The sequence below is a fragment of the Micromonospora sp. NPDC005553 genome, from assembly GCF_042871765.1.
Classification (GTDB): Bacteria; Actinomycetota; Actinomycetes; order Mycobacteriales; family Micromonosporaceae; genus Micromonospora.
Genome location: NZ_JBIAJD010000002.1, coordinates 559,168 through 614,583, shown reverse-complemented (window position 1 = coordinate 614,583; position 55,416 = coordinate 559,168). Strand labels below are relative to the sequence as shown.

At 70.9% G+C, this 55,416-nt stretch carries 56 protein-coding genes and 1 tRNA gene (2 of these 57 cut by a window edge); 29 read left to right on the top strand and 28 right to left on the bottom strand.

The genetic code is table 11. The annotated features are described in order from the left end of the window. The 3 genes in view from ACFYPG_RS10195 to ACFYPG_RS10185 are tightly spaced (each overlapping or abutting the next) and all read right to left on the bottom strand, a layout consistent with a single transcriptional unit that may run on beyond the window. Window positions 1-159, bottom strand: the 5' portion of a protein-coding gene (locus ACFYPG_RS10195; protein WP_387351431.1) for a hypothetical protein. The gene continues 225 nt to the left of window position 1, outside the view; the window shows 159 of its 384 coding nt (coding positions 1-159); it begins with the start codon at window positions 157-159; its stop codon lies beyond the left edge, outside the window. Further along, window positions 156-1,058, bottom strand: a complete 903-nt coding sequence (locus ACFYPG_RS10190; RefSeq protein WP_355004757.1) for a methyltransferase domain-containing protein — start codon at window positions 1,056-1,058, stop codon at window positions 156-158. The genes ACFYPG_RS10195 and ACFYPG_RS10190 overlap by 4 nt, the downstream gene beginning before the upstream one ends. Further along, window positions 1,058-1,351, bottom strand: a complete 294-nt coding sequence (locus ACFYPG_RS10185) for a hypothetical protein (RefSeq protein WP_112624669.1) — start codon at window positions 1,349-1,351, stop codon at window positions 1,058-1,060. Before ACFYPG_RS10185 ends, ACFYPG_RS10190 begins: the two co-directional genes overlap by 1 nt. 56 nt (window positions 1,352-1,407) lie before the next feature. Between ACFYPG_RS10185 and ACFYPG_RS10180 the strand changes: the two genes are divergently transcribed. Further along, a complete protein-coding gene (locus ACFYPG_RS10180; protein ID WP_387351429.1) occupies window positions 1,408-2,052 on the top strand; it encodes a TetR/AcrR family transcriptional regulator in 645 nt (214 codons plus the stop codon). Between the two features lie 63 nt (window positions 2,053-2,115). On the opposite strand, the gene ACFYPG_RS10175 is transcribed toward ACFYPG_RS10180, so the two are convergent. Next, window positions 2,116-2,811 carry a LysR family substrate-binding domain-containing protein gene (locus tag ACFYPG_RS10175; protein ID WP_387351427.1) on the bottom strand — a complete coding sequence of 232 codons (696 nt, stop codon included), beginning with the start codon at window positions 2,809-2,811 and terminating at the stop codon, window positions 2,116-2,118. 137 nt (window positions 2,812-2,948) lie between these two features. Between ACFYPG_RS10175 and ACFYPG_RS10170 the strand changes: the two genes are divergently transcribed. Continuing rightward, window positions 2,949-3,560, top strand: a complete 612-nt coding sequence (locus ACFYPG_RS10170) for a dihydrofolate reductase family protein (protein WP_355004761.1) — start codon at window positions 2,949-2,951, stop codon at window positions 3,558-3,560. A 420-nt stretch (window positions 3,561-3,980) separates the two neighbouring features. Here ACFYPG_RS10170 and ACFYPG_RS10165 read toward each other — a convergent pair whose 3' ends face one another. The 4 genes from ACFYPG_RS10165 to ACFYPG_RS10150 form a co-directional block, all read right to left on the bottom strand. After that, entirely contained in the window at window positions 3,981-6,017 is a 2,037-nt protein-coding gene (locus ACFYPG_RS10165; protein WP_355004762.1) for an ABC transporter permease subunit, read from the bottom strand. Continuing rightward, window positions 6,014-7,444 carry an extracellular solute-binding protein gene (locus tag ACFYPG_RS10160; RefSeq protein ID WP_387351425.1) on the bottom strand — a complete coding sequence of 477 codons (1,431 nt, stop codon included), beginning with the start codon at window positions 7,442-7,444 and terminating at the stop codon, window positions 6,014-6,016. The genes ACFYPG_RS10165 and ACFYPG_RS10160 overlap by 4 nt, the downstream gene beginning before the upstream one ends. A 438-nt stretch (window positions 7,445-7,882) precedes the next feature. Further along, window positions 7,883-8,653: an IclR family transcriptional regulator gene (locus tag ACFYPG_RS10155; RefSeq protein WP_355004764.1), complete on the bottom strand. Its 771-nt coding sequence runs from the start codon at window positions 8,651-8,653 to the stop codon at window positions 7,883-7,885. A gap of 144 nt (window positions 8,654-8,797) precedes the next feature. Then, window positions 8,798-9,316 carry a hypothetical protein gene (locus tag ACFYPG_RS10150; protein ID WP_387351424.1) on the bottom strand — a complete coding sequence of 173 codons (519 nt, stop codon included), beginning with the start codon at window positions 9,314-9,316 and terminating at the stop codon, window positions 8,798-8,800. Between the two features lie 421 nt (window positions 9,317-9,737). Between ACFYPG_RS10150 and ACFYPG_RS10145 the strand changes: the two genes are divergently transcribed. The 3 genes from ACFYPG_RS10145 to ACFYPG_RS10135 all read left to right on the top strand — a co-directional run bounded on the left by ACFYPG_RS10145 (window position 9,738) and on the right by ACFYPG_RS10135 (window position 11,750). Further along, window positions 9,738-10,463 (top strand): DUF4839 domain-containing protein, encoded by a 726-nt coding sequence (locus ACFYPG_RS10145; RefSeq protein ID WP_387351423.1) that lies wholly within the window; start codon window positions 9,738-9,740, stop codon window positions 10,461-10,463. Window positions 10,464-10,559: 96 nt separating this feature from the next. Then, window positions 10,560-11,084 (top strand): SMI1/KNR4 family protein, encoded by a 525-nt coding sequence (locus tag ACFYPG_RS10140; RefSeq protein WP_387351422.1) that lies wholly within the window; start codon window positions 10,560-10,562, stop codon window positions 11,082-11,084. A gap of 288 nt (window positions 11,085-11,372) precedes the next feature. Next, window positions 11,373-11,750, top strand: coding sequence for a carboxymuconolactone decarboxylase family protein (locus ACFYPG_RS10135; protein ID WP_088986731.1), 378 nt, complete (start codon window positions 11,373-11,375; stop codon window positions 11,748-11,750). A 122-nt stretch (window positions 11,751-11,872) separates the two neighbouring features. Here the strand turns inward: ACFYPG_RS10135 and ACFYPG_RS10130 are convergent. Continuing rightward, window positions 11,873-11,947 (bottom strand) — tRNA-Lys (locus ACFYPG_RS10130). 204 nt (window positions 11,948-12,151) lie between these two features. Between ACFYPG_RS10130 and ACFYPG_RS10125 the strand changes: the two genes are divergently transcribed. The 3 genes from ACFYPG_RS10125 (at window position 12,152) to ACFYPG_RS10115 (ending at window position 14,853) form a co-directional block, all read left to right on the top strand. Further along, on the top strand, window positions 12,152-12,562 hold the full coding sequence (locus ACFYPG_RS10125; protein ID WP_387351421.1) for a PadR family transcriptional regulator: 411 nt from the start codon (window positions 12,152-12,154) through the stop codon (window positions 12,560-12,562). Further along, window positions 12,559-13,608 (top strand): GlsB/YeaQ/YmgE family stress response membrane protein, encoded by a 1,050-nt coding sequence (locus tag ACFYPG_RS10120; protein ID WP_387351420.1) that lies wholly within the window; start codon window positions 12,559-12,561, stop codon window positions 13,606-13,608. Before ACFYPG_RS10125 ends, ACFYPG_RS10120 begins: the two co-directional genes overlap by 4 nt. A 162-nt stretch (window positions 13,609-13,770) precedes the next feature. Then, entirely contained in the window at window positions 13,771-14,853 is a 1,083-nt protein-coding gene (locus tag ACFYPG_RS10115) for an NAD-dependent epimerase/dehydratase family protein (protein WP_387351419.1), read from the top strand. Between the two features lie 11 nt (window positions 14,854-14,864). Here the strand turns inward: ACFYPG_RS10115 and ACFYPG_RS10110 are convergent, their stop codons facing one another. From ACFYPG_RS10110 to ACFYPG_RS10075, 8 genes are all read right to left on the bottom strand, one after another. Next, on the bottom strand, window positions 14,865-16,049 hold the full coding sequence (locus ACFYPG_RS10110) for a hypothetical protein (protein WP_387351847.1): 1,185 nt from the start codon (window positions 16,047-16,049) through the stop codon (window positions 14,865-14,867). Between the two features lie 120 nt (window positions 16,050-16,169). Next, complete coding sequence (locus tag ACFYPG_RS10105; protein WP_387351418.1) at window positions 16,170-16,919, bottom strand: ZIP family metal transporter; 750 nt, start codon at window positions 16,917-16,919, stop codon at window positions 16,170-16,172. A 54-nt stretch (window positions 16,920-16,973) separates the two neighbouring features. Further along, window positions 16,974-18,149: an enhanced intracellular survival protein Eis gene (gene eis, locus ACFYPG_RS10100; RefSeq protein ID WP_387351417.1), complete on the bottom strand. Its 1,176-nt coding sequence runs from the start codon at window positions 18,147-18,149 to the stop codon at window positions 16,974-16,976. A gap of 82 nt (window positions 18,150-18,231) precedes the next feature. Then, window positions 18,232-18,924 carry an ABC transporter permease gene (locus ACFYPG_RS10095; RefSeq protein WP_355004773.1) on the bottom strand — a complete coding sequence of 231 codons (693 nt, stop codon included), beginning with the start codon at window positions 18,922-18,924 and terminating at the stop codon, window positions 18,232-18,234. Beyond that, window positions 18,921-19,766, bottom strand: a complete 846-nt coding sequence (locus ACFYPG_RS10090; protein ID WP_355004774.1) for an ATP-binding cassette domain-containing protein — start codon at window positions 19,764-19,766, stop codon at window positions 18,921-18,923. The genes ACFYPG_RS10095 and ACFYPG_RS10090 overlap by 4 nt, the downstream gene beginning before the upstream one ends. Further along, window positions 19,763-20,101 (bottom strand): PadR family transcriptional regulator, encoded by a 339-nt coding sequence (locus ACFYPG_RS10085; protein ID WP_355004775.1) that lies wholly within the window; start codon window positions 20,099-20,101, stop codon window positions 19,763-19,765. Before ACFYPG_RS10085 ends, ACFYPG_RS10090 begins: the two co-directional genes overlap by 4 nt. 102 nt (window positions 20,102-20,203) lie before the next feature. Then, on the bottom strand, window positions 20,204-20,923 hold the full coding sequence (locus ACFYPG_RS10080; RefSeq protein WP_355004776.1) for a protein phosphatase 2C domain-containing protein: 720 nt from the start codon (window positions 20,921-20,923) through the stop codon (window positions 20,204-20,206). Window positions 20,924-21,038: 115 nt separating this feature from the next. After that, window positions 21,039-21,599, bottom strand: a complete 561-nt coding sequence (locus ACFYPG_RS10075) for an XRE family transcriptional regulator (RefSeq protein WP_355004777.1) — start codon at window positions 21,597-21,599, stop codon at window positions 21,039-21,041. Window positions 21,600-21,655: 56 nt separating this feature from the next. Here ACFYPG_RS10075 and ACFYPG_RS10070 point away from each other — a divergent pair, with 56 nt between their 5' ends. Beyond that, on the top strand, window positions 21,656-22,960 hold the full coding sequence (locus tag ACFYPG_RS10070; protein ID WP_387351415.1) for a benzoate/H(+) symporter BenE family transporter: 1,305 nt from the start codon (window positions 21,656-21,658) through the stop codon (window positions 22,958-22,960). Between the two features lie 67 nt (window positions 22,961-23,027). Here ACFYPG_RS10070 and ACFYPG_RS10065 read toward each other — a convergent pair whose 3' ends face one another. The 4 genes from ACFYPG_RS10065 to ACFYPG_RS10050 all read right to left on the bottom strand — a co-directional run bounded on the left by ACFYPG_RS10065 (window position 23,028) and on the right by ACFYPG_RS10050 (window position 25,484). Then, complete coding sequence (locus tag ACFYPG_RS10065) at window positions 23,028-23,399, bottom strand: hypothetical protein (protein WP_091395802.1); 372 nt, start codon at window positions 23,397-23,399, stop codon at window positions 23,028-23,030. Window positions 23,400-23,921: 522 nt separating this feature from the next. Then, on the bottom strand, window positions 23,922-24,173 hold the full coding sequence (locus ACFYPG_RS10060; protein WP_030332357.1) for a hypothetical protein: 252 nt from the start codon (window positions 24,171-24,173) through the stop codon (window positions 23,922-23,924). Between the two features lie 81 nt (window positions 24,174-24,254). After that, on the bottom strand, window positions 24,255-24,728 hold the full coding sequence (gene mscL / locus ACFYPG_RS10055) for a large conductance mechanosensitive channel protein MscL (protein WP_387351845.1): 474 nt from the start codon (window positions 24,726-24,728) through the stop codon (window positions 24,255-24,257). Window positions 24,729-24,767: 39 nt separating this feature from the next. Beyond that, window positions 24,768-25,484, bottom strand: coding sequence for a FadR/GntR family transcriptional regulator (locus ACFYPG_RS10050; protein ID WP_387351413.1), 717 nt, complete (start codon window positions 25,482-25,484; stop codon window positions 24,768-24,770). A 179-nt stretch (window positions 25,485-25,663) separates the two neighbouring features. Between ACFYPG_RS10050 and ACFYPG_RS10045 the strand changes: the two genes are divergently transcribed. Continuing rightward, window positions 25,664-26,815, top strand: coding sequence for an MFS transporter (locus ACFYPG_RS10045; protein WP_387351843.1), 1,152 nt, complete (start codon window positions 25,664-25,666; stop codon window positions 26,813-26,815). An 18-nt stretch (window positions 26,816-26,833) separates the two neighbouring features. On the opposite strand, the gene ACFYPG_RS10040 is transcribed toward ACFYPG_RS10045, so the two are convergent. Beyond that, a complete protein-coding gene (locus tag ACFYPG_RS10040; RefSeq protein ID WP_030332365.1) occupies window positions 26,834-27,190 on the bottom strand; it encodes an STAS domain-containing protein in 357 nt (118 codons plus the stop codon). Window positions 27,191-27,353: 163 nt separating this feature from the next. On the opposite strand from ACFYPG_RS10040, the gene ACFYPG_RS10035 reads away from it, so the two are divergent. Genes ACFYPG_RS10035 through ACFYPG_RS10010 form a run of 6 tightly spaced genes read left to right on the top strand, consistent with a single transcriptional unit; the run spans window position 27,354 to window position 32,954 of the window. Then, a complete protein-coding gene (locus ACFYPG_RS10035) occupies window positions 27,354-28,214 on the top strand; it encodes an STAS domain-containing protein (protein ID WP_355004781.1) in 861 nt (286 codons plus the stop codon). Then, complete coding sequence (locus ACFYPG_RS10030) at window positions 28,214-28,624, top strand: STAS domain-containing protein (protein ID WP_355004782.1); 411 nt, start codon at window positions 28,214-28,216, stop codon at window positions 28,622-28,624. The genes ACFYPG_RS10035 and ACFYPG_RS10030 overlap by 1 nt, the downstream gene beginning before the upstream one ends. After that, window positions 28,621-29,040 carry an anti-sigma regulatory factor gene (locus tag ACFYPG_RS10025; protein ID WP_355004783.1) on the top strand — a complete coding sequence of 140 codons (420 nt, stop codon included), beginning with the start codon at window positions 28,621-28,623 and terminating at the stop codon, window positions 29,038-29,040. Before ACFYPG_RS10030 ends, ACFYPG_RS10025 begins: the two co-directional genes overlap by 4 nt. Then, window positions 29,028-30,053: a SpoIIE family protein phosphatase gene (locus ACFYPG_RS10020; protein ID WP_387351410.1), complete on the top strand. Its 1,026-nt coding sequence runs from the start codon at window positions 29,028-29,030 to the stop codon at window positions 30,051-30,053. The genes ACFYPG_RS10025 and ACFYPG_RS10020 overlap by 13 nt, the downstream gene beginning before the upstream one ends. Then, on the top strand, window positions 30,050-31,411 hold the full coding sequence (locus ACFYPG_RS10015) for a sensor histidine kinase (RefSeq protein ID WP_387351408.1): 1,362 nt from the start codon (window positions 30,050-30,052) through the stop codon (window positions 31,409-31,411). Before ACFYPG_RS10020 ends, ACFYPG_RS10015 begins: the two co-directional genes overlap by 4 nt. A gap of 13 nt (window positions 31,412-31,424) precedes the next feature. Beyond that, window positions 31,425-32,954: a SpoIIE family protein phosphatase gene (locus ACFYPG_RS10010; RefSeq protein ID WP_387351406.1), complete on the top strand. Its 1,530-nt coding sequence runs from the start codon at window positions 31,425-31,427 to the stop codon at window positions 32,952-32,954. A gap of 38 nt (window positions 32,955-32,992) precedes the next feature. Here the strand turns inward: ACFYPG_RS10010 and ACFYPG_RS10005 are convergent, their stop codons facing one another. After that, window positions 32,993-33,811, bottom strand: a complete 819-nt coding sequence (locus ACFYPG_RS10005) for a DUF6597 domain-containing transcriptional factor (RefSeq protein WP_387351404.1) — start codon at window positions 33,809-33,811, stop codon at window positions 32,993-32,995. A 31-nt stretch (window positions 33,812-33,842) separates the two neighbouring features. On the opposite strand from ACFYPG_RS10005, the gene ACFYPG_RS10000 reads away from it, so the two are divergent. From ACFYPG_RS10000 to ACFYPG_RS09985, 4 genes are all read left to right on the top strand, one after another. Then, on the top strand, window positions 33,843-34,421 hold the full coding sequence (locus ACFYPG_RS10000; RefSeq protein WP_387351402.1) for a TIGR03086 family metal-binding protein: 579 nt from the start codon (window positions 33,843-33,845) through the stop codon (window positions 34,419-34,421). 152 nt (window positions 34,422-34,573) lie between these two features. Further along, a complete protein-coding gene (locus ACFYPG_RS09995) occupies window positions 34,574-35,110 on the top strand; it encodes a PadR family transcriptional regulator (RefSeq protein WP_355004788.1) in 537 nt (178 codons plus the stop codon). Further along, window positions 35,107-35,808, top strand: a complete 702-nt coding sequence (locus ACFYPG_RS09990) for an ABC transporter ATP-binding protein (RefSeq protein ID WP_355004789.1) — start codon at window positions 35,107-35,109, stop codon at window positions 35,806-35,808. The genes ACFYPG_RS09995 and ACFYPG_RS09990 overlap by 4 nt, the downstream gene beginning before the upstream one ends. Further along, window positions 35,805-37,325, top strand: coding sequence for an FtsX-like permease family protein (locus ACFYPG_RS09985; RefSeq protein ID WP_387351399.1), 1,521 nt, complete (start codon window positions 35,805-35,807; stop codon window positions 37,323-37,325). The genes ACFYPG_RS09990 and ACFYPG_RS09985 overlap by 4 nt, the downstream gene beginning before the upstream one ends. Window positions 37,326-37,365: 40 nt before the next feature. On the opposite strand, the gene ACFYPG_RS09980 is transcribed toward ACFYPG_RS09985, so the two are convergent. Further along, a complete protein-coding gene (locus tag ACFYPG_RS09980; RefSeq protein WP_203123352.1) occupies window positions 37,366-37,551 on the bottom strand; it encodes a hypothetical protein in 186 nt (61 codons plus the stop codon). A 160-nt stretch (window positions 37,552-37,711) separates the two neighbouring features. Further along, entirely contained in the window at window positions 37,712-39,808 is a 2,097-nt protein-coding gene (locus ACFYPG_RS09975) for a S9 family peptidase (RefSeq protein WP_387351398.1), read from the bottom strand. Window positions 39,809-39,904: 96 nt separating this feature from the next. Here ACFYPG_RS09975 and ACFYPG_RS09970 point away from each other — a divergent pair, with 96 nt between their 5' ends. Beyond that, on the top strand, window positions 39,905-41,263 hold the full coding sequence (locus tag ACFYPG_RS09970) for an FAD-binding oxidoreductase (RefSeq protein WP_387351396.1): 1,359 nt from the start codon (window positions 39,905-39,907) through the stop codon (window positions 41,261-41,263). Between the two features lie 19 nt (window positions 41,264-41,282). On the opposite strand, the gene ACFYPG_RS09965 is transcribed toward ACFYPG_RS09970, so the two are convergent. Then, complete coding sequence (locus ACFYPG_RS09965; RefSeq protein WP_357230358.1) at window positions 41,283-41,690, bottom strand: hypothetical protein; 408 nt, start codon at window positions 41,688-41,690, stop codon at window positions 41,283-41,285. A 48-nt stretch (window positions 41,691-41,738) separates the two neighbouring features. Beyond that, window positions 41,739-43,811: a SpoIIE family protein phosphatase gene (locus ACFYPG_RS09960; protein WP_387351393.1), complete on the bottom strand. Its 2,073-nt coding sequence runs from the start codon at window positions 43,809-43,811 to the stop codon at window positions 41,739-41,741. Between the two features lie 296 nt (window positions 43,812-44,107). Between ACFYPG_RS09960 and ACFYPG_RS09955 the strand changes: the two genes are divergently transcribed. Beyond that, window positions 44,108-48,475, top strand: coding sequence for a HAMP domain-containing protein (locus ACFYPG_RS09955; protein WP_355004796.1), 4,368 nt, complete (start codon window positions 44,108-44,110; stop codon window positions 48,473-48,475). After that, window positions 48,472-49,026, top strand: coding sequence for a response regulator (locus tag ACFYPG_RS09950; RefSeq protein ID WP_355004797.1), 555 nt, complete (start codon window positions 48,472-48,474; stop codon window positions 49,024-49,026). The genes ACFYPG_RS09955 and ACFYPG_RS09950 overlap by 4 nt, the downstream gene beginning before the upstream one ends. Before the next feature lie 19 nt (window positions 49,027-49,045). Here the strand turns inward: ACFYPG_RS09950 and ACFYPG_RS09945 are convergent, their stop codons facing one another. Continuing rightward, window positions 49,046-49,381: an STAS domain-containing protein gene (locus tag ACFYPG_RS09945; protein ID WP_355004798.1), complete on the bottom strand. Its 336-nt coding sequence runs from the start codon at window positions 49,379-49,381 to the stop codon at window positions 49,046-49,048. Between the two features lie 178 nt (window positions 49,382-49,559). Between ACFYPG_RS09945 and hemL the strand changes: the two genes are divergently transcribed. The 6 genes in view from hemL to ccsB are tightly spaced (at most 6 nt apart) and all read left to right on the top strand, a layout consistent with a single transcriptional unit that may run on beyond the window. Continuing rightward, entirely contained in the window at window positions 49,560-50,897 is a 1,338-nt protein-coding gene (hemL, locus tag ACFYPG_RS09940) for a glutamate-1-semialdehyde 2,1-aminomutase (RefSeq protein WP_387351391.1), read from the top strand. Window positions 50,898-50,903: 6 nt separating this feature from the next. After that, on the top strand, window positions 50,904-51,551 hold the full coding sequence (locus tag ACFYPG_RS09935; RefSeq protein ID WP_355004800.1) for a histidine phosphatase family protein: 648 nt from the start codon (window positions 50,904-50,906) through the stop codon (window positions 51,549-51,551). Beyond that, window positions 51,551-52,117, top strand: coding sequence for a TlpA family protein disulfide reductase (locus ACFYPG_RS09930; RefSeq protein ID WP_387351389.1), 567 nt, complete (start codon window positions 51,551-51,553; stop codon window positions 52,115-52,117). The genes ACFYPG_RS09935 and ACFYPG_RS09930 overlap by 1 nt, the downstream gene beginning before the upstream one ends. Beyond that, a complete protein-coding gene (locus tag ACFYPG_RS09925; RefSeq protein WP_387351387.1) occupies window positions 52,117-52,935 on the top strand; it encodes a cytochrome c biogenesis CcdA family protein in 819 nt (272 codons plus the stop codon). The genes ACFYPG_RS09930 and ACFYPG_RS09925 overlap by 1 nt, the downstream gene beginning before the upstream one ends. Further along, window positions 52,935-54,578: a cytochrome c biogenesis protein ResB gene (locus tag ACFYPG_RS09920; protein WP_387351386.1), complete on the top strand. Its 1,644-nt coding sequence runs from the start codon at window positions 52,935-52,937 to the stop codon at window positions 54,576-54,578. Before ACFYPG_RS09925 ends, ACFYPG_RS09920 begins: the two co-directional genes overlap by 1 nt. Beyond that, window positions 54,578-55,416, top strand: partial view of a c-type cytochrome biogenesis protein CcsB gene (gene ccsB, locus ACFYPG_RS09915; protein ID WP_355004804.1) — the 5' portion only. The gene runs 127 nt beyond the window's last position; 839 of the gene's 966 nt are visible here — the first part of the coding sequence; it begins with the start codon at window positions 54,578-54,580; its stop codon lies off the right edge, out of view. Before ACFYPG_RS09920 ends, ccsB begins: the two co-directional genes overlap by 1 nt.

Below are 55,416 nucleotides of genomic sequence, written 5' to 3'. Positions count from 1 at the left end.
CGCCGACACCGGAGAGCCGTCGGCCGGAGCGGATCCGGCCGCGCTGGTCGGTCCTGTCGTGTCTTGCACCGCAGTGGGCTCGGGCGCGTCGGCCTCGGTGCACGCCGTCAGGGCGAGCACGAGGCAGATTGCTGGTGCGAGCGGTCGGTACGTACTCATTGGATTTTGTCCTCACGGGGTTCGCGGTGGGTAGGGGTTCCGGCGGCGTTCGCGGCGACGAGCCAGAGGCCGGTGGGCAGCCGGTAGCCGACGCCGGGCTCACGGAACCGGCCGAGCAGCCGGGCGACCCCCGCCCGGGCCGAGGCCTGACCAGCCGGCGGAGCCGCCCGGTAGGCGGCACCGGCCGGGCCGACCTCGATGAGCCATTCGGCCACCGCGTCGGCGTCGTCAGGAGTTTCCAGGGCGACATCGCACGGTGTGATCGTGACGGCGGTGAAGCCGGCGGCGGTGAGGATCCGGGTGGGCCGCGCCGGGTCGGCGAACGCGAACGGACCGGGCTCGTCACCGACCGGGAGTGGTGGTAACGGCCCGAGATGCGGTGCGGCGCCGAGCATCGCCGCGGACAGCCACGGGTTGACGCCACTGTCGCGGAAGACGGTCGCGGCGAGGCGCCCTCCCGGGCGCAGTGATCGCCGGATCGTGCGGCAGCCGGCAACCGGGTCCGCCAACAACATCAGGGTCATTCGTGAGAACGCCGCGTCGAACGGGGCACCAGGCACGACATCGAGAGTGTCGATGTCGGCCACATGAAATTGGATGGCCGGGTACCCGTCGGTGGGAAATCGGCGTCGAGCGGCGGTCACCATCGCCTCGTCGATGTCGACACCGATCGCCGCGCCGGTCTCGCCGACTGCGACGGCGATCTCGGCCGTGGTGCCGCCGCAGCCGCAGCCCACATCGAGGATTCGCTCGGCGGGTCGTGCGGCCAGTCGATCCATGGCAGCCGCGCCCAACGGCCGACCGGTCTCGTCCTGCCGAACGGCGTGGCGAATCCAGCCAGCTGCCGCGCCCGCCCAGAAAGCGGCGCCGCGAGCCCGCAGGCTGGCGGTGTCGGCCATCAGAACGGCATCTCGGCGCCGTCGACGCTCATCGAGCGGAAGTGAGCCGCCTTCGTCGGGTCGAAGCCGTCCTCCTGCGCCGCCAAGCCAGCAGCCCGGACCAGCCGTTCGGACTGGAACCGGCGGAATGCCGCCTCGTCCTGCCAGATGTTGATGATCCGCCAGCCGTCCTCCGTCGGCCCGGCGACATGCGCGAGAAGGCCCGGCGGTCGGTCCGGTCCGAGGTGTCGTTCCACCTGCCGGTACTCCGCCTCGCTGACGCCGGGCATCTCCTGCAACACACCGAACGGCATGGCCGCCACCTCTCGATAGAGTGAGACTCTATCCAATAGAGCACTACACTCGAGAGGTGGTTGTCAAGAGGCGTTATGACTCTTCCCGCCGACAGGAGCAGGCCCGACAGACCCGGCGAGCGATCCTCGAAGCGGCTGGCCGGCTGTTCGTCGACCCGGGCTACGCGGCCACACCGCTGACCGCTGTCGCCGTGGAAGCCGGCGTCGCGGTCCAGACCCTGTACGCGGTGTTCGGCAGCAAGCGGCAACTGCTCTCCCAGCTGGTCGACGTCACCCTGGCCGGCGACGACGAACCGGTGGCCCTGCCGGACCGGCCCTTCGTCGCCGAGATCCGCGCCCTCGCCGACCCCCAGGCCAAGCTCGCCCGCTACGCACGTCACCTTGCCGAGGTCAACGCCCGGCAGGCCCAGGTGATGCTCGCGCTGGCCGGCGCTGCCACGGCCGATCCGGACGCCGCCGAGATCTGGCGCAAGAACGTCGACGACCGCCGCCGCGGCATGGCCATGTTCGCCGCCGAACTAGTCGGCACGGGAGGCGTATGCCCCGACCTGGGCGTCGACCAGGTGGCCGACATCCTCTGGTTGGCCCAGGACGTCCGCAACTTCGACTGGCTCGTCCGGCAACGCGGATGGACGATCGAGCAGTACCAGCGGTGGTATGTGGACACGGTCAGCGGCGCAATCATCGCCGGCGCCGAATGACGGAGAGCGCCGGTCATGGCGTGCTGCCGAAGCTGTGGCCACTTGGCCCGCCGACGCGGCGGGCTATTCGACGGGGTGAAGACCCCGCGCGATGCTGGCGAAGGAGCGGATGAGTTCCGTCTCGCTGCCGGTACGCCAGATCAGCCCCCACCGGCCCGGAGGAGCGTCGTGGATGGGCACGTAGGCGATGTCCGGCCTCGCGTAGTAGCGCGCAGCCTGGGCGTGTACCGGCGAGACGGCTTCGCCCGTGACGAGGATCGGGATCATCTCCTGGAAGTTGGAGACCGACGGGCCGATCGGGATCAACCGCCCGCTGGGTGTGCGTACGGGCACCAGGGTCTCCCGCCAGTAGTCCGGCCGGGCCCCGCCCATGACCGTCTCGTCCGCCAGGTCCTCGTAGGAGACCGATGTGCGGCCCGCCAACCGGTGCGTTGCCCCTACGGCCAGCACGATGGGCTCGGTGTAGATCACCGGGCCGACGGTGAGGTCCGGTTCCCTCACGGGCAGCCACACGATCTGCACGTCGATGTCGCCGGCGCGCAGCCGACCGAAGGGATCGCCGAAGTCGACATGCCGGAGCTGCACCTCACACTCAGGGTGGTCCTTCGCGAACCCGTCGAACAACTCGCGGAAGTCATGGAGGTTGACGGCGATGGACCCGACCCGCAGCACCCCGGTCTTGCCGCGTGCGGCGAGCCTGGCCCGGTCCATGCCCTCGTGCAGACCTCGGTACATGGGCTCGATGTCGCGGAGTTCCATGTGCCGTTCCCGATCCACGCATTAGCGAAGGGTTATGGCACGTTACCAGTTGTGATCTTGTAGCCCGGTGTCTTGCCGGGCAGGCTGATGGACGTCGTCGCCGAACAGCGACCGGCAGCCTGAACGAGGAGATCGTCGTGCGCAAGCTCGTGTATTACATCGCCGCCACCCTGGACGGCTTCATCGCCGGCCCCGACGGCGCCGACCCGACCGGCCCCGGCGGGTTCTGGCCCATTCCGGACGACTACCTGCGCCACCTCGTCGCGGAGTACCCGGAGACCCTCCCCGGTCCGGCCCGGCAGGCGTTCGGCATCACCGATCAGGGCAGCCGGTTCGACACCGTGGTGGAAGGGCGCAACTCCTACGAGGTGGGCCTGAAGGCCGGTGTGACCGACGCGTACCCGCACCTGCGCCACCTGGTGTTCTCCCGGACGCTGGGCAGCAGCCCGGACCCGGCCGTCGAGGTCATCGGCCAAGATCCGATCGCCACGGTACGAGAGTTGAAGCGCCACGACGGCAAGGACGTCTGGGTGATCGGCGGCGGCGCGCTGGCCGGTGCCCTCTACTCCGAGATCGACCAGCTGATCATCAAGCTTGCCCCGCTGACCATTGGCGCCGGCATCCCGCTCTTCGGCCGTGACGCCGTCTTCGCACCACGCACCTGGCGCCTGACCGACCACACAGTTCTGGACAGTGGCGCACTCTTCCTCACCTACGCCCGTGCACAGACCGGAACCGAGACCGCGTGAGGGCACCGCACCCATGACCAACGCCCTCGCCCGGGCCATCAACATGACCTGGACGTGAGCGGCGGCCACGCGTCCCGGCACCCGTTCCTGCTCCCCGCGGCGAGGTAAAGGTGCGCGACGACTCGGGGCTTGGCTCTACGCTCCCCACCATGTTCGCACCAGTGAAGATCATCTCGGGTAGTCTGGAGATCCGTGAGTTCGGCCCGCAGGACGCCGGCCAGCTGGCGGCGTTCGGGAGGGCACCCTGCGAATGGCCGACTGGGATGGCGAGAAGGCACATGACATGGCCGTCTTCTCGATGATCGCGGCAGATGTGGAAGCGGTCCGAGTCGCTGGTTGACCCGACGCTCGCCGGAGCCGTCGTGGGGACGGTCCGTTGTCGGGCCGCTGGTGCCGATCGCGCACCAGCGGCCCGTCGGCTCACCCCTTCACCGCGCCGGCGGTTAGCCCTTCGGTCAGGAAGCGCTGCCCCAGGGCGTACATGATCACCACGGGGATGCTGACCAGCAGCGACGCCGCGGCGAGTTGTCCCTGCGGCACGACGTCTCCGGCGATCATGGATTGCATCCCCACCGGGAGCGTCTTGTACTCGTCCTTCGTGATGAACACGAAGGCGAAGAGGAACTCGTTCCAGGCGTTGGTCAGGGTGAAGAGCGCGACCGCCAGCAGCCCTGGCTTGGCCAGCGGCAGCACCACCCGGCCGAATGCCTGGATGCGGCTGCAACCGTCGACCAGGGCGGCCTCCTCCAACTCGATGGGGATCGACGAGAAGTACCCCACCAGCAGCCAGGTGGCGAACGGCAGTGTGAAGGTCGGGTACGTCACCACCAGGGACCACAACGAGTCGGTGAGCCGGGCGCCGATGAGCATCTGGTACAGCGGGATGAACAGCAGCGCGCCCGGCATCACGTAGGTGAGCAGCACCGTGACGGTGAAGCCCTGCGCCCCGCGGAACCGCAGCCGGGCCAGCGCGTAGCCCGCCAGGGCGGCGCAGACCAGTGCCACAGCGGTCGACGCCGCGGACACCAGCAGGGTGTTGAGATACCAGCGGCCGAACGGTTGGTTGTCGAACAGGGCGCCGAACTGCTCAAGCGTCCACGGCGTCGGCCACAGGTCGTCGGTACGCATGACGACCTGACCCTCGGACTTGAAGGCCGTGACGAAGATCCAGTACAGCGGGCCCAGCACGAAGAAGAGCAAGCCAGCCAGCGCAGCCCAGGAACCCACACCCGAGACCACTGTCGACGAACGGCGACCACCTCGGGACTGGAGGGTCGAGACCACCCGGCCGACCCCCGCCGCGATCAGCAGGATCACACCGAGGACCACCGCCGCCTTCCAGAAGATCTGCGGTGATGCCCAGAGCAGCAGACCGGTGACCAGTGCGGTGACGACCCACGGCAGCGCCCGCCGCGCCGTCCCGGCCCAGCGCTGTGCGCCGATCCTCAGCGCTGTGCGACGTCGCCGGGGCAGTTTGATGTTGGTGTCCTGGCGCAACAACCGGACCAGGACGAACACCAGCCCGCCGATGATCGGCAGCATGACGAGCGTTACCGCCGCGCCCGCGCCGTACTGCAGCTGCAGGATGGCCTTCGAGTAGGCGATGAGCACGTACGGCGCCGTCACGTCGCCAGGGCCGCCCTGCGTCAGCAACCAGACGAGGTCGAAGTTGTTGAACGTCCAGATCGACGACAGGGTCACCGTCACGGTGATCACGTGGCGCAGTCCGGGCAGCGTCACGCTTCTGAACCGCTGCCACGCCGAGGCGCCGTCGATGGTCGCCGCCTCGTAGAGGTCCGCCGGGATGGCCTTCAACCCGGCGAGGAAACACACTGTGAAGAACGGCACCCCCTTCCAGACGTTGACGAGGATCACCGACGGCATGGCCAGCGACGGGTCGGACAGCCAGCCCGCGGGCCAGCTGTCGACAAGATGCGCGCTGGCCAGCAGCGGCCCGATCCCGGTGGCGGTGAGCAGCGTGTTGACGCTGCCGAAGATCGGGTCGAGCAGCGCGCGCCAGCTGAACGCCGTCACCACCGTCGGCACCACCCACGGCACCAGGAGCAGCCCGGCCAGCACGGCCCGCCCACGTCGGCGATGGTGCAGCAGCAGGGCGGCGGCCAACCCCAGCACGACCTTGAAAATCTCGGCGTACGCGGTGAATACGAACGAGTTCACCACGCCGGTGTGGAACTGGTCGTCGCCGACGAGCGCGAGGTAGTTGTCCAGGCCGACGAAGACGGTGTCCTGCCCGTGCCGTTCCGTGGTGCTGGTGATGATCGACCGGGCGATCGGCACGAGGACGAGCCCGCCGACCAGCACCGCCATCGGTGCCAGGAACAGGGCCGCGAGTCGCCAGTCGCGGCCCAGCCGCCGCTGGACTGCGGTGAGGGAGCCGGGCCCCGACGGCGAGGATTTTCTCGCCGCCGGGACCCGGGCAGGACGGACAGACCTCACTGCGGCAGCCCCTGCTGGTTGAAGATCTGCACCATCTTCGCGTGGGCGGCCGACACGGCCTGCACCGGCGCGGTGCCCTGCACGACCTGCTGCATCATGTCGGTGAGGACGTAGGCCGACCCCACCGCCTGCTGGCCCGCGCTGGCCTTCTGCGGGAAGGTCAGGCCGTTCTTCGTGTTCAGCGGCAGCTTCAATTCAGTGATTCTGCGCAGCATGGGGAACGCCGGGTCGCCACTGGTGAAGAACGGGTCGGCGTCCCAGACCTTTTCCCAGGCGGGCATCACCAGGCCGGGTGCCTCCTTCGCCACACCGAGCAGCGCGGGCGCGCTGACCAGGTACTGCGCCAGGAGCTTGGCGAGCGCCGGGTTCTTGGCACCCTTGAAGACGACGAAGCCCTGCGACTGGCCGAGCAGCAGCGGATTGTCGGTCGCCGGCCCGATGCAGTCGGAGAACACGTGGGTGTTCGCGTGCACCGGGTTCTTCTTGGTCCTGGAGTCCGCGTACACGCTGAACTGGTTGCGGGTGTAGCCGAGGATCCCGGCGAGCCAGTTCTCGTTGTTGCTGGTGTCGGTCCAGCTCGCGATCCCCGGTGGCAACATCGGCTTGTACTTCGGGTTGGTGTAGATGTCGCCGAGGAAGGTCACCGCCTGCACGGTCTCCGGGGAGTTGAAGGTGACCTTCCGGCCGTCGTTGGCGGCGATCGACCCGCCGTAGGCATTGATCAGCGCCTCGATCATGCCGTTGCCGTCACCGGACCGGTTCACCGTCATGCCCCAGCCGAACCGGCGCTTGGCCGGGTCGGAGATCTCCAGGCACAGGTCCCGCAGCTCCTCCCAGCTGTAGATGTCCTTGGGGGTGATGCCCTTGTCCTGCATCCAGTCCTTGCGCAGGAACGACCCGATCCCGATGAAGTGGTACGGGATGGCGAACCACTTGCCGTCGAAGACGCAGAAGTTCTTGGCCTCGGCGCAGGGCTCGCCGTACTTGGCGGTCAGCGCCGTGACGACGTCCGTCACGTCCTCCAGGTCGCCCAGCGCCTGGAACTGGGCGACGAACCGCGAGTCGGTCATGAACGCCAGGTCACGGGCTACCCCGCCCTTGACCTCGGCGTCGATCTTGGCCACCACGTCACCGGCGTCGGCCTGGACCAGACTGTTTTCGATCTTCGTGCCGGTGGTGTCGGCGAACTTCTTGATCGAGCTGTCGAGGGCTTCGTTCGCCGCCGTCGAGTACAGCTTCTGCGACAGCATGCCCATTGAGGAGCCCTTCATCGCCGCCGCGGCGTCGATCAGCTCCTGCGGAACCTCCGGCTGCACCCTGCTGGGCGGATCGGAGTCGCCACCGCACGCGGCCAGACCGGCCGCGCCGAGCACCCCAACCCCCATCCCCAGAAAGCCGCGCCGTGACCACCCCGACTTGTCCTCCATGGACGTTCGCCTCCTTCATCTCCCCGCGCACGGCTGCACGCCGAAGGCACAGCTGGCGGACACCGCGACGGTTGTGTTCCAGTTGGTTTCTGCCGGCGACCACCGAGGGTCGCCCGTCGAGATCAGTGCGTCGGTGGGTCGCCACGGTGGTGAGCGGGCCCGCCCGTCACCGTGGGACAGCCACTGCCGCGCGCTTCGTCGGAGCCACCCGAGACATGTCGGGTGCCGCTCGTCGGATGGCGCGACGGGGTCGAGGCGATCGGCGACCGGGCCGAGGCAGTAGCGCTGACGTTCCAGTTCGGTCGGGTCACGGGACCACCGCCGTTCGAGATTTCGAACTAGGTTCGATATACCGGATCGAGTGGTCGCGACGCTAGAACAGTGCGAAGAGCGATGTCAATGTTTCGATGTTGTTTCGAACCGAAAGCGGGAGGCGCCCTATCGAGGCTGCGCCCGGTAGCCCATGCGAGCCGACAACGCGGCCGCCCCCTCGCGGACCAACCCGGTCCACTCCACCTGCACCTGAGGCGTCCAACGGATGATCGGCGCGGACAGGCTCATCCCAGCGATGATGGCGCCGGTGTGGTCCCGGATCCCCGCGGCGACGCACCGCATCGCAGTGTCCGACTCACCGATGTCGACAGCGACGCCCTCCACCCGGACCCGGTCAAGATGTTCACGAAGAAGATCCGGATCGGTGATGCTGTCCGGCGTCATACCCGGCAGGGGGTCCTTCAGCAGGACGGCATCCAGGTCCGCCTCATCGAGGGCCGACAGCAGCACCTTGCCCACGGCCGTGCAGTGCGCGGGCAGCCGCAGCCCGACCCCGGAAACCATCCGAACCGGGTGGGTGCTGTCAAACTTGACGAGGTAGATCACATCGGCGCCGTCGAGCACCGCCACATGAACCGCCTCATCGCACGCGGCGGCCACGTCCCGTGCGACGCCCTGCGCCTCGCGTACCAGATCAAGCCGACCCGCGAACGCCGCGCCCAACTGGAACAGCGGCATGCCGAGCCGATACTGCACGGGCTGACCCGGTATGGAGATCAGGTACGCACGAGCCTCAAGCGTCACGAGCAACTCGTGGACGGTCGTGCGGGGCAGATCGAGGCGCTCCATCACCTGGCGGGCCGACAGTTGGGGGCAGTCCAGAAACAGTTCCAGGACGTCGAGTGCGCGGATGACCGCCGGTACCACACGGGGCATGTTCGATAGTCCCTTCGCAGTGCCGGACCCGTGTCAACGATCTCCACACGAGCCAGCACCTGAAGAGGATATCTACGTCAGCCCGCGGCGCCAGGTGCCAACCTCGTCGTTGATCCGCTGCAACGCGCCCGGATTTGCGGGCGTTCAGGACCCGGTCGTCTGGAATCTGTGGAGCGCGGCCTCGGCCACCCGGGTGAGGTGTTCGGCGCCGCCGGGCTTGTTGCCCTCCGCCTGAACGACCACCAAGGTGGTGCCGGTCCGGACGAGGATGACGTCCCACTCCAGCGTGTCAGGACCCGACGTCGTGGCGTTGGTGACGTGAAGGCTGTCATCGCCCAACTGCGGCCCGGCCGCGACCGCGACCGCGAAGCGATGACTGCCGCCCTGGTCGGGCAGCACGAGGGTCGGGCAACTGCCGATGAACATCCGCAGGTCCGCCATCGCTCGCCGTGCGCCGTCGTCGGTGTAGGTCCTGAGGACTTCCGTTCCCACCCACAGGTCGTCGGGACCCGCGTCGAAGCTGAGGGTGGCTGCGGCTATCGCTGACGGAGTCCCGGTCAGCCGCCTCGCCGACAGCAGCGGGATCATGCTGCGCGAACACGACGCGTCGACGTCTGGACGTCGATCGCCGGCATCGAGTGCCATGGTGGTCGCGATGTCCACGGTGAAGCCGGGCGGTAGCGACTCCGGGGTCACCAGGCGTGCGGACAGCGCGGCGGAGTACCCGGGCCCGCCGGTCGCCGGAACCGCCGGGGAGGGCGACTTCGTGGCTGTCGCCTGCTTCCTTGCCTGCGCGGATGGATCCGCTCCGGGAGCCGCCGGAGAACCGCAGGCGGCCGCCACGGAGACGGTCGCCACCGCGACGAACCCACGCAGCAGAATCCTGTGCACCGGGCAGCCTCCGCCTCTCGCCGAAAGGCGTCAGGCTACCAGCGCGCGACGTCTGCCATCAGGCAGCGAATGTGACCCACCGGGGGCGTCGCCGATCAAGCTGACGTTACACAGAGCCGGTGTCAGTTGTGCCTGTCCCCTACGCTGCGCCAGGCAGTTGGTGCGAGCAGTCCATTAGGGAGCGCGGAGCCGCATGGTCGACGAGATCAAGTACGAGTACAAGACCGTACGGCCAGTTCGCGGCACCGACGGCTGGGTCATCTCGAAGATGCAGAAGGATGGCTGGGAGCTCGTGCAACAGACCCCAGGCACGCTTCGCTCCACCGTCAACTTCCGTCGGCCGAAGAAGCCGCAGCCGTGGCTCCTGATCGGCGCGGCTGCCGCCGTCCTCGTGATCCTGGCCATCGTCATCGGCACTGCCTCGGCACTCAGTGGCGGAGACGAAAAGGAGGACGGGCCAGAAAAATCGACGGCTGCGGTGGGCGAGAAACCGTCTGCTACGCCGGCTCCGACCGCTGTCGAGTCGGCTGCCACTGAGGTGATCACGCCGCAGAACAATCCGGAGTTCGCCGCGCTGCTGAAGGCAGACGATTGCGACGACGCGAATCTTGCCTTCGCGACCAGGTACGAGGGCAAGACGGTCGCGTTCAACGGCTCGATCGTGAACGTGGCGCCCCACGGCGACTACGACACCCGCTACGACTTCCTCCTGGGCCCCGGCGACATGGGACCGAACACGACGGTCGGCCCAGCCTTCAAGTACGAGGACGTCAACATCCTCGACCTGAAGCTGACCGGCGAGAAGATCCCCGCCGCTGTCGGCGTAGGTGACAAGTTCCGCTTCGTCGCCGAGGTAGGTAAGTTCAACCCCGCCCAGTGCCTCTTCTTCCTCGACCCGGTCTCGACGGAAGCCCGGTAGCCAAGATGGGCAGCGCGCTGGAGCGGTGCAACCCGGGGCCCTAGCCGTTGGCCGGCACCAGACCGGTCCGTCGGTCCTCCTCGCTAGGGTGCTGCCGTGGATCACGATGGTCGTACCCTGCCGACTCCGCTGTCCGAAGCTCACGAAGTCGGCTTCGACTACAGGGACGGCGTCGGCGTCGATTTCGAGCCGTACCCGCACTTCCTCGACTCGGGCGAGATTGCCGAGTGGTGGAGAGCGTGGACCGGAAACGCCGAGCTGGACGGTTCCGAGTTCCGGGTCTTCGGGCAGGACGGCACCGGCGGCCTCGCCGCGTTCTGGCTGGTGCGTCACGGTGAGCCGATCGAGCAGCAGCCGGTGGTGTTTCTCGGTTCGGAGGGCGAAACGGGGGTCGTGGCGCAAACCCTGTGGGACTACCTGTGGCTCGTCGCCGACGGTTTCGGTCCGTGGGAAGCTACGGTCTATCCCGATCACGAACACGAGCCTCGTACGGATGCCCGCCTCACGGAGATCGCCCAACGCTGGGCACCGTCGCGTCGCAGGTCGGCGGATGACGTCATTACCGCAGCGCGGGAAGAGTTCCCCGGCTTTGATGAGCTGATCGGCTCACTGTGCCGGTAGTTGCGAGGGGTGCTCGACAAGAGTGGGACCGACGAGAGCCCACCGCCCAACTCTTTGATGATCTGGGCCTTCCTCACGCGCGTGCGGGAGGACAGCGAGCGGCGGCAACCTCCACCGCTGCCGACTCTTCAGGCGTGGGCTGACGCACAGAGCGCGGGCAGGCGCTCCACCGCATCCGATGCTATGCCGACCACCAGTTTCCCGGAACGGCCGACCGAACGCCGGGGTAGGCGCGACGCTGGAACCGAACGGCAGTCGATTGGCTGACACGTGCGGAGGTGGCAACGCATGCCCGACGATCCCCGATACCAGCAGGCCCTCGACACCGCGGAGCGCCTCCTCGGCCAACCGTTGACCCTGCCGCTGGCCGACGGGGAACCCGCGGTCGGTCAGGACTTCCGGCGGTTGGCGACCGAGCACACCTTCGGCGACTCGTGGCCGCGACCGGGCCTGGACCTGCGGAGCCGCTGCCTGATCTCGGTGGCCGTCGCGGCGGCGCTGGGCACCCACGAGCCGCTGCGGGGGCAGTTGCGCATCGCGCTGACGTCCGGCGTGACCAAGGAGGAGATCGTCGAGCTCTTCATCCACCTTGAGGCGTACGCCGGGGCGGCCCGGGCGTTCGACAGCTACCAGGTGGCCGCGGCGGTCTTCGGCGAGCACCGCTGACGACGCTGCCACCATCCCGTCTGCCGCAGAGGAACTGGCCGCCCATCTCATCACGCCTGAGTTGTGTCCTGGCCGTGCCCGATGATCTTCGGTCGGAGTTGTCGCAGCTCAGAGGCGCTGAATGGTGGGCCGCCAGGGACTCGAACCCTGAACCTATGGATTAAAAGTCCACAGCTCTGCCATTGAGCTAGCGGCCCGCGCGCTCAGGTTACCCGACCGTCTGCGGCCCGGCTGATGTCCGCCCCCGGTCCGGCGGAGCGATGCCGGTCTACGCCCGCGCCACAGGACCTCAGTCGACGGTGCAGGGCTCAGCGACCCGCTGGCGCACCGGCCTGACGTCTCCGGCAAACTCCCGCACCACTTCGTCACCGGTATAGCTTCATCACCGATATATTGACGTCATGCCCACACCCACGCCGCTGCGGGAACCCACCTTCTTGATCCTCACCGCGCTCGCACGGGAACCCATGCACGGCTACGGCATCACCAGCGACGTCGCGGCCCTCTCCGGTGGGCTGTTGGCGCTGCGGCCCGGCACCCTCTACGGCGCACTCGACCGCCTCGCCGACGAGGGGCTGGTCGAGCGGGACCGCGAGGAGGTCGTCGAGGGTCGGCTGCGCCGCTACTACCGGCTCACCGAGGTTGGCCGGTCCGTGCTCACCGCCGAGACCGAACGGCTGCGCCGCAACGTCGAGGCCGCCACGCAGCGGTTACGTGCTCGACCTGCGGGCACCCGCGCCGCCGATGGCATCACACGCGGCCCTCTGACGGTTGCCCGCCCCATCCTTCGACCGACCGGAGGCCCGGCATGAACCAGCCCAACCCCGCGCAGGATCAGGCCGGGTCGCCGTTGGAGTCCCGCTACCGGCGGCTGCTGTGGGTCTACCCGGGTGACTACCAGGCTGAGCGGGGCGACGAGATCGTCGGCACGTACCTCGACACCGTCGATCCGGGGCGGCGCTGGCCATCCCCACACGACGCCGTCGACCTGCTCGGCGCCGGGCTCCGGGAGCGACTGCGCGGGTACGGCGCTCTCGGGCTGGTTGCGGCTCTCCCGCTGGCCGCGACCGCCGCGCTGAACACCCTGGTCGCGGTCTCCGTCTTCCTGCTCCTGCAGATCGAGTTCGAAGATCCCCGCTTCGCCGGGCTGGATCCGGTCGGCCCGTTCCAGACCCTCGGGGCCGTGATCTGGCTGGGCTGGCTGCTCGTCGCCCTCACCGCCACGGCGCTGCCCGGGGCCTGGGCCCGCTCTGTCGCGGCCGGCGGTCTCCTGCTGACCGTCGTCGTGCCGCCCGTGGCCGCCGTCACCGGGCAGTCTGGGCCGCCGCTGTTCGTGCTGGTTCCTGCCGTCGCGCTCGGCTTGGCCACGCTCGCGCTGCCCTCCCATCCCGGCTGGGTGGCGCGTGGCCTGCCGCCGCTCACTGCCGGTTGTGTGACGGTCGCATCGGTGGCATTCAGCGCCGCCGAGAACGGCGGGAACATGTTCACCTCGTACGGCTCGACCCCCGAGCTGTTGGCGATGGTCGGGGGGTTGATGTTCGCGCTGGTCCTGCTCGTCGGCCTCGGTCGCGCCCTGCGAGCGGACGACGCTGGCCTCTGGGCGACAGTGCTGCTCGCCACCCCGGCCGCCCTGTTCGGCGCCAACCAGCTCAGCCAAGGGATCTGGGGCAGCCAGGGAGGTGGACCGACCTCGGCGGCCTACGCCACCACGACCGGGTCGATCCTTCTTGTCGGCGCGGCGCTGCTGGCAGCGGCCCTCGCCGGCCAGGCCGCACGACACCAGACCGTACGTCGGCGAGTGCTCGACGACGCCTGCCCGACCTGCGGACACCGCTCGACCGCTACGGCACGGGCCTGACTTCGGGCAGGACCCAGGTGGCGGGACTCGGGATCCCGGAAGTTGGGCGCTTCTGGGCGCTCGTATGCCGCGACTTTCAGGAAGTCGAGTGGATCAAGGGGTGGGGCGGGCCACCGCGCTGGTGGGTGGTTGAGCTGCTGCTGGGCGGGTACGGGGTCGGGCATGCGGATCGTGGTGGTGGGGGCGAGCGGCAACGTCGGTACGGCGCTGCTGCGGCGGCTGCGCCGGGAGCGGGGCGTCGAGCTGGCCGGGGTCGTTCGACGGTTGCCCGGCCCGGATGCCGGCGAGCCGTACGACCAGGTTGAGTGGCACTCCTGCGACATCGGCGCGCCGGGCGCGGCCGGGCAGCTCGCCGAGGTGTTCGCGGGTGCGGACGCGGTGGTGCACCTGGCCTGGCAGATCCAGCCCAGCCACGACCAGCGGGTGCTGCGCCGGACCAACGTCGAGGGCAGCCGGGCGGTGATCAACGCGGTGGTCCAGGCCGGCGTGCCAGCCCTGGTGTACGCCTCGTCGGTCGGCACCTACGCGCCCGGCCCGAAGGACCACCCGATCAGTGAGCGCTGGCCGGCCACCGGTGTGCCCGGTTCGTCGTACAGCGAGCACAAGGCGGAGGTGGAGGCGCTGCTGGACGGGCTCGAACGGGATCACCCGACGCTGCGGGTGGTACGGATGCGCCCCGGGTTGATCTTCCAGCGGGCCGCCGGTGCGGAGATCACGCGTTACTTCCTCGGCCCATTGGCGCCGGTGCGGCTGCTGCGCTTCGGCCGGATCCCGCTGGTGCCGGCGAACCGCCGGTTGCGGATGCAGGCGGTGCACGCCGACGACGTGGCTGACGCGTACGCCCGGGCGGTGTTGGGTGATGTTCGCGGCGCCTTCAACGTCGCCGCGGACCCGGTGCTCACTCCGGAGCTGGTGGCCCGGCACTTCCATGGTTGGACGGTGCCGGTCGCCGCGCCGGTGCTGCGGGCTGCGGCGGCGCTGACCTGGCGGGCGCGGCTGCAACCGGTCGACGCGGGCTGGGTGGAGCTGGGTCTGAACGCCCCGCTGATGTCCAGCGAGCGTGCGGAGACCGAGCTGGGCTGGCAGCCGAAGATCAGCGCGCTGACGGCGCTCAAGGAACTCTTCGCCGGGATGGCCGACGGCGACCACACATCGAGCCCTCCGATGTCCGGCGCACCGAACCTGCCCGGCCGCCCCGCCGCCCTCCTCCACGCCCGCCCCCCAGGCGAAGGAAACCCCTACTGAGGTACGCGGCCTCAGCTCAGTTTGGAGCCCGTCACAGTGGGGTTGCGGGCGCCCAGGAAGAAGATGCCGGGGAAGCCACGGGTCTCGAACTTGGCGCTGGGGTTGCGCCGCAGGGTCGAGTTTTCGATCCTCATCGTGCCGGTGCGGTTGTTGCTCACGAAGAAGACCGCGCCGCCGCCCTCGTTGGCAGTGTTGTTCTCGATGATCGTGCCGGCGATCCGTACGGTGAACTCGTTGCCGTCGCAGTAGATCGCGCCGCCGCTGCCGCCGCCGGGCGTACCGGACTTGGCCGGGTTGGCGCCGCTGCCGATTGCCTCGTTGTTCCTGAGCAGGCTGTTCAGCACCACCCACGACACACCGATGCTGCTCAGCGCCCCACCGTTGGAGCAGGAGCCGCCGTCGAAGGTGCTGCCCACCACGTACACCGGCTTGTTCTCGTACTGGCTCAGCACCCGGACGGCCGCGCCACCCAGGTCGGGGCCGGTGCGGTCGCAGCGGTTGCGGACGAAGCGCGAGTTGACCACCTTCAGCCGGCCGCCGCGTACGAAGATCGCCCCACCGCCGCCGCCCTCGGCCTTCTCGCCTGTGGAGTTGCCGTCGGCGAAGGTGAGGTTCTGGACGGTGAGCTGCGGGTGATCCTGGTTCTGGCAGTGCGAGGTGGTGAAGCCCTGGGCCTCGTCGCAGGTGTTCATGTAGAGGATTCGGCGCTGCCCCTGGCCGCTCAGCGTGACGGTGCCGCCGCCGTCCAGCACGATCTTCGGCCCGTTGGCGTTGCGGATCTTGGCGGTGGCGGCCATCTTGATCGTCACCGGGGCCGGTCCACAGTTGAATGTGATGACTCCGCCGGCCGCGACGGCCTTCACCACCGCCGCGGAGGTGCAACTCGCCGGGGTGCCCGTGCCGATTCTCCGGGTCGGCTTCGAGGTGTCCACCGCTCGCGCCTCGGCCGGCACGGTGGCCCTGCCGTTCGGGTTGCCGGCGGCGAGCACCTTGTTGGCGGGCTTCGGGCTGGCGCTGGCCCCCGGGCCGCCGAGGCCGTCGCGAGCCCCCAACGCCTCACCCTGACCGCCGGTGGGCAGGGCCGTCGGCGAGGCGGTCGAGCCGGCCTCGAAGGTGGGGGCCGGGTCGTTGGGCGCGCAGGCGGGCAGGGTCGCGGTGGCGACACCGAGGACGAGGAGAGCGGCAAGCGACGTCATGCGCACCCCCGTGATGCTAGGAGCCACGACGGCATCGCGACGAATCCGCCGAGCCGGTTTAATGCACTGCTAAGCCACGTCCGCCGCCCGCCGCGCCGGATCCGGTGCGGTGAGCGGTGGTCAGGTGTGGGAGAGAGCGAAGGCGGTCAGGAAGCCGGCGACGGTGATCAAACCGACCAGCAGGTGAGCGTTCTCAAACGCCTCCGGGATCATGGTGTCGGTGATCATGGCGAGGATCGCGCCGGCGGCCAACGCGGTGATGGCGGCCATCACCTCCGGCGGCGCGCCCCCCAGCAGCGTGTTGCCGACCAGCGCGGCGACGCCACTGATCAGCGCGATCCCGGTCCAGAGCAGGAACACGTACCGTCGGGTGCGGCCGGCCTGGCGCATGCCGGCGGCGCTGGACAGCCCCTCCGGGACGTTGCTGAGGAACACCGCCGCTACCGTGACCAGGCTGACCGCGCCGCCGCCGAGCAGGCTGGCGCCGATAACGACCGATTCCGGTACGCCGTCGAGCAGCGCGCCGACGGCGAGCGCCGAGCCGGAACCAGGCTGCTCGCTCTCGGAGGGTTGCTGGTCGCCGGACCGCTTCCGGTGCCGGGCGCCGTGTCGGGCGAGAGCCAGGTTGGCCACTGTGTAGACCACCGCGCCGGCGGCAGCGCCGAGAGCGGTGGGCAGGAGCCCGCCCTGCGCGTGCGCCTCGGCGATCAACTCGAACGACACGGCGGAGAGCAGCACTCCCGCGCCGAACGCCATGATCGACGCGATGAGGCGCTGCGGCACCCGGGCGAACCAGCCGACCGCCGCCCCGACCAGCAGAGCCGACCCGGCCAGCAACCCCCATCCACCCGCCTGTAACCACTCCGGCATTCGCGGGACCGTACCCACGTTCGCCGAGGCGACAAACCCGTTTGTGAGGAGGGCTCAGAAGTCGGCGAAGAGGTACGGCACCCGCCGGGGGAAGAGGCTGCGCAACTCCGTGGCGGCGTCCACCGGCACCTCGCCCAGACCGCGCAGTGGCAGCTCGGCCGGGTCCAGCACCCCGTACGCGAGGGCGGAGAGACCGGCTGCGGTGAGCGTGGCGGTCGGCGCGCGGCCGGTGCTGTCGTCGACCAATTCCAGCGCCCCGGTCGTGCCGTCGAGCAGGTGGGTGCCGGCCAACCAGCGGTCCCCGGTCAGCTCGATCCGCACCCGGCCCGGGCCCGCGGGCAGCCCGCTCAGCGCGTCCAGCGACAGCAGCCGGGCCATCGGCGCGGACGCACCCGGCACCTGGGTACGGGCCTCGACGTGCACGTCCAGGTCGGTCAGCCACAGCTCGGGCAACTCGTCCGGCGGAACCTGAACGGTGATCCGCTGGATCTGGTCGACGTGCCGGGCGAAGAACTGCAACAGCAGCGCCCGCGCGAGCGGGTCGGTGACCAGCAGTTCGTTGCCGTGCAGCGTGCCGCCGTAATCCTCGATCCGGTACGTCACCGCGCCGGTGACCTCCCCGCCGACCCGGGCGGTGAGCAGCCAGTACTCGTCACGGTCACGCATCCCGACCCCTCGGTAGTCCGGGAAGATCGCGAAGCCGTGTCGTTCCTGGAGGTTGCGTTCGGTGAACGCCCGCCATGCCGGATAGCCGGCGGCGACGCGTTCCCAGCCGACCTCGCCGGGCAGGTCCACCCGGAGCAGCGAGCCCAGGTTGGCCGGGGTGAAGGTGACCCGGCGCGGCTTGGGTAGCCCGATGTAGCCGAACCGGGCGTAGAAGCTGGGCCGGAACGGATAGAGCGCGCTGAGCGGATGGCCCTCGTCGCGCATCTCGTCGAGGAGTTGGTGCAGCAACGTCCGGACGTGTCCCTGCCGGCGGGCCAGCGGATGGGTCGCCACCCCGGCGACACCGGCCATCGGCAGCACCACCCCGCGCAGGTTCTGTCGCATCGGGATGGCCGAGACGGCGGCCAACGTGGTGCCGTCCTCCTCGGCGATCAACGTCCGGTTGCCCTGGTTGTAGGGCAGGTAGTCGCGGAACTCCGCCGTCCGGGCGGCGCTGAGCGGCGAGGACTCGAAGGCGTACGCGGCAAGCGGAAAGCTGGTGGTGAGACGGTCGTCGTCGGTCACCCGGCGAATGGTCATTCGCCCATCTCAACCCGCCGCGCGGGTCGCAGCAACCGGATTGGCCCGATCCACGGCCGGCCCGGCGTCAGCCGACCGGCAGGTGCCGCAGGTGGCGACGGCGGCGCAGGCGGACGCTGGCCACCGCGGCCACGCCCAGAGCCAGAAGGGCGGTGACGGCGACCCCGTGCAGCAGGCCACGGGAGAGGTAGCCCTGGTCGGTGTTGTCGACCGTCCAGGTGGCGATCTCCCGGCTCGACCAGAACGGCGTCAACCTCGCCCCCGACCCGGCCGGGTCGATCAGCATCTGCACCGTCACCACTGTGAGCAGCAGCAGCGTGCCCTCCAACTCGCGGGGCAGCAGCGCACCGATCAGCATTCCGAACGGCGCCGCCACCGCGACGGAACAGAGCAGCGCCGCCGCCAGGCCGCCGTACCGCAGGTCCGCGCCGTCGATCATCGGGAGCAGGAAGAAGGGTACGGAGATGACCAGTCCCACCGTCCACAGGCCGAGCATCCGACCGAGATAGAGATGGTGCGGGCGGTAGCCGGCCAGCCGCAGCCTCGGCTCCAACTCGCGGGCCGCGGTCGTGGCGAACAGCGCGGCGGTGCTCACCGCCCAACCCACGCCGAGCAGCAGCGAGCGAACCGACTGCCCGAGGTAGGCGTCCCGCCGAATCAGGTAGAAGGTCAACGGCATCATCAACAACAGCAGGAGTACGCCTCGACGCCGCAGCAGCTCCCGCACTGTCATCTCGGCGACGGTGACGAGCCGGTTCACGGGCGGCCTCCCTGGATGCCGGGCGCGTGCCACCCGGACTCGTGTGCCGGGGTCAGGTCGAGCACGATGTCCACCCGGTCGAGTTGGTTGAGCAGGTGGGTCACCACGACGATGGCCGTGCCGGCGTCGCGCAACCTGCTGAGCTGGTCCCAGAAGTTGACGTACGTGCCCTGGTCGAAGCCCTGGTACGGCTCGTCGAGCAGGAGCACGTCGGGGGCGCTGAGCGTGGACATGGTCAGGTTGAGCTTCTGTCGGGTGCCGCCGGAGAGGTGGCGGGCCTGCACGTCGCCGCCCGCTTCCCAGCCGAGCTGCCGGGCCGCCGCCCGACCGGCGCGGCGGGCCGGGCCCCGGGCCACACCCTGACCGGCGCCGACCAGCACGAAATGCTCGTCGGCGAGCAGGAAGTCGGCGGTGCCGCCGGATTGCGGGCAGTAGCCGAGCCGCCCGGAAACGGTCACCTCACCGGCGTCCGGCGACATGAGGCCGGCGCAGATCCGGAGGAAGGTGCTCTTGCCGCAGCCGTTCGCGCCGACGACGGCGGCGATCTGTCCGGCCCGGACGGTGAGCGTGGCGTCGCGCAGCACGGTTCGCCGTCCGTACCGCTTGGTGATGCCTGCCGCGTGCAGCCGGACCGGCCCGGGGCGCGGGCCGGGCGCGGTGCCGATGCTCTCCACGACAGCGCCCGCGTACTGCTGGGGTGGGCCGAAGACGACCCAGGGGTCGCCGCCGCCCTCGCGTAGGTGCGTGGCGGCCTCGGCGACCACGTGCCGTGCGGCGTCCGCCGCGACCCGGCGCTGGTGCAGCTCGGCTGTGAGGGTACGCAGCCAATCGTCGGCGTTCACCGGGTGACCCCCTTCGTGACGATGTCGTTCACCGGCCGGACGAAGGTGAGCCAGGCGCTGCCGCCGGCGTGGAGCGCCGCGTGCCCGTCGTCGGTGAGCCGGTAGTACTTGCGGGCCGGCCCGGCGTTGCCCTCCCGCCACTGCGCGGTCACCAGGCCGGTCTTCTGTAGGCGCAGCAGCACCGGGTAGAGCGTGCCGCCCTGGATCGGCCCGACGCCCGCCGCGTCGAGCGCCTGGGCGAGTTGGTAGCCGTAGGACTCGCCTTTGGACAGCAGGGCCAGGACGCAGATGTCGAGCACCCCCCGCAGCCACTGCCCGCGCCGGTCGGAATCCACTTGTCGGACAGTAGCGGCGCTAGCTAGATGGCACAACCACCTACTGTGGCAGCGGTACCCGAACCAGTCGGTTCGGGTGAGCCGCCGAGGGAGCCGTACGGGTCAGCGGGCGACGACGTCGGAGACCACGACTGTGACGTTGTCCGGTGCGCCGGCGTGGTGAGCCAGCTTCACCAGCTGCTCACCGCACTGCTGGCGGTCGGCGTACATGCCCAGGGCCGCGGCGATGGCCTCGTCCTCGACGTAGTCGGAGAGCCCGTCGCTGCACAGCAGCAGCCGGTCACCGGCGACCACGGTGAGCACCCCGACCGCCGGTGGGGTGTCGGCGCCCTGCACGGCCCGGGTCACCAGGGACCGCTGCGGGTGGTGGCGGGCCTGCTCGGGAGAGAGGGTCCCCTGATCGACAAGCGCCTGCACGAACGTGTCGTCCCGGGTGAGCTGGGTCAGCTCCCCCTCACGCAGCAGGTAGCAGCGGGAGTCGCCCACCTGGGCCAGCACCAGCGTCTCCCCGGCCAGCAGCGCCGCGGTGAGCGTCGTACCCATGCCGTCCCGGCTCGGGTCGACGGTGATGGCGGCGTGGATGCGCTGGTTGGCGGTGCTGACCACGGCACGCAGCGCGTCGGCGGCGCCGTCGGGGTCGGTGGGGGGAGCCAGCTCGTCCAGGATCCGGATCACGATCTCGCTCGCCACCTCGCCCGCAGGCAGCCCACCCATGCCGTCGGCGACCGCGATCAGGCGGTCACCGGCGAGGGCGGAGTCCTCGTTGTTGGTGCGCACCAAGCCGATGTCGTTGAGGATGACCGAGCGGAGGATCAGCGTCATGGGGTCAAGCTTGCCAAGAACAACCGGCATTCGTCTCTACGCCTCCTACCTAGGTCGAGAAATGATTGCGATTATCGTCGACGAGGTCGACGGTCCGTGACCGATCGGCGCGGTCTCAGCGGCGCGGATAGCGCAGCAGCAGGCTCGCGGCGACCTCCTCGTCGCCCACCGCCGCGTAGCTGTGTGGCACGTCCGACACCCAGCGGAGGTGGCCACCGGCCGTGGCCGTCAGCGGTGCGTCGGCCGGCCCGGCGCGCAGCACCCCGGCGAACACGGTGACGTGCTCGGTGACTCCCGCCGGGTGGGCGGGGGAGAGTTGGCCGGCGCCGGGCGCGACCCGCATCCGGTACAGCTCGTAGGTAGCGTCGGTGTCGGTGAAGACCTCCAGCAGGGTGGCGGTGACCGCGGCGCCGTGCACGGTGGGCCCGGCGGCGGGCTCCGCCAGCACCGCCGTCAGCGGTACGCCGAGCTGCGCGGTGACCGCCCAGAGCGTCTCCAGGGTCGGGTTGCGGGTGCCGTGCTCCAGGCCGGAGAGGGTGGCCTTTCCGACACCGGCGAGCCGGGCGAGTGTGGACAGCGACATCCCCTGCTCCTCGCGCAGGGTGCGGACCCGGCGCCCGACGACGGCGGGATCCACGTCGAGGCCCGGGCGGGGGGCTGGTGGTGGGTGCGGCACCCGGCTATCGTGCTACACGCTTCCGTTCCGTAAACGGAACAGTCGGGAGGAGTGTGGTGGCCGGACGCGTGCAACCGGTGCTGGCAGGGGCAGTGACCGCGCTGGTGGGCTTCGCCAGCTCGTTCACCGTCGTGCTGGCCGGGCTCCGAGCGGCAGGCGCGTCGGACGCACAAGCCGCCTCCGGCCTGCTCGCTCTCTGCGTGGCATGTGGGTTCGCCGCCGCCTGGCTGGGCTGGCGGTACCGGATACCGATGAGCGTGGCCTGGTCCACTCCGGGCGCGGCGCTGCTGGTGGCGACCGGGCCACCGCCGGGAGGATGGCCGGTAGCGGTGGGCGCCTTCCTCGTCTCCGGTGTGCTGATCGTCGCGGCCGGGTTGTTCCCGCCGCTCGGCCGTGCGGTAGCCGCCATCCCCAAGCCGGTGGCCGGCGCCATGCTCGCCGGGGTGCTGTTGCCGCTGTGCACCGCCCCGGTCCGCGCGCTGGTCGAGCTGCCGGTGGTGGCCGGATCGGTGGTGGTCGGTTGGCTGCTGCTGCACCGGTTCGCCCGACGCTGGGCGGTGCCCGGTGCGCTGGTGGTGGCCGTGGCGGCGATCGCACTGACCGCACCGCCGACCGGCCTTACCGCTGCCGCCCTGATCCCGTCGGTCACGCTGACCGCGCCAGCCTGGAACGCGTCCGCACTCGTCGGGGTGGCACTGCCACTGTTCCTGGTCACCATGGCCGCGCAGAACGTGCCCGGCATGGCGGTGCTGGTCGGCTACGGCTACCGGCCGCCGTTCGGCGCCGCACTGCGGACCACCGGCCTGGCCAGTCTGCTCGCCGCCCCGGCCGGTGGGCACGCGGTGAACCTCGCGGCGATCACCGCCGCGCTGGCCGCCGGCCCCGACGCGCACCCCGACCCGGAGCGCCGATGGGTCGCCTCGGTCACCGCAGGTGTCGGGCTGGCCGTGCTCGGACTGGGCGCCGGCGTGGCCACCACGCTGGTGGCGGTCGCCCCTCCGATCCTCATCGAGGCGGTCGCCGGGCTGGCGCTGCTGGGCGCCCTCGCCACCGCGCTCGCTGCGGCGGTGACCGAGCCGGCGACCCGGGAGGCCGCCGTGGTCACCTTCGTGGTGACCGCGTCCGGGGTGACGCTGATCGGCGTGGGCGGCGCGTTCTGGGGCCTGGTCGCGGGCTGCCTGATGCTGCTTCTCTTCCACCGCCGCCAACCCGCCCCGGCCGCGCCCGCCTCCGCCGCGCCGGACGAGTCCGCTCACGCCGCGCCGGACGAGCCCGCCCCGGCCGCGCCGGACGAGCCTGCCCCAGCCGCGCCGGACGAGCCCGCCCCGGCCGCGCCGGGCAGATCCACTCGGGTTTCATGAAGTCGGGCCGTCCCGAGGCTCCGGACACCCCGATTTTCGTGAATCCGAGTCGATCAGGGCCGTTGGGTCACTCCTCGGGCGGCAGGTCGGCCACCCCGACGGCCAGGAGGACCCGACCGTCAGCCACCGACCCGATCCGGTCGGCCGGTACGTAGACTGCGCCCGTGCGGGTCAGGTCGGTCGAGACCTTCAGATAGCCGCTGTGCAGCAGTCGCGCCGCCAGATCTGCTGGGACGTCCGGCTCCTCGACCGCGGTCGCCTCGATCAGCTCGTCCAGGCTGCTGCCGGGGTCAGCGGTCGGTGTCTGGACGGTCACCGCGTTCGGGTCACCCCGCTGGACGAGGTCCACGGTGCCGACCTCGGTGCCAGCTGAGTCGATCACCGGCATCCCGGTGGTGATCCGCGAGATGGTCGCCTGCTGCTCGTCCTGCTGGTCCATCCCGGTGCGGTTCCCAGGGCGACGCGCCGCTAAACGCCGCCGCCAACCCACCCCGCCAATCCGCTGCCGGCCCGCCTGCCCGTCCCTCCCACCCGCCGCGCAGCGGCAGCGGCAGCCGTGGCCTCGGTGTGGTCGCACCTCGTTCCAGAGCAGTGGCTCAGAGGTGGCCGGTCCGGAGGCGGTGGGCCGGGGGAGGCGATGGGCTCGGAGGCTGTGGGCCCGGGAGGGGCGATGGGCGGAGGCGATGGGCCGGGGGAGGCGATGGGCCGGGGGGCGATGGGCTCGGGAGCGTGATGACTGTGAGTCATATTTATGCCTCAGAGTCATCACCGCCAAAAGCAATACCGCCTCCACGGCCCGCGCAAGGTGGCGGCGGCAGGCCGCCACGCCAGTGGCACGCAGTAGACGGCACGCAGCGCCCGGCACGCAGCATGCAGTGACGGCATCCAGCGCCCGGCACGCAGCAGACGGCACCCAGCACGCAGCGCCCGGCACCCTCGCCCGTGCACGTGTTCCGCGCACTCAGGTGTTCGGGAGGGTCCAGCCGCCGGGCGGGCGGGGGGACAGCTCCCGCCAGGTGTCCGGGCCGTCGAGCAGCGCCCGGACGGTGTCCTCGGCCTCGTCCGCACTGCCGTACTCGTAGAAACGGGAGATGCCCTCGGCGCCGCCGGCCCGCTGCTCGACGTGCCAGCGGTCGGCGTCCACCCGCAGGAAGACATCCCGCCGGGCCAGCCGCCCCCACTTCCCGTTCCACCAGTGCTTTCGCTGCTCCATGGCGGGACTCTATCGAACACACGTACGAGAAGATGCGGCCCCTGCGGGATTCCCGCAGGGGCCGATGTGCATCCGTTCGGGTCAGCGCTGCGTCGGCGGCTCCGGGCGGCGGCCCAGCACGTCGTCCAGCGCCCCACGCTGCTGGCCGGGGGTGGTGTGGCCGGCAGAGACCAGGGCGTCCCGGATCTCCGTGAGCAGCTTGACCTCCTCGCTCGGCGCCGAGGGCGGCGGCTCCTCGCCCCGCTTGCGCCGCTCGGCCAGCCGGTTCATCGGGTAGACGACCAGGAAGTAGAGCGCCAGCGCGGTCAACAGGAAGGTGATCGTCGCGTTGACGAACGCCACCCAGTCGAACGGAATCCCGCGGAACTTCGGCGTGGAGCCGCTGAGCCCGTCCTTGCTGCCGGTCAGCAGCGCGATGATCACTCGAACGAGCGGTTCGAGGAACGACTTGGTGAGCTGGGTGACCACGCCCGTGAACGCGGCGCCGATGACGACACCGACCGCCAGGTCGACGACGTTGCCGCGCATGATGAAGTCTTTGAAGCCCTTGAGCATTCGTACTCCCGAGGTGTCCGCTTTTCTGTCGGGCACAACCTATGCCCGTTCGGCGGGTTCCAGAAAAGCGCCGGCTTCGAGCGCCGCCCGGCCGGGATCGCCGGCCCGGATCGCCTCGACCAGCCGGGTGTGGTCGACGTAGCGCTCGGGCGTGAGTTCCCCGCCCATGGCCTGGGCGACTGTGCTGCGCAGTGCGGTGCCCACCGAGGCGTACAGCTCGGCGAGCATGGCGTTGTGCGCGGCGGCGACCACCGCAGTGTGCAGTGCCGCGTCGGCCTCGACGAACGCGTCGACCCGGCCGCCGTGCCAGGCGGCCTCGCGCTGGGCGAGCGCGCCGTCGAGCGCCGCCAGGTCCTCCGGGGTACGCCGCAACGCGGCGAGCCGGGCGGCCTCCACCTCGAAGGCGCGGCGTACCTCGATGACCTCGGTCATCCGGTCGTCGCCGAGTCGGCGGGCGACCACCGGGGCCAGTTCGTCGGTGGACACCACGTAGGTGCCGGAGCCCTGCCGGCACTCCAGCACCCCGGCGTGCACCAGGGCGCGGACCGCCTCGCGGACCGTGTTGCGCCCGACGCCCAGCGCGGCGACCAGTTGTGGCTCGGTGGGGATGCGCCCTCCGACGGGCCATTCGCCGCCCAGGATGCGGACGCGGAGCTGCTCGGTGGTCTGCCGGACCCGGTGGCCGCGCGGTGGCACAGCGGGCTGGCCGCGGGGCGGTGCCGGCGGCGCGGAGGGGAATTCAACCGACGGTGGCACTGGTTACATCACCGGTCCCAAATTCATCCCATGATTGTAGGTTAGCGGTCATGACCCCGCCACCAACCGCCGCTCCGGCGCTGCCCGCCCCCGTCGCCGTCGACCCTCGTCCGACGCGGGACCCCGGCACCGGCCGGCGGACGCACCCGGCGACCGGTGGCGCGCTGGTGCTGGTCGGGATGCTGCTGGTCGCGCTCAACCTGCGCGCCGTGGTGACGAGCCTCGGCGCACTGCTCGACGAGGTCCGCGACGGGCTGGGCCTCTCCGGCGTCACCGCCGGCCTCGTCACCACGTTGCCGACCATCGCGTTCGCCGGGCTCGGCGCGCTCACCCCGTGGCTGGTCCGCCGGGTGGCGCCGGCCCGGGTGCTGGTGGTCGCCATGCTCGCCCTCGCCGTCGGCCAGGTGCTCCGGGTCGCCACCGACTCGGCCCTGATCTTCGTGCTCACCAGCGCGCTGGCGCTGTCCGGCATCGCGGTCGCCAACATCCTGCTGCCGATGCTGGTCAAGCAGCACTTCCCGCACCGCACCGGCCTGGTCACCGGCGCGTACACGATGGCGTTGACAGTGGGCACGACGGTGGCCGCCGCCTCCGCGGTGCCGATCGCGCACGCCTTCGGGTCGTGGCGGGCCGGGCTCGGCGTGTGGGCCGCGATGGCCGCGGTGGCCGTACTCCCGTGGGTGCCGCTGGCGCTGCGGGCCCGCGCCGCGGCGCGGCGGGCGACCCCGACGGCGGCCGTCGCCACGCCCACGCGGGTCCGGCCGGCGCGGACCCGGCTCGGTTGGGCGATGGCCGTCTACTTCGGGGCGCAGTCGCTCAGCGGGTACGCGATCATGGGCTGGCTGGCCCAACTGTTCCGCGACGCCGGCTACCAGCCGGAGTCGGCCGGGCTGCTGCTCGCCGGGGTGACCGCGCTCGGCGTGCCGATCGCGCTGCTGATGCCCACCCTGGCCGGTCGGCTCGGCAGCCTGCGGCCGCTGGTGCTCGGGCTCACCACCGCGTCGGCACTGGCCTACCTGGGGTTGGCGCTCGCACCGCACGGTGCCGCGCTGCTCTGGGTCGCCCTCCTGTCGATCGGGCAGGGCGCGTTCCCGATGATCCTGACCGCCATCGGCCTACGCGCCCGCACCGCCGAGGGCACCGTCGCGCTCTCCGCGTTCGCGCAGAGCACGGGGTACGTGATCGCCGCCCTGGGCCCGCTGATGGTCGGCATCCTCTACGAGGCCACCGGCGGCTGGACCGCGCCGATCGGGTTCCTGCTGGGTGCCCTCGCCGTGCAGACGACGGCGGGCATGGCGATCGCTCGTCCCCGTTACGTCGAGGACGAGTGACGCACGCCGACGGTCAGGTCAGGAGGAAGCCGGCGTCGGTTCGCCGGCGACTGCCTCATCCACCGTCGGGTAGGTGTGCAGCACCTCGACCAGCCCGCTCACCTCAAGGATGCGCAGCACGCCGCGCTGCGGGGCGGCCAGCCGGACCACGCCGCCGGCCTCGTCGCAGCTGTTCTTGGCGCGGACGAAGACCGACAGGCCGGTCGAGTCGCAGAACGAGACGTCCGCCAGGTCGAACACCAGCCGGTTGCGGCCCTTGTCGAGCAGGTCGGTGATCTGGTCCTGCAGCTGCGGTGCGGTGGCCATGTCCAGCTCGCCCGCGACCGCTACGACGACCACGTCGCCGCGTTGTTCCGTGTGCACCGTCAACGACATTCGCCAGACCTCCTGTTATCGGGGGAACGGTATCCCACGACCACCCTCAGAGGTAGAACGGGAGCCGTCATCCGGTGGCCATCGTCATTCCGTTGCTACGGGGCAAGTAGTTGATCAGACCCCGGTGATAGAGTCCGCCCGGTCCAGGTCAAGGGGGTTCGAAATGGCGTTGAGCACCGAAGAAAGTGGTCGGCTCGCCGCGCTGCTCAGCGGGCAGGACGAACGGGTCACGACTCGGTGGACCGAGATCGTCACCAGTTCGTTGCGGGGCCGGCTGAGCCAGGCAGAGCTGCGCCGGCAGGTCCAGGATCTGCACGGCGCCATCGTCGCCACGAGCGAGCAGGGCACCATCGACCTGTCCGCCGAAAGCGCCGGCGAACTGCGCGCCGCGCTCTCCGAGCTGTCTCGTGGCCGGGCCCGGCAGGGCTTCTCCGCCACCGAGACCACGATCAGCGTCTTCGCGCTGAAGGACGTGCTGGCCGAACTGGTGCAGGAGGCCGGGGGCCCGAACGCGCTGCAGGACTACGTCGCCTTCTCGAAGTTGATCGACGAGATGGGCCTGTTCACCTTCGAGAGCTTCGTCCGCACCCGGGAGAGCCTGATCGCCGACCAGGCCGAGCAGTTGCTCGAGCTCTCCACGCCGGTGGTCAAGCTCTGGGAGGGCGTCGTCGCCGTGCCGCTGGTCGGCACCCTGGACTCGGCCCGGGCCCAGGTGGTCATGGAGCGCCTGCTGCAGACCCTCGTCGACACCGGCTCGCCGTACGCGATCATCGACATCACCGGCGTACCGGCGGTGGACACCCAGGTCGCCCAGCACATCCTGAAGACCGTGGTGGCCGCCCGACTGATGGGTGCCGACTGCATCATCTCGGGCATCCGCCCGCAGATCGCGCAGACCATCGTGGCGCTCGGCATCGAGTTCGGTGACATCGCCACCAAGGCGAGTCTCGCCGACGCGTTGCGCCACGTGCTGCGGCTCAACGGGGTGGAGACCGCCCGTCGCCAGCCGCGCCGGGGCTTCTGATGGAACGCGTACCGATCCTCAAGATCGGCGACATCCTGCTCGTCTCCATCCAGCTCGACATGTCCGACCAGACGGCGGTCCAGCTCCAGGAGGATCTGGCCGAGCGGATCGTGGACACCGGCTGCCACGGCGTCATCATCGACATCACCGCGCTGGACATCGTCGACTCCTTCGTGGGGCGGATGCTCTCCGCCATCGCGTCGATCTCCAAGGTGCTCGACGCCGAGACGGTGGTGGTCGGGATGCGTCCGGCCGTCGCCATCACCCTTGTCGAACTCGGGCTGTCGCTGAACGGCATCCGTACCGCGCTGAACGTCGAGCGCGGCATGGAACTGATCGCGGCTGCCCACGCCGACGAGCTCGACCACCAGCTCGACGACGATCCGGACGCCGAGACGGCCACGCCGTGACCGCGGGCGTCGACCTGGGCCAGCCGCAGGCGCAGTCGGTCCGCAGCGATGAGGACGTGGTGCGCGTCCGGCAGCTGGTCCGCGCCGTGGCGGTGGCCAGCAAGCTGTCCCTCGTCGACCAGACCAAGGTGGTCACCGCGGCGAGCGAGTTGGCCCGCAACACCCTGGTGTACGGCGGCGGCGGTTCGGTCGAGGTGACGATCGTGGACAACGGTCGACGCAAGGGCGTGCAGATCGTGTTCGCCGACTCCGGGCCGGGTATCGCCGACCTCGATCTGGCCATGACCGACGGCTACACCAGCGGCGGCGGCCTCGGCCTCGGGCTCAGTGGGTCGCGACGCCTGGTCGACGAGTTCCAGATCGAGACGTCGGCGGGGACCGGTACGCGGATCACTGTCACCAAGTGGTCCAGGTGAACGCCGACGCGGTCACCGACAGTGGCATCTGGTTCCGAGTGGAGTCCAGCAGCGCCGCGAGTGCCGTCCGGCGTGCCGCCGAACGGCTCGGCGCGCAGGTGGAGATGAGCGGGGCCCGCATCGCCGACCTGGCCATCGTCGCCGCCGAGCTGACCAGCAACCTGGTCAAGCACGCCGACGAGGGTGTCCTGCTGCTCCGACCGGTACGCCGGGACGGGCTGGCCGGCGTGGAGCTGGTGGCGATCGACTCCGGGCCCGGCATGGCCGACCTGACCGTCTCGTCCCAGGACGGGCACTCCACCACCGGCACACTCGGCATCGGTCTGGGTGCCATCGTCCGGCAGGCCAGCTGGTTCGACGGATACTCGCTGCCCGGCCGGGGCACAGTCCTCGCCGTGCAGGTCTGGCCTGCCGAGGCACGGCCGTCCCCGTCCTGGGCGGGCGCTCTCACCCGACCGCTGACCGGCGAGACGGTGAGCGGCGACGGGTACGCCGTCCGGATCGCCGACGGGCGGCACCAGGTGCTGGTCAGTGACGGATTGGGGCACGGCCCGCTGGCCGGGGCCGCCACCGACGCGGCGCTCGCCGCGTTCCGCAACGCCCCGGCCGGCCCACCGGCGACGGTGGTCGGTCACCTGCACCGCGGCATGTCGCACACCCGTGGTGCCGCACTCGCGGTCGCCGAGTTGGCACCCGACGCCGGGGTGCTGCACTACGCGGGCCTGGGCAACATCTCCGGCGTGGTCGTCGATGCTGACGACAAGCGTCGCGGGCTGGTCTCGCTGCCCGGCATCGCCGGGCACCAGCGGCCGACGATCCGGGAGTACGCGTACCCGTTCGGTCCGGGCGCCCGACTGGTGATGCACAGCGACGGGGTGGCCGACCGGTGGCGGTTGGCCGACTACCCGGGCCTGACGGAGAAGTCACCACTGGTGATGGCGGCGACGCTGCTGCGTGACGCGGGTGTGCGGCGCGACGACGCCTGCGTACTTGTCGCAAGGTCCTGGGTATGACCGAAGAACCTTCGGCCCAGCCGCTGCTGCAGATTGCACTGCGGGTCGAACAGGACATCTTCGTGATCCGCCAGCGGGGGCGCGAGGTGGCCGCGGTGGTCGGCCTCGAACACCAGGACCAGGTGCGGATCGCCACAGCGCTCAGCGAGGTCGCCCGGGACCTGCTGCGGACGGCCGGGGGAGCGGACGTCTCGTTCCACGTCGACGCGGGCGCCGACGGCCGGTTCCACCTGCGCGCCGACCTGGCCCCGGTGTCCCCGCTGCCGGACGACCGCTACCAACCGCAGTCCGGCGCGGTGTCCCGACTGGTCGACACACTGAGCGTGTCGACCGTCGAGGGGGTTACGGTCGTACGGATGTCCCGACGAGTCCCGGCCAACGCGCCGATGCCGACCCCGGAGCGGTTCGCCGAGTTCCGTACGGAACTCGGCCGCACCGCGCCGGGCAGTGCGCTGGACGAGTTGACAGTGCAGAACGGGCAGCTCATCTCCGCACTGGACGAGGTGCGCAGTCAGCGCGACGAGCTGGCCGTGCTGAACGAGGAGCTGGCCGAGACCAACCGCGGCGTGCTGGCGCTCTACAACCAGCTCACCGAGGAGTTGGAGGAAACCAACCGGGGCGTCGTCGCCCTCTACGCCGAGCTGGACGAGAAGTCGGCCCAGCTCCGCGCGGCGAGTGAGTCGAAGAGCCGGTTCCTGGCCAACGTGAGCCACGAGCTGCGCGCGCCGGTCACCGCGATCATCGGCCTGGGGCGGCTGCTCACCGACTCCGCCTCCGACCCGCTCACCGACGAGCAGGGCCGCCAGGTCGATCTGATCCGCTCATCGGCGGCGGACCTGCTCAACCTGGTCAACGAACTCCTCGACCTGGCCAAGGCGGAGTCCGGTCGGATCGAGCCGGACGTGACCGAGGTCGACCTGCGGCCGCTCTTCGGTCAACTACGCGGCACCCTGCGCGCGCTGGCCACCCGCCCGGAGGTGGAGCTCGTCGTGGAGGAGCTCACCGGGCCAGCCCTGCTGCGCACCGACGAGGTGCTGCTCGGTCAGGTGCTGCGCAACCTGCTGCACAACGGGTTGAAGTTCACCGAGCGCGGCGAGGTGCGGCTGCGGGCCAGCCAACACGGCGACCGTTGGCAGTTCGAGGTCAGCGACACCGGGCCGGGCATCGCCCCGGAGCTGCACGACCGGATCTTCGAGGAGTTCTACCAGATCCCCGGCGCCACCCGGGTCGGCGGCACCGGCCTCGGTCTGCCGTACGCCCGGCGGTTGGTGACGCTGCTCGGCGGGTCACTGGAGCTGACCAGCGCGGCCGGCGAAGGCAGCACGTTCACCGTCTCCCTGCCCACAGGCGGGGCGTGACGGCGTGGACGGCATGCCGACAACCATCCTGGTGGTCGACGACAGTCGTACCAAGCGTTATCTGCTGGTCAGCTGGCTGACCCGGGCCGGGTTCACGGTGCTGGAGGCCGAGAACGGCGCCGAGGCGTTGGCTCGGGTCGAGGTGGACCGGATCGACCTGGTGGTCCTCGACGTCCGGCTGCCCGACCTGAGTGGCTACGAGGTCTGCGAACAGATCAAGATGCGGCACCCGGCGATGCCGGTGATCCATGTGTCGGCGCACGCCGTGGACGTGTCCGACCGCGCTCAGGGGCTGACCCGGGGCGCTGACGCGTACCTGACCGAGCCGATCGAGCCCGAGGAGCTGATCGCCACCACCCGGGCGGTGTTGCGCTACTACCAGGCGCGGCAGCGTGCCGAACTGCTCGCCGAGCGGCTGCTCGGGTTGGCCGACACGACAGTCGCGGTGCACGCCGCGCCGACCTTCGCGCGTCTGCTGGAAGCCGCCGCCGAGGGCGCCGCCCAGATCTTCAGGAGCCCGGCGGCGGTGGTCGCCGAAACCTTCGACGGTGACTGCCTCGCGGGCGTCTGCGCCGGTCCCGGCACGGCGGCCACCGTGGTGCCGTGGGTCGTCGACGACACCGGGGTGCCCACCGGCGCCACGGTGCGGGTGGAGGCCCCGGAGAGCTGGGCTCTCGTCGACTGGCCGGCGGACGACACTGTGACAGTCGCCGCCGCCCGACTGCGCGAGGATCGGGCCCCGCTGTACGTGGTAGTTCCGACCGCCACCCAGACCGCGCAGACCCCGGTGCTCAAGCAACTGGCCCAGGCGGTGGCGGCGGCCGTGGAGGGGCAGCGTTCGTTCGACGAGGAGCACCGGATCGCTGTCACCCTCCAACGCAGCCTGCTCCCGCGAGGGCTGCCCACGGTGGCCGGCCTGGACCTCGCGGTGCGCTACGAGCCGGCCAGCGCGCAGACCGAGGTGGGCGGCGACTTCTACGAGCTGGTGATGCTCGACGGTCACCTGCTGCTCGCGATCGGGGACGTCGCCGGCCACTCGCTGCACGCGGCGACAGTGATGGCCGAGCTGCGGCACGCGGTGCGGGCGTACGCGGTCGAGGGCCACCAGCCCGGCGAGATCCTGCACCGCGTCAACGAGCTGATGCGGACACTGCTGCCGGACGAGGTGGCGACGCTCTGCGTGCTGCTGCTGCACCCGCCGACCGGACGGGTCCGGCTGGCCAGTGCCGGGCACCTTCCACCGCTACTGGTCAGGGACGGCACTGTCGAGTTCGTGCAGCATTCCGCGCCGCTGCTCGGCGTTCGCGCCCCGCGCCCGGCCGACCTGGAGTTCGTGGTGCCGGCCGGGGCCACGCTGGTCTTCTACACCGACGGGCTGATCGAGCGACGGGACGCCACCATCGACGAGGGGCTGGCCGCACTGGCCGGGGTCGCCGCGACTGTCGACGGTGACCTGGACCAGTTCTGCGCCCGTCTGCTGGTGGAACTGGCCCCACCGGAGATCCAGGACGACGTCGCTGTGGTCGTCCTGCGTCGTCGCTGATCTGCGGCTTTCTCAGCTCTGCAAGCTTCCCGGCTTTCTCAGCGCACCGAGCGGGCGTACGCGGCGGGGGACACCCCGGCCACGGCGGTGAAGTCACGGACCAGGTGGGCCTGGTCGCTGTAGCCGAGGTCGGCGGCGAGATCGGCCCAGCTCAGCGGGCCACCGGTGGCCTGTTCGACCGCCTCCTGAAGCCGGTAGCGGCGGATCACCCACTTCGGCCCGACCCCCACGTACTCGATGAACAGCCGCTGCAACCGGCGGACCGGAACGTCGTGCCGCGCGGCGAGGTCGTCGACGCGCAGCACAGTGCGGTCGGTACGGATCGCCTCGGCCAGTCGGACGGCCTCCTCGGCCAGCGGGTCCGGCTCCGGCTGCCAGGCGGTGAGGAGGGTGTCCAGCGCCCGGCAGCGCTCGTCGTCGCTGGCCGCCGAGGTGGGGGATGCGCCCACGCCCACCGGGACGTCCGGGTGGGTCAACCGGCCGAAGGGCAGCGGCTCCCTACGGCCGGTCAGTTCGCTGACTGACCGCCGCCAGAACGGGTGGAAGCCGCCGGGGCGGAACTGCACCCCCGACACCCGGCCGCTGCAGTTGAGCGTGATCCGGAACAGGTCGCGGCCCACCCCGGCCACCTCGCCGGACTCGGGCCCGTCGCCGTCCCGTCGAAACACCACGTTGACCGCCGGGTGCGGCACGACCCGTTGCTCGAACGGCGCGCTCAACGCCCAGTCGATCAACCAGTAGTGCTCGACCCACGGGCGCAGCGACTCCGCCGGCAGACGTCGGCGGAAGCGCATCTCGCGCAGCAGGCGTCCGGGGTCGAGAATTCCCCGGCTGTCGCCACGCGGTCGCTGTCGCATTTGTTCAAGACCACCCTCATACGCTGGCCGTATGTCCACTCAGACTAGCGAGCTGCTGGCGGCCGCCGCGCCGCGAACCGTCGATGTCGTACGGGGTGTCTCCGACGACCAACTGGACCTGCCCACCCCGTGCAGCGACTATCTGGTCCGTGATCTGCTCAACCACCTCTTCCAGGTGGTGGTCAACTTTCAGGATCTGGCCGAGAAGCGAGAGGTGGAGTGGGCCGAGAAGCCCGATCACCTGGGCGATGGCTGGCGGGACCGCTTCGAGGCGGAGACCGGCCGGTTGGTGACCGCCTGGTCGGATCCATCCACCCTGGAGGGTGTGTCGCCGGGCATGGGCATGCCGCAGCCCGTCATCGGCGGCATGGCCCTGCTGGACCTGACAGTGCACGGTTGGGATCTCGCGGTCGCCACCGGCCAGCCGTACCAGCCAGCCCCGGAGGCGGTGGCCGAGCTGCACGCGCTGGTGGAGCAGTTGGGCCCCACCGCCCGCAAGATGGGCGTCTTCGCCGACCCACCCCCCACCCCAACCCCCACCCCGACCCCCGACCTGGCCCACCTCCTGACCCAGACCGGCCGCACCCCCACCTGGCCCCAAACCCCCTAACCCCCGGGGTACGCCCTTCTCTCGTTGATCATGAAGTTATTGCCCTCGGTCTCGGCGTGTCGGCGCAATAACTTCATGATCAACGGGGTCGGGGTGGGGGTGGGCGGGGTGGGTTGTTGACTTGGGTATTCGCTGGGTGAATAGTGGGCGGGGTGTCTACGCCGCATGTTCTGCTCGGGTTGCTCGCTGGGGGCAGCCGGCACGGATATGAACTGAAGCGTGCGCACGACGAGCGGCTGCCGCGCGCTCGGCCGCTGGCCTTCGGGCAGGTCTACGCGACTCTCGGCCGCCTCGAACGGGACGGGCTGGTGGCTGCCGCCGGCCAGGACCGGGTGGCCGGGCCGGATCGCACGGCGTACGAGCTGACCGATCAGGGGCGGGACGCGCTGGACCAGTGGCTGTCCACTGTGGAAGCACCGATGCCGTACGTGGCCAGCACGCTCTTCGCCAAGGTCGTGGTCGCGCTGCTGGTCGCCGATGTCGATCGGGCCCGGTCGTACCTGATCGCCCAGCGGGCCGCGCACACCGCACGGTTGCGTGAGTTGACCGCGGTCAAGGGCGAACCGTCCGCCACCCTCAGCGATGTGGTCGCGGCCGATTTCGCGATCGCCCACCTCGACGCGGATCTGCGGTGGCTGCACGCCACCCTGCTCCGGGTCGCCGACTGGCACCGGGAGGTGCATCCGTGACGCAACTCCAGGCTCGCGGCGTGGTTCGGGCGTACGGCCCGACGCCCGCACTGCGCGGCGTGACGCTCGACCTGGCCGAGGGCGAGATCGTCGCCGTCACCGGGCCGAGTGGCTGCGGCAAGTCGACACTGCTGCACTGCCTGGCCGGGATTCTCCGGCCGGACGCCGGCGAGGTCACCTGGCGTGGGCACCGCATCGACACCTGGTCGGAGGCGGCCCGGTCCCGGCTGCGGCGCACCGAGTTCGGGGTGCTGTTCCAGTTCGGTCAGCTGGTGGCCGAGTTGACCGCCGCCGAGAACGTCGCACTTCCTCTGCTCCTCGCCGGCACGGGGCGGCGAGAGGCACGGACGGCGGCGCTCACCTGGCTGGAACGGTTCGGGGTGGCCGAGGTGGCCGACGTCCGGCCGGGTGAGATGTCCGGGGGTCAGCAGCAACGTTGCGCCACGGCGCGGGCGCTGGTGACCGAGCCTCGGGTGCTCTTCGCCGACGAGCCGACCGGCGCACTGGACACGCTCACCGGCGAGCAGGTCCTCACCCAACTGGTCCGGCTCGCCCGCGAGCAGCGCACCGCCGTCGTGCTGGTCACCCACGAGCCGCGGATCGCCGCGTACGCGGATCGGGAGATCGTGCTGCGTGACGGCCTGGTGGACCACACCGGCCTGGGGCTCGACGTGCCGCTGGCCGGCGGCGCCCGGTGAGGCCGACGACGCTGCTCCGCCTCGCGCTCGCCGGCACCCGCACCGACACCGCCCGGGTGGTGCTCACCGCGCTCAGCGCCCTGTTGGCCACCCTGGCCGGGCTCGCGGCGCTCACCGTGCTGGCCATCGAGAAACCCGCCGGCGACGCCTGGGAGCAGTCCGAGCAGTACCGCAACGCGCTGCTGCGGGAGCCGGGGTTGCGCGGCGGCACGGCGTTCGCGCTGCTGATGCTGATGGTCCCGGTGCTGGCGCTGGCCGGCCAGTGCGCGCGGCTCGGCGCGCCGGCACGGGACCGCCGGTTGGCGGCGATCCGGCTCGCTGGCGCCACTCCGGGCCAGGTCACCAGACTTGTGGTGTTGGAGACCGGCGTGGCCGCGCTGCTCGGCACGCTCGTCGGGCTGGGTGTCTACCTGGTCGGCCGCGACCTGCTGCACCGCCCGGACGCGCAAGCTCGACTGGCCCTGCCCACCGACGTGCTGCCGTCGACCGGCGCGCTGGCCGGCGTGGTGCTCGGTCTGCCGGTCGTGGCGGCGCTGGCCACCGCCCTGATGCTACGTACGGTCACCACCAGCCCGCTCGGGGTGAGTCGTAAGGCCGCCCGCGAGCGCGGGCCGGGCCCGTGGGCCGGGCTCCTGATCGGGTTCGGCGTGGTCTCGTTCGCGCTGATCCGCCCGGTGGTCTACCGGGTCGCCGACGGGCAGATGGCGGGCCGGCTGGTGCCACTGCTGTTCGCGGTGGGCGCGCTCGCCGCGATGATCGGGGTGGTGATCGGCACCGGCTGGCTGTCGTACCACTGCGGGCGGTTGTTACGTCGGCACGCCCGCAGGCCCGCTGCCCTGCTCGCGGCGGGCCGGCTGATGGCCGATCCGTGGGCGGGCAGCCGCACGTTCGCGGCGCTGCTCGCCGCCCTGATCTTCGGCGCGGGTGCGGCAGCCCAGCGCGCCTACTTCGCCACGAAGGACCAGATCGAGCGGGAGCAGAGCCGACTCGCAGGGGCCGACGGTGCCGCCAACCCCTTCTATCTGTCGACGATGGATCTCGTCGACGGCGCGATCGCCGTGGCCATCCTGATCGCGACGGGCGGGCTGATCGTCGCGCTGGTCGAGGGGATCGTCGCCCGACGCCGCGCCTACGCCGCGTTGGTCGCCACCGGGGTGCCCCGGGCCACGCTGGGCCGTTCGGTGGCCTGGCAGGCGTTGGTGCCGGCCGTGCCGGCGATCCTGCTCGCGCTCACCGTTGGCACGCTGCTCGGCCGAGGGCTCGTCGCGGACGTGTCGGAGGGCGGCGGGTCGACGTTGATCTGCGAGGCCCCGGCCGCGCTCTGCGAGGACCCTGCCACCCGGGACCAGTACTCCCGGATCGTGTACTACCCCGCGGTGCAGCGAGCCGTTCCCGTACCTCTGGAGCACCTGGCGTGGCTCGGCGCCGGCGCCCTGGCGGCGGTGCTGGTGACGGTCGGTGTCGGCCTGCTCTTCCTGCGCGCCAGCACCGCTTTGGACGAGCTGCGGACGACCTGATCCGAACGGCCCCGCCGGCCGGCCTGACCCAGCCCTCGGATCAGGCGGCGAGCAGGCCGGAGGAGAGTGCGATCAAGGTGCCGACCACTGCCGAACAACAGCAGACCAGCAGGCCGGCGACCACCGCGAGGATCAGCCAGACCCGGCGGTCCCGCGCCACCGCCGCCACGCTCGGTCGACGGACGTCCTCGGCGGCTCCGCCGTCACTATCCGTAGCCCCGGTCACCCCGGAAGTCTAGGCCGCGACATCCGCCACGACCCGGAAAGGCCGGGCCGCGCGTGCGCGACCCGGCCATGATCGCGCCCGATCGTCGGAGTGGGTGGTCTCCCCGAGCCGCCGAGGGGACCACTCCCACCACCGAACGCGATCATGCCGACCCGTCGGGTCAGGCGTGGCCGATGCGGTCCAGGATCCAGGCGTTGATGAACGCCTCCTCGCGCCACGAGTCGTAGCGTCCGCTCGGGCCGCCGTGCCCGGCACCCATCTCGGTCTTCAGCAGGTAGTCGCCGCCCGGGGCGACCGCCCGCAGCCGGGCGATCCACTTCGCCGGCTCCGAGTAGAGCACCCGGGTGTCGTTGAGGCTGGTCACCGCGAGGATCGCGGGATAGTCAACAGCGGCCACGTTCTCGTACGGGGTGTAGGACTTCATGTACGCGTACACCTCGGGGTCGTCGAGGGGGTTGCCCCACTCCTCCCATTCGGTGACGGTCAGCGGCAGCGACGGGTCGAGGATCGACGTGAGCGCGTCCACGAACGGCACCTGCGCCACGATCCCGGCGAACGCGTCCGGCGCGAGGTTGGCCACCGCGCCCATCAGCAGGCCACCGGCCGACGCGCCCCGGGCGACAAGCCTGTCGCTGGCCGTCCAGCCGGCCTTGACGAGGTGCTGTGCGCACGCCACGAAGTCGGTGAAGGTGTTCTTCTTGGCCAGCAGCTTGCCCTGGTCGTACCACCGTCGGCCCAGCTCACCGCCGCCCCGGGTGTGCGCCACCGCGAAGACCACGCCCCGGTCCAACAGGGACAGCCGGGCCACCGAGAACCACGGGTCCATGCTGGCCTCGTAGGAGCCGTAGCCGTACAGCTCGCAGGGCGCCGAACCGTCCCGGGGGGTGCCGATGCGGCAGACCAGTGAGATCGGCACCCGGGTGCCGTCGTCGGCGAGCGCCCAGTCACGGTGCTGCTCGTACTCGGCCGGGTCGTACGGTCGCCCGTCCGGACCGGGCAGCACCGGCTTCTGCTTGAGCAGCACCATCTGCCGGGTGACCAGGTCGTAGTCGTACACCGAGTCGGGAGTGATCAGCGAGGAGTAGCGCAGCCGGACCCGGCCGGTGCGGTACTCCGGGTTGGCGTCCAACCCGACGCTGTAGAGCGGCTCGGGGAAGTCGATGTCGTACCCGTCGTCACTGCCCACCGGCAGCACCCGCAGCCCGGTGAGCCCGTCGGTGCGCAGCGACACCACCAGGTGGTTGGCGAAGGCGTCGACGGCCTCCAGTCGGGTGCCGGGGGTGTGCTCGATCAGCGGCACCCAGTCGCCCGGTACGTCCGCCGAGGTGAACGCCAGCGCGAAGTCCTCCGCGCCGTCGTTGTGCAGGATCAGGAAACGGTGGCCGTGGTGCTCCACCGTGTATTCGACGCCCTGTCGGCGGGGGGCGACCACAGCCGGCGCGCCGGTCGGGTTGCCGGCGGGGATCACCAGCACCTCGCTGGTCACCTTGCTGTGCACGTCGATGAGGATGAACTTCTCCGACCGGGTCAGCTCCACCCCCACCCAGAACCGCTCGTCGTCCTCCTGGTGGACCACCACGTCGTCGGCGGCGGCGGAGCCGATGGTGTGCCGCCAGACCCGGTTCGGCCGCCAGGCGTCGTCCACAGTCACGTAGAACAGCACCGAAGCGTCCGACGACCAGGCGGTGCCGTAGAACGTGTCAGGCACCTCGTCCGGCAGCAGCTCGCCGGTGGTCAGGTCCTTCACCCGCAGAGTGAACCGCTCGTCACCGGAGAAGTCGGTGGAGTAGGCCAGCCAGCGACCGTCCGGGCTGACGTCGAATGCGCCGAGCGAGAAGAAGTCGTGCCCCTCGGCCAGCAGGTTGCCGTCGAGCAGCACCTCCTCGCCGTCGAGCGGGGCGCCATCCGCGCTGACCGGCGGGTCGGTCTCACCGTCGCGGACCGTCCGGCGACACTGCACTCCGTACTGTTTTCCCTCGACCGTCCGGGTGTAGTACCAGTGCCCGCCCTTGCGGGTCGGCACTGACAGGTCGGTCTCCTGGGTGCGTCGGCGAGTCTCCTCGAACAGGTCGGCCCGCAGGTCGGCCAGGTGTGCGGTGCGCGCGTCGGTGTACTCGTTCTCGGCGGTCAGGTAGGCGATCGTCTCCGGGTCGTCCTTGGCGGCGAGCCAGGCGTACTCGTCGACGACGGTGTCGCCGTGGTGGGTGCGCTCGCTGGGCACCCGCTTCGCCGCGGGCGGGGCAGTCTCGGTGGTCACGGCGGCCACGTTACCGGCCGGCAGCCGCAGCGCGCCGGACCAGCGGCATCCCGATACTCGCCGCCACGGCTTTCGAACACATGTACGATGGCCGGCATGGCGGCAGCAGCGAGTTCCCCAGGCCGGTCCGGAGCCCTCGAGATCACCCGGCGGTTGGCGGCGATCTGCGGTCCACCGTTCTCCCGGCTGGCCGGGCCCGCCGACGAGGTGGCGGGGCGCCCGGCGCGCTGGGTCGCCGTCCCGGGCGGCCCGCACGCCGCCGCCGAGGTGCTGCGGCTGGCCGCCGTGCACGATCTGACTGTGGTGCCCCGAGGCGCGGGCACGAAGATCGACTGGGGCGCCGCCCCCGTCCAGGTCGACATCCTGCTCGACACCGGCCGGTTGGCCGGCATCGGTCACGAGCCGGTCGACTCGCTCGTGGCCGACGTGGGTGCCGGCACTCCACTGCGGGCGGTGCAGGCCACCCTGGAGCGCACCGGGCAGCGGCTCGCCATGGACGCCCCCTCACCCGGCGCGACACTGGGCGGTGTGCTCGCCGCCGGCGAGGCCGGTCCGCTGCGCCACCGTCACGGCAGCCCCTGCGACCAACTGCTCGGTGTGCGTTACCTCGCCGCCGACGGCGAGCTGATCAGCGTCGGTGGCGGCGCGCCCGGGCTCGACCTGGCCCGCCTGCTCTGCGGCTCCCAGGGTGCGCTCGGCGTGCTGGTGTCGGCGAGCCTGCGGGTGCAGCCGGTGCCGGCGAGCAGGCTCTGGGTGTCCCGCCCGGTGTGGACGCCCTTGGAGGTGCACGACCTGGTCCGGACGATCCTCGCCGCTCGGCTGGAGCCGTCGGCCATCGAGCTGGACCTGCCCGGAGGCACCCCCCGCCCCCGTACGTCGTACCCGCCCGGTCACCCGGCGGCCACCGCCCGGGAGCGCCACCCGTCGATGTCAGGCCGGGCCGGCGCCCCGTCCCGGGCCGGCAGCCTGGTGGTGCTGCTTGAGGGCGGCCCCGCCGACGTCAATGAGCGCGCCGAGCGGTTGGTCGGGCTGCTGCACGGGGAGGCGACGATCGCGCACTCCGCGCCGACGTGGTGGCGCCGCTACCCGTTCGCCCCCGGCGACACGGCGCTGCGGCTGGAGGTGCCGATCGGCGACCTGCACGCGGCCGTCTACGCGCTGCGCGACGCGGCCGGTGCGCCGGTGCCGGTGCGCGGCTCGGCCGGGCTGGGCGTGGTGCACGCGGCACTGCCCGGGGCGCTGGCAGCCGACCGGGTGGCGTCCATCCTGGCCGCCGTCAGAGGGGTGCTGTTGGCCCGGCAGGGTCGCTGCGTGGTGGTCTCCGCTCCGGCGGCGGTCCGCCAGGCGGTCGACCTCTGGGGCGAGCTGGCCGGCCTGGCCCAGTTGCGGGCCGCGAAGCGGCACCTGGATCCGGAGCACCGGCTCGCGCCCGGCCGGCTCCCCGGCGGCCTGTGAGACCGGGCTGGGCAGAGGGTCAGTCCATCCACCACCGGTGCATGTCCAGCAGCGGCGGGGTGAGACGGGCCACCATCACCAGCAGGCCGCCCACCGCGCCGGCCAGCAGCAGTGACCGGGTCACCCGGGGCAGGACCGCGCGCTCCCGGGCGACCACCGCCCCCGCGACGATCGCCAACGGCAGCCCGAGCACCGCGCCCGTCAGGTAGAGCACCGCCACCACGGGGTGGAGCACACCGAAGAAGGCGATGTCCTTCGGGTCGTACGCGCCGGTCAGCATCTCGGCCGGGCCGACGCCGGCGCTCGTCATCCGTCCGACGTAGAGCAGAAGCACGGCGAGGAACCCGCCGATGGTCGCGAACTGCGCGGCGATCAGGGCCCGGACCGCCGGCCGGGAGTACGACGTGACCTGCGCGACGCTCGTCATGGCCGTCAATCTACCCAGCGGGCCGACGTCCGGGGGCCCGTGTGGCGGTCAGGTCGCGTCGTTACGGAGCACCAGGACGGCGATGTCGTCCCGGGGCGGCTCGACCGAGAAGTTGATCGCTGCGGCGCGCAGCCGGGCGGCCACCACGTCGGCCGAATATCCGGCCAGGGGCGCGGCGGCGTCCCGCAGCCGGTCGGTGCCGAACAGCTCCCGTCCGCGCCTCCGCTCGGTGACGCCATCGGTGTAGAAGATCAGCGAGTCGCCCGGTGCGAGCGTGATCTCCGCCGTCGGCGAGGTGATCGTGTCGAGCAGGCCGAGCGCGGTGCCACCGGTGCCGACGAACCCGGCGCCGCCCGCTGCGGCAAGCAGCACCGGCCTGTCGTGCCCGGCGAGGTGCAGCGAGACGTCCAACTGGTCACCCTCGCCCGGCCCGACCGCTGCCAGCGCCAGCGTGCAGTAGCGACCGCCACCGCGCTCGACAAGTGTCTCGTTGAGCCGCGCCAGCGCCTCCGGTAACGGTTTGCCGTCGCCGACCAGCACTCGGATCACGTCCCGGACCAGCCCGGTCACCGCGGCGGCCTGGACACCCTTGCCCGAGACGTCACCGATCACCACCAGCCAGCGCCCGTCGGGCAGCGGCACCACGTCGTAGAAGTCGCCACCCACCTCGGCGTCGTCGCCGGTCGGGACGTACTCGGCGGCGAAACCGATCCCGTCGACCAGCGGCAGCACCGGCGGCAGCAGAGACTGCTGGAGCGTCTGCGCCACCCGACGGCGTTCGGCGTGGATCCGGGCGTTCTCGATGGCCAGCGCGGCCCGTCGGGCCACGTCCTCCAACACGGCCACCTCGTCCGGGTCGTGCCGGTGCCGCTGGTGCCGCCCCACCGCCAGGGTCCCGAGTCGCTGCCCGCGCGCGATCAGCGGAACGGCGAAACCCTCCATCGGCCCGCCCAGGGGAATCTGCGCCGCGCTGCGGGACGCCTCGCGCAGGCGGGCCTGGATCGAGTCCGGACCGGTCTCGGCCAGCACCTTGTGCAGTTGCGGAAGCATCGACTCGTCGGCGTGGCTGGCCGCCGCCAGCCGGAGCCGACCCCACTCGTCAGTGGTGTGCACCGCGCACCACTGACCGAGTCGCGGCACCACCAACTGCGGCACCAGCGCCATGGTCAGGTCGACGTCGAGCGACTGGGCCAGCAGCTCGCTCGCCTCGGCCAGGAAGGTCAGCCACACCTGCCGGCGGACGTCGGCCCGGCGCAGCCGGTCGTTCTCCAGGTGCAGCGACAGCCGCTCGGCGGTGAGCACCGCCAACGGTTGGGCGTACGCCGACGGCGCGGCGTCCAACTCCAACTCCCCGGCGTACGGGCGCTGCACAGTCAGTGGCACCCGGAGCAGTTCGCTGCCGGGGCGGGGTGGCCGACCGAAGCGGGCCAGCACCTGGCTGCCCTGCCCGTCGCCCCGGTCCAGGCGGATCGTGCCGCCGGCTGCGCCGACCATCTCGGCGACCCGGCTGAGCAGGCTGGTGGCGAAGTCGGGCAACGGGTCGTCCCCGTACAGGTCGGGGGCGGTCTGCATGAGTTCGCTCATCGCGCTGGCGCTCGGCGCGGACCCGTCGGTGCCCGTCCAGGGGCCGGCGTTGGCCGGTGTCGACTCGCTGATGGTCCCGCTGGTGGGCAGGTCGGTGCCGGGGCGGTCCAGCCGGAACCAGACGCCCTTGCCGGTGGGCAGGTACGTGGTGCCCCAGCGGCTGGCGAAGTGGTCGACGAGCAACAGGCCCCGGCCCCGCACGGAGACCTCGTTGATCTCGGCGGAGTCGTTGCGGTCGCCGACGGTCAGCTCGTCGCCGGAACCGGGCGCGAAGTCGGAGACGGTGACGGTCAGCCCGATCTCGTCCGCGACGACCTCGATGTCCAGTTCGGTACGGGCGTGCTCGACGGCGTTGGTGGTCAGCTCGGTGGTGAGCAGCAGCGCCTCGTTGGCCAGCTCGTCCAGGTGTGACTCGGTCAACACCGAGCGGACCACGGCGCGGGCGGCGGCCGGTGTGCGCCGGTCGGCGGGCAGCCGGACGCGCCGGACGGCCCCGTCCTGGGCCCCGGCCATCGCGGGCCCAACCTCGCCTGACACCCCCGTATCCTCCACCGTCGTACTGCCGGGTGCCAAGCCGATCAACGATCCGGTGCTGTCGCGTCGCTCAGTGGCACCGCTGGTGGCGCTGGGGGCGGACGCGTCGAAACGATTGGCGCGGGAGCCGGGCGAGGTTTGCGGCGCGGCGTGCCGGCTCGACGCCGATCGGGCGGGTCGCCGGGGCGATCGATGCCACCTGGCGGGTCGCACACCCTGGCACCACGGCGCGCGCGGGCACAATATGGGGTGCCGGTGTGTCCGCACGGACCGGCGCCCCCCGAGTTGAGCGAGGAATGATGACCACGTCGAAGCAGTCGGTGGCGGATCCGTCCGCGCTCGACAACGAGGCGCTCCTCGGTGAGTTGACCGAGGCACTGCGACGGATCGGGCGGGGCGACCTGAAGGTCCGGCTTCCCCGCCGGGCCGGCGCGGCCGGTGAGGTGGCGGACGCCTTCAACGAGGTGGTCTCGCTCCAGGAGCGGCAGTACCTGGACCTGCGGCGGATCAGTCGGATCGTCGGTCGCGACGGCCGGCTCACCGAGCGGCTCGACGACGAGGGGCTGGACGGCTCCTGGGCGGAGGGGCAGCGGGCGATCAACTCGCTGATCGACGACCTGGGTCGACCGACCACGGAGATCGCCCGGGTGATCGTTGCGGTCGCCGACGGTGACCTGTCCCAGCACATGGCGTTGGAGATCGACGGTCGGCCGTTGCGCGGTGAGTACCTGCGCATCGGGCGCACCGTGAACACGATGGTGGACCAGCTGTCGTCGTTCTCCAACGAGGTGACCCGGGTGGCCCGTGAGGTGGGCACCGAGGGCAAGTTGGGTGGCCAGGCCGATGTGCGGGGCGTCGCCGGCACCTGGAAGGACCTCACCGACTCGGTGAACACCATGGCGTCGAACCTGACCGGCCAGGTGCGGTCGATCTCGCAGGTGGCGACGGCGGTGGCCAAGGGTGACCTGTCGCAGAAGATCACCGTCGGCGCGCGTGGTGAGGTGGCCGAGCTGGCCGCCACGATGAACTACCTCACCGACACGCTGCGACTCTTCGCCGAGCAGGTGACCCGGGTGGCCCGTGAGGTCGGCACCGAGGGCAAGTTGGGCGGCCAGGCCGAGGTGCCGAACGTGGCCGGCACCTGGAAGGACCTGACCGACAGCGTCAACTCGATGGCGTCGAACCTGACCGCCCAGGTCCGTAACATCGCGCAGGTCTCCACGGCGGTGGCGCGCGGCGACCTGTCGCAGAAGATCACGGTGGCGGCGCAGGGCGAGATCCTGGAGCTGAAGGACACCGTCAACACGATGGTGGACCAGTTGTCGTCGTTCGCCGACGAGGTGACCCGGGTCGCGCGTGAGGTGGGCATCGAGGGCAAGTTGGGCGGCCAGGCCCAGGTGCGTGGCGTCTCCGGCACCTGGCGGGACCTCACCGAGAACGTCAACCAGTTGGCCGGCAACCTGACCAGCCAGGTCCGCAACATCTCCCAGGTCTCCACCGCCGTGGCGAAGGGCGACCTGTCGCAGAAGATCACGGTGGACGCCCAGGGCGAGATCCTGGAGCTGAAGAACACCGTCAACACGATGGTCGACCAGTTGTCGTCGTTCGCCGACGAGGTGACCCGGGTGGCCCGTGAGGTGGGCACCGAGGGCAACCTGGGCGGTCAGGCGCAGGTGAAGGGCGTTTCCGGCACCTGGCGGGACCTGACCGACAACGTGAACTCGATGGCGTCGAACCTGACCAGTCAGGTCCGCAACATCGCCTCGGTGACCACCGCGGTGGCGAAGGGTGACCTGAGCCAGAAGATCACGGTGGACGCGCGGGGCGAGATTCTGGAGCTGAAGTCGACTGTCAACACGATGGTGGACCAGTTGTCGTCGTTCGCCGACGAGGTGACCCGGGTCGCGCGTGAGGTGGGCACCGAGGGCAAGTTGGGCGGTCAGGCGCAGGTGCGCGGGGTCGCCGGCACCTGGCGCGACCTGACCGACAACGTGAACTCGATGGCGTCGAACCTTACCGCCCAGGTCCGCAACATCGCCCAGGTCTCGACGGCAGTGGCGAAGGGTGACCTGTCGCAGAAGATCACGGTGGACGCGCGGGGCGAGATCCTGGAGCTGAAGTCGACTGTCAACACGATGGTGGACCAGTTGTCGTCGTTCGCCGACGAGGTGACCCGGGTGGCCCGCGAGGTGGGCACCGAGGGCAAGCTCGGTGGTCAGGCGCAGGTGAAGGGCGTTTCCGGCACCTGGCGCGACCTGACCGACAACGTGAACTCGATGGCGTCGAACCTGACCAGTCAGGTCCGCAACATCGCCTCGGTGACCACCGCCGTGGCGAAGGGCGACCTGTCGCAGAAGATCACGGTGGACGCCCAGGGCGAGATCCTGGAGCTGAAGTCGACTGTCAACACGATGGTCGATCAGCTGTCGTCGTTCGCCGACGAGGTGACCCGGGTGGCCCGCGAGGTCGGTATCGAGGGCAAGCTCGGTGGTCAGGCGCAGGTGAAGGGCGTTTCCGGCACCTGGCGCGACCTCACCGAGAACGTCAACCAGCTCGCCTCGACGCTGACCACGCAGTTGCGGGCCATCGCCCAGGTGTCCACGTCGGTGACCCGGGGCGACCTGACCCAGCGGATCGCGGTCAAGGCGCAGGGCGAGGTCGCCGAGCTGAAGGACAACATCAACCAGATGATCGTCACCCTCCGGGAGACGACCAAGAAGAACGCCGAGCAGGGCTGGCTGGACTCCAACCTCGCCCGGATCGGCGGCCTGTTGCAGGGCCAGCGCGACCTCGGCGAGGTCTGCCGCATGATCATGACGGAGGTGACTCCGCTGGTTGACGCCCAGCTCGGCGCCTTCTTCCTGGCCGACGACACCGACGGCAGCATGCGGCTGCGGCTGACCTCCTCGTACGGGTACGTGGCGCGGGGGCACGACGTCACCTTCGGGCCGGGTGAGGGGCTGGTCGGGCAGACCGCGCTCTCCCGTCGCACGATCCGGGTCAGCGCCTCCCCGAACAGTCGGCTCACCCTCCGGTCCGGCCTGGCCGAGACACCCCCGTCCGACCTGGTGGTGCTCCCCGTCCTCTTCGAGGGCGAGCTGCTCGGGGTGATCGAGTTCGCCAGCGTGTCGGCCTTCTCCGAACTGCACCTGTCGTTCCTGGAGCGCTTGGTGCTCACCATCGGCATCGCTGTCAACACCATCCAGGCCAACCGGCGTACGGAGGAGCTGCTGGCCCAGTCGCAGCGGCTGGCGCACGAGATGCAGGAGCAGTCGGCGGAGTTGCAGCGCACCAACGCCGAGTTGGAGGAGAAGGCCACTCTGCTGTCCGAGCAGAAGGGCAACATCGAGACGAAGAACCGGGAGATCGAGCTGGCGCGGCTGGGCCTGGAGGAGAAGGCGCAGCAGCTGACCCGGGCGTCGGCATACAAGTCGGAGTTCCTGGCCAACATGAGCCACGAACTGCGGACTCCGCTGAACTCGTTGTTGCTGCTGGCCCGTCTGCTGGCCGAGAACTCGGAGCAGAACCTCAGCCCGAAGCAGATCGAGTTCGCCAGGACCATCCACGGGTCCGGCTCCGACCTGCTGCGACTGATCGACGACATCCTCGACCTGTCCAAGATCGAGGCGGGCCGGATGGACGTCGAGCCGACCGAGATCCGCTTCACCGAGCTGCGCGGCTACGTCGAGCAGGCGTTCGCCCCGCAGGCCGAGGAGAAGAACCTGGACTTCCAGGTACGGGTGAGCAAGGATCTGCCGCCGGCGTTGGTGACCGACGCGCAGCGGTTGCAGCAGATCCTGCGCAACCTGCTCTCCAACGCGGTGAAGTTCACCGACAACGGTGCGGTGACGCTGCGGATCGCCCCGGCCGCGGAGAACGCGGTGTTCGACGTGCCGGCGCTGACGAACGCTCAGCAGGTGATCGCCTTCACCGTGATCGACACCGGGATCGGCATCTCCGACGACAAGTTGTCGATCATCTTCGAGGCGTTCCAGCAGGCCGACGGCACGACCAGTCGCCGGTACGGCGGCACCGGGCTGGGCCTGTCGATCAGCCGCGATCTGGCCCGACTGATCGGCGGCACCATCACCGTCTCGTCCGCGCCCGGCCAGGGCTCGACCTTCACGCTGTTCGTGCCGCAGGTGCTGGCCCCGGACGCGGTGGTCGTGCCGCAGATGCCGTCGCCGCAGCGCGCCGGGCTGCCGTCGTCGCTGCTGATGCCGCCGCTGGAGCTGCTGCCGGAACGGCCGGAGGCGCCGGCCACCCGTCAACTGGACGGTGCCACGGTGCTGATCGTTGACGACGACGTACGCAACGTCTTCGCCTTGACCAGCGCGTTGGAGCTGCACGGGATGACCGTGCTGTACTCGGACAACGGGGCGGACGGTGTCCGTCTGCTGGCCGAGCATCCGGAGGTGGACATCGTGCTGATGGACGCCATGATGCCCGACCAGGACGGTTACGAGACCACCCGCCAGATTCGCCGCAACCACCGGTTCGCCGACCTTCCGGTGGTCTTCCTGACCGCGAAGGCGATGCCGGGTGACCGTGAGTCGGCGCTCGCTGCCGGGGGCAGCGACTACATCACCAAGCCGGTCGACCTGGACGACCTGATCGAACTGATGTCGTCCTGGATCAACGGCAGCCGGACCGAGGAGACTTCGTGACCCAGATGGCCAAAGCGCTGCTCGTTGACGACCGGCGGCAGAACCTGACGGCCCTGGAGGCGATTCTTCAGGGCCTGCCGGTCCAGTCCGTGGCGGTGGAGAGCGGCGAGGCGGCGCTCAAGCAACTGCTGGTGGACGACTTCGCGGTGATCCTGTTGGACGCGCAGATGCCGGACATGGACGGCTTCGAGACGGCGAGCCACATCAAGCGCCGCGAGCGGACCCGGCACGTGCCGATCATCTTTCTCACCGCCGCCGACCGGGACGCCCAGCTCGCCCTCCGGGGTTACCAGGTGGGCGCTGTGGATTACCTCACCAAGCCGTTCGACCCGTGGGTGCTCCGGGCCAAGGTGTCGGTCTTCGTCGAGCTGTGGGTGAAGACCCGGCAGTTGGCCACCCAGTCGGATCTGGTCCGGGAGCGCGACACGCAGTGGCGGCGGCTCACCGAAGCGGTCGACGAGGCGACCGCCCAGCTCCGCTCGGACGACCCGGAGGTCCGCGACCGGGCGGTGCGGCTGCTCGAGCAGGCCCGCTGGGGGAACACCGCCTGACGCGGCGGGACGGGACGGCTCAGCCGGTGGGCTGGTCGTTACGGATCATCAGGGCACTGCGCAGGCCGGTGATGTCCAGTACGCGGATCAGGAAGTCGCCCACGTGCGTCAGCATCAGCAGGCTCTGCGCGTGGCTGGCCTTGCGGCTGAGCACGACAAGGGTGCCCAGCCCCTGCGAGTCGCAGAAGGTGACGCCACCGAGGTCGAGGATGATCTTCGGGGGTGGGTCGGCCAGCACCTCGTTGACGACGGTGGAGAGCTGGGCCGCTGTGAGCATGTCGATCTCACCGGCCAGGCGCAAGACTGCTTCGTCGCCCGTCCGGTGTAGCGTGATGGACAGTTCGGCACGATCCACCCGGTCAGCCTAGCGCGATCCGACCGACCTGGCCTGTCGAGGCCGCGAGCCGCTGCCGTCCAGGCCACGAGGCCCCCGTGTCGGCGCTGCTGACCGGCGCGGGTCACAGGTGAGCCGGGTAACCCCACCACGGGGTGGCTGCTGGTTGACCGTCCGGCGCTGTCACAATGGCGGCATCGTGACCGACATCTTTCCCGCCGGATCCGGCCGCTACCCAGCCGATGCGCCGGCCTCCGAGGCCCTGTTCGACCGCGCCCGCGCCATCGTGCCGGGCGGGGTGAACTCCCCTGTGCGCGCCTTCCAGGCGGTCGGCGGCACCCCGCGTTTCATGGTCCGTGGTGAGGGCCCGTGGCTGTACGACGCCGACGGTCGCCGCTACGTCGACCTGGTCTGCTCCTGGGGTCCGCTGATCCTCGGGCACGCCCACCCGGAGGTGGTGGAGGCCGTCCAGGCCGCCGCCGCCCGGGGCACCAGCTTCGGCACGCCCACCCCCGGTGAGGTGGAGTTGGCCGCCGAGATCGTCGCCCGGACCCCGGTCGAGCAGGTCCGCCTGGTCAACTCCGGCACCGAGGCGACAATGTCGGCGATCCGGCTGGCCCGCGGCTTCACCGGCCGCTCGAAGATCATCAAGTTCGCCGGTTGCTACCACGGCCACGTCGACGCGCTGCTCGCCGCCGCCGGCTCCGGCGTGGCCACCCTGGGCCTGCCCGACTCGCCCGGCGTGACCGGCGCGGCGGCCAGCGAGACGATAGTGCTTCCGTACAACGACATCCGGGCCGTCGAGGAGGCCTTCGCCGCCGAGGGCCCGCACATCGCCGCGGTGATCACCGAGGCCGCCGCCGGCAACATGGGTGTGGTGGCCCCCCGCGACGGCTTCAACCAGCAGCTCGCCCGGATCGCGCACGCCCACGGCGCCCTGCTGGTGGTGGACGAGGTGATGACCGGGTTCCGGGTCTCCCGCGCCGGGTGGCACGGCCTCGACGCCTCCGACGCGGACCTGTGGACGTACGGCAAGGTCATGGGTGGCGGTCTGCCCGCCGCGGCGTTCGGCGGGCGCGCGGACATCATGGAGCGGCTCGCGCCGGCCGGCCCGGTCTACCAGGCCGGCACCCTCTCCGGTAACCCGCTGGCCTGCGCCGCCGGCCTGGCGACCCTGCGGCTCGCCGACGACGCGCTGTACCAGCGCCTCGATGAGACGGCCGCCGTGGTGGGCAAGCTCGCGTCCGACGCGTTGGCCGCCGCCGGGGTCCCGCACCGACTGTCGTCCGCGGGCAGCATGTTCTCGATCTTCTTCACCGACGCCGACGTGGTCGACTACGACAGCGCGCGCACCCAGCAGGTGCCCGCGTTCAAGGCGTTCTTCCACGCGATGCTCGCCGCCGGCGTCTACCTGCCGCCGAGCGCGTTCGAGTCGTGGTTCGTCTCGGCGGCGCTCGACGACGCCGCTCTGGAGCACATCGCCGCCGCGCTGCCCACCGCGGCGAACGCGGCGGCAGCGGCTGGTCACGGGGGGTAGACAACGTTGAGCAAGACTGTGGTTCACGTGCTGCGGCACGGCGAGGTGCACAACCCCGACCAGATCCTCTACGGCCGGCTGCCCGGTTTCCGCCTCTCCGAGCTGGGTGTGCAGATGGCCAAGGCCGCCGCGGAGGGCCTGGCCGAGCGGGAGATCGTGCACGTGGTGGCCAGCCCGCTGGAGCGCGCCCAGCAGACCGCCGAGCCGATCGCCGCCCAGTTCGGGCTGCCGGTCGGGGTGGACGAGCGGCTCATCGAGAGCGCCAACTGGTTCGAGGGCAAGAAGGTCTCCCCGGGTGACGGGTCGTTCCGCGACCCGCGCAACTGGTGGGTGCTGCGCGACCCGGTGACCCCGTCCTGGGGTGAGGCGTACCGGGTGATCGCCGAGCGGATGTTCGCCGCCGTGCACGCCGCCCGGGTCGCCGCCGAGGGACGCGAGGCGGTGCTGGTGTCGCACCAGCTCCCGATCTGGACGTTGCGCCGTCACGTCGAGCGCAAGCGGCTCTGGCACGACCCGCGCAAGCGGCAGTGCGGCCTGGCGAGTCTGACCTCGTTCCACTTCGACGGCGCGAAGGTGGCGGGCATCGGCTACAGCGAGCCGGCCGCGCATCTGATCGCTCTCTCCGCGACCGCCCGGACGGCCAAGGGGGCCTGATGAACGCCCGGAGGTGGACCGCCGGTCTGCTCGCCACCGTCGCCGCGGTGGCGCTGGTCGGCTGCAGGTCCGGGGGCGGCGGGGAGAAGCAGTGCACCAGCGACGGCCTCACGATCACCTGTGCGCCGGACCAGCGGTCGAAGACGCCCAAGGTGGTCGGCGAACTGCTCACCGGTGGTCAGTACGACGTCTCCCAGGCGCGCGGTCAGGTCGTCGTCGTCAACTTCTGGGGTTCCTGGTGCGCGCCCTGCCGCGCGGAGGCTGACGACCTGGAGGACACCTACCAGGCCACCAAGGCGACCGGGGTGACCTTCCTGGGCGTCAACGTGCAGGACAGCAAGGACAAGGCGATCGCCTTCGAGCGAGGGCGGGTCACCTACCCGAGCATCTTCGACCCGTCCAGCAGCCAGGCGCTGAACTTCGACATCCCGCCCAATTCCACACCGGCGACGGTGGTCCTCGATCGCGACGGCCGGATCGCCGTGGTGATCCGTCGCGCCACGACAAGGGACGAGCTACGGCCGATCGTCGAACGGGTCGCCGCCGAGAAGCCGGCGTCGAACTGATGGGCGAGACCTTCCGGGAGTTGGCCCTCAGCGGGCCACTGCTGCTCGCCATCGGCGCGGCGGCGCTCGCCGGCCTGGTCAGCTTCCTCTCCCCGTGCGTCCTCCCGCTCGTCCCCGGCTACCTGTCGTACGTGACCGGTCTGGCCGGCGCGGACCTGGAGGGCCGGCGACCGCAGGCCGATCCCGTGCCGGCCGGCGGGGGCGTCGCGGTCAGGGAACGGGTCGCGCGGGTCGGCGCGGTCAAGGGTCGGGTGCTCGCCGGGACGCTGCTCTTCATCGGCGGCTTCACAGTCGTCTTCGTGGCCACCGCGATCCTCTTCGCCAGCATCGGTCGGGTGTTCTTCGACTACAAGCGCGAGTTGCAGATCGGCGTCGGTGTGCTGGTCATCGTGGCGGGGTTGAGCTACCTCGGGATGATCCCGGCCCTGCAACGGGAGTTCCGGATCTCCCGGCTGCCGTCGGCGGGGCTGCTCGGCGCACCGGTCTTCGGGGCGGTCTTCGCGCTCAGCTGGGTGCCCTGCACCGGCCCCACCCTCGGCGCGGTGATGGGCATGGCCACCGCCAGCGGCCAGAGCGACCGGGCCGTGGTGCTCGCCGTGGCGTACTGCCTCGGGTTGGGGATACCGTTCATCGTCTTCGGGCTGGGGTTCGAACGCCTGCTCGGAGTCTTCCGCGCCGTCCGGCGCAACAGCCGCTGGGTCACCCGGGTCGGCGGCGCCCTGCTCATCCTGATCGGTCTGGCCCTGGTCACCGGCGGATGGCAGAGCTTCGTGATCTGGCTGCAGACCACCGTCGGGGTGGGCGAGGTGAGCATCTGATGACGGTCGTCGACGACCGACCGGAGACCGCGGCGCCCGCGCCACGCCGCCGGCCGAACCGGCTGCTGGCCCTGCTGCGCAACTCGTGGCGGCAGCTCACCAGCATGCGTACGGCGCTGATCCTGCTCTTCCTGCTCGCGATCGCCGCCATTCCCGGCTCGGTGCTGCCGCAGCGCGGAATCAGCCCGGAGAAGGTCAACGAGTACTTCGTCGACCACCCCGACTGGGCCCCCCGACTGGACCGGATCGGCGCGTTCGAGGTCTTCGGGTCGGTCTGGTTCTCCGCGATCTACCTGCTGCTGTTCACCTCCCTGATCGGCTGCATCACGCCCCGACTGCGCGACCACGTCCGCACGCTGCGGTCCCGTCCGCCGGCCGCGCCGAAGCGGATGGCCCGGCTGCCGCAGCACACAGTGCTGCCCGCCCCGCCCGGTGGGGCGGCGGCGATCGCGGAGGTGCTGCGCAAGCGGCGCTGGCGCGTCGAGGTGCGCGGCGACGAGGTCTCCGCCGAGAAGGGCTACCTCAAGGAGACCGGCAACCTGCTGTTCCACACCTCGCTGATCGCTGTGCTGATCGGGGTGGCGCTCGGTTCCTGGTACGGCTGGAGCGGCAACCGGCTGCTGGTGGCCGGCGCGGACAACGCGTTCTGCAACACCCGCCAGCAGTACGCCGAGGCGAAGCTCGGCCCCCAGGTGGACAGCGCCGACCTGCCCGGCTTCTGCCTGCGGCTGGACGACTTCCAGGCCCGGTTCCTGGCGTCCGGCCAGCCGGAGTTCTTCAACGCCAGGGTGACAGTCAACGGTCCGGACGAGCCGACCCGCAGCGCCGACTTCTCGGTGAACTCGCCGCTGCGGCTGAACGACGCGAGCGTCTACCTGCTCGGCCACGGGTACGCCCCGGTGATCCGTTACACCGACCGGTTCGGCAACAGCCAGATCAGTGACGAGCCGTTCCTGACCACCGGCGACATGGGCCTGACCAGCGAGGGGCTGGCGGCCTTCCCGGACGCGAACGTCGACCCGGCGACCGGCCAGCGCGCACCGGATCTCCAGATGGCGTTCACCGGCATCTACCTGCCCACCGCGCCCGAGCAGGCGCCGTTCGTCCGCTCGCAGTACCCGACCGAGCGCAACCCTGCGCTGAACCTGGTCGCCTACCGCGGCAACCTCGGCCTGGACGCCGGCATCCCCGGCTCGGTCTACCAGCTCGACCAGCGGCAGGTGCGGGCCGGCAAGGTCAAGGAGGTCGGCACCAAACTGCTCCGCAAGGGCGAGACCTGGAAGCTGGACGACGGCACGACAGTCGAGTTCCTGGGCACCGAGCGGTACGTCACCCTCTCCGTCCGGCACGACCCCGGCTCGACGATGCTGCTGGTCAGCTGCGGCGTCCTGCTGATCGGGCTGATGGGTTCGCTGTTCGGAAAGCGCCGCCGGGTGTTCTTCCGGGTGGCGCCGGCCGACCCCGGGGACGGATCTCCGACGAGCGGTAGTAGCTTGATGGAGGTCGGTGGGTTGCCACGCACCGACTATCCAGGGTTCGCCGACGAGTTCACCCAGCTGGTCGCCGCCGTCAGCGGTGCCGACCGGGCTGGTGCTGGCGCTGACTCCGCTGACCGGGCCGGCGTGCGAGAAGGAGCCGAGTGATGTCCGCACTCTCCGACAATCTGGTGACATTCGCGATCCTGGCGTACCTGGTCGCGATGATCGGCCACGCCGTCGAGTACGCGCTGGGCAACGCCCGTACCCGGGTCGCCACGGCGGCTCCGGTGCGCGAGTTGGTAGGTGCCGGTGGCGTCCCGACGCCGTCCGCGCCGGTCCCTTCGCCACCGACGGTCGACCGCTCGGCCGGGCGGGCGCGGCTCGCGGGCCTGATCGGGGTGGGTGCCACCGCGGTGGCCGCCGCGCTGCACCTGGGGGCACTGGTCACCCGTGGGCTCGCCGCGGACCGGATGCCGTGGGGCAACATGTACGAGTTCGTGCTCACCGTGACGTTCATCGGGGTGGCCGCCTGGCTGGTGGTGCTCTGGAAGCGGCCGTCGCTGCGCAAGCTCGGGCTCTTCCTCACCCTGGTGATGGTGTTGCTGGTCGCCACCGCCGAGCTGGTGCTGTACGTGCCGATCGTGCCGCTGGTCCCGGCGCTGAACTCGTACTGGTTCATCATCCACGTCTCGACGATCGTCTTCGCGTCCGGCATCTTCCTGCTCGGCGTGGTGCCGGCGGTCGGCTTCCTGATGCGCAGCGGGTACGAGCAGGGCAAGCGGAGTTTCCCGTACATCCTGGCGAAGCGGCTGCCCGGTGCGGCCGGCCTGGAGCGGCTGACCTTCGCGCTGCACGCCTTCGCGTTCCCGATCTTCACCTTCGCGGTGATCGCCGGTGCCATCTGGGCCGAGGCGGCCTGGGGTCGGCCGTGGGGCTGGGACCCGAAGGAGACCTGGGCGTTCATCTCCTGGGTGGTCTACGCCGGCTACCTGCACGCCCGCGC

Coding starts and splice junctions, on each gene's coding strand:
- ACFYPG_RS10000 (WP_387351402.1), top strand. CDS start 33,843: ATGTCCACTCAGACTAGCGAGCTGCTGGCGGCCGCCGCGCCGCGAACC.
- ACFYPG_RS09955 (WP_355004796.1), top strand. CDS start 44,108: ATGACCACGTCGAAGCAGTCGGTGGCGGATCCGTCCGCGCTCGACAAC.
- ACFYPG_RS10040 (WP_030332365.1), bottom strand. CDS start 27,190: ATGTCGTTGACGGTGCACACGGAACAACGCGGCGACGTGGTCGTCGTA.
- ACFYPG_RS10015 (WP_387351408.1), top strand. CDS start 30,050: ATGACCGAAGAACCTTCGGCCCAGCCGCTGCTGCAGATTGCACTGCGG.
- ACFYPG_RS10190 (WP_355004757.1), bottom strand. CDS start 1,058: ATGGCCGACACCGCCAGCCTGCGGGCTCGCGGCGCCGCTTTCTGGGCG.
- ACFYPG_RS10080 (WP_355004776.1), bottom strand. CDS start 20,923: ATGACGCTGATCCTCCGCTCGGTCATCCTCAACGACATCGGCTTGGTG.
- ACFYPG_RS10155 (WP_355004764.1), bottom strand. CDS start 8,653: ATGCCCCGTGTGGTACCGGCGGTCATCCGCGCACTCGACGTCCTGGAA.
- ACFYPG_RS10115 (WP_387351419.1), top strand. CDS start 13,771: ATGCGGATCGTGGTGGTGGGGGCGAGCGGCAACGTCGGTACGGCGCTG.
- ACFYPG_RS10005 (WP_387351404.1), bottom strand. CDS start 33,811: ATGCGACAGCGACCGCGTGGCGACAGCCGGGGAATTCTCGACCCCGGA.
- ACFYPG_RS09925 (WP_387351387.1), top strand. CDS start 52,117: ATGGGCGAGACCTTCCGGGAGTTGGCCCTCAGCGGGCCACTGCTGCTC.
- ACFYPG_RS10010 (WP_387351406.1), top strand. CDS start 31,425: ATGCCGACAACCATCCTGGTGGTCGACGACAGTCGTACCAAGCGTTAT.
- ACFYPG_RS09970 (WP_387351396.1), top strand. CDS start 39,905: ATGGCGGCAGCAGCGAGTTCCCCAGGCCGGTCCGGAGCCCTCGAGATC.
- ACFYPG_RS10160 (WP_387351425.1), bottom strand. CDS start 7,444: ATGGAGGACAAGTCGGGGTGGTCACGGCGCGGCTTTCTGGGGATGGGG.
- ACFYPG_RS09920 (WP_387351386.1), top strand. CDS start 52,935: ATGACGGTCGTCGACGACCGACCGGAGACCGCGGCGCCCGCGCCACGC.
- ACFYPG_RS09930 (WP_387351389.1), top strand. CDS start 51,551: ATGAACGCCCGGAGGTGGACCGCCGGTCTGCTCGCCACCGTCGCCGCG.
- ACFYPG_RS10060 (WP_030332357.1), bottom strand. CDS start 24,173: ATGGAGCAGCGAAAGCACTGGTGGAACGGGAAGTGGGGGCGGCTGGCC.
- ACFYPG_RS09965 (WP_357230358.1), bottom strand. CDS start 41,690: ATGACGAGCGTCGCGCAGGTCACGTCGTACTCCCGGCCGGCGGTCCGG.
- mscL (WP_387351845.1), bottom strand. CDS start 24,728: ATGCTCAAGGGCTTCAAAGACTTCATCATGCGCGGCAACGTCGTCGAC.
- ACFYPG_RS10065 (WP_091395802.1), bottom strand. CDS start 23,399: ATGGACCAGCAGGACGAGCAGCAGGCGACCATCTCGCGGATCACCACC.
- ACFYPG_RS10110 (WP_387351847.1), bottom strand. CDS start 16,049: ATGACGTCGCTTGCCGCTCTCCTCGTCCTCGGTGTCGCCACCGCGACC.
- ACFYPG_RS10135 (WP_088986731.1), top strand. CDS start 11,373: ATGCCCGACGATCCCCGATACCAGCAGGCCCTCGACACCGCGGAGCGC.
- ACFYPG_RS10030 (WP_355004782.1), top strand. CDS start 28,214: ATGGAACGCGTACCGATCCTCAAGATCGGCGACATCCTGCTCGTCTCC.
- ACFYPG_RS10175 (WP_387351427.1), bottom strand. CDS start 2,811: ATGGAACTCCGCGACATCGAGCCCATGTACCGAGGTCTGCACGAGGGC.
- ACFYPG_RS10045 (WP_387351843.1), top strand. CDS start 25,664: ATGCTGCTGGTCGCGCTCAACCTGCGCGCCGTGGTGACGAGCCTCGGC.
- ACFYPG_RS10185 (WP_112624669.1), bottom strand. CDS start 1,351: ATGCCGTTCGGTGTGTTGCAGGAGATGCCCGGCGTCAGCGAGGCGGAG.
- ACFYPG_RS10125 (WP_387351421.1), top strand. CDS start 12,152: ATGCCCACACCCACGCCGCTGCGGGAACCCACCTTCTTGATCCTCACC.
- ACFYPG_RS10035 (WP_355004781.1), top strand. CDS start 27,354: ATGGCGTTGAGCACCGAAGAAAGTGGTCGGCTCGCCGCGCTGCTCAGC.
- ACFYPG_RS10120 (WP_387351420.1), top strand. CDS start 12,559: ATGAACCAGCCCAACCCCGCGCAGGATCAGGCCGGGTCGCCGTTGGAG.
- ACFYPG_RS10105 (WP_387351418.1), bottom strand. CDS start 16,919: ATGCCGGAGTGGTTACAGGCGGGTGGATGGGGGTTGCTGGCCGGGTCG.
- ACFYPG_RS10145 (WP_387351423.1), top strand. CDS start 9,738: ATGGTCGACGAGATCAAGTACGAGTACAAGACCGTACGGCCAGTTCGC.